This window comes from Rhizobium moroccans, assembly GCF_057559155.1.
Genome location: NZ_JBHFJG010000011.1, coordinates 32,998 through 77,497, shown reverse-complemented (window position 1 = coordinate 77,497; position 44,500 = coordinate 32,998). Strand labels below are relative to the sequence as shown.

Genomic DNA, 44,500 nt, shown 5'->3' with positions numbered 1-44,500 from the left:
GTCGGGTGGCGGCGCCGCGGCGCCGTTTCCATTGCCGTTCGACGGCTGCGCGGGCGGCGGCGTCTGCGGCGTGGCGGGCGCCGTCTCGGCGGATGGCGTTTCCGTTCCGGGTGGGCCGGGCTCCACGAAGGCGCTGACCATCTCGGTCAAAGCCTCGCGGTTGAGCCAGAGGCCGTAACCGCCGCCGAGAACGACGACGAGGCCCAGCAGGCCGAGCACCACACCGGTGTAGCCGCGCTTCTTTTCAGGGGTGACGCGATAGGCCTTGGCGGCGGGCGCATCGTCCTTCGCGCTTTCAGCCGCGAGCGGATCGCGCGCCGTACCCGTGAAGGGAGCGTCCTTGTTGTAGCCGATCAGCTCCTCCAGGTCGGCCCAAGGGTCGTTTTCCTCCTTGCGGGCGCCGTCCGCCTGCCGATTATCGGCATCGGACACAGCATGCGAGGGCTTTGCCCCGAACTCGGGAAGATCGGAGACGGAAGGCATGCGTACCGAATCGGCCGCGACATTGTTCTCCTGAACGAAACGGGCGTCGACCGGCTCCGATGCGGCGGCATGGGCGTCGGCCTCTGCCCCCTTGCGAGCCGGCAACGAAAGGTCCGGGACGTCGTTCCATGCCGATTCGGCTTCCGCAGCGTGCCGCGTTTCGGCCGGGTCGTTCCAGCCCCAATCCTCTTCCGGACGCTGCGCGGCGGCTGCCGGTTCATGCTCCCAGGCGGGCTCCTGCGGCTGGCCGGCTGCTACCGGCTCTTCCTCATGCGCCGGATGGTAACCATCGGCGGCATATTCGGATGCCGGCGCCGGCTCCTCGGCAAGCCTGTCCGATGTATCCTCCAGGCGCGGGATCGTCTCGTAGGCCGGCTCATGCGGCGAAACCGTATCCTCGTCCGGTATTTCGTCGCGCCAGTCGCCGTAGCGTTGAGGCTCCTCGCCCGAAGGCCCCTGCTCGTCAGACGCGGCAGTTACCTGTTCCGCTTCCTCTTCCGGATAGGCGGGCTCTTCCGGATAGGCGGGAGTGGTTTCCGCATAGGCTTCGCTTTCGGCCTGCGGCTCCGGCTCATGCGCCTCGGCTTCCTCCGCAACAGGCTCTTCGGCCGCAGCGGTTTCCTGCCCCGCCTCATGCACGTCGCGCTCGGCCGGCTCCTCGTAGGTATCCGGCTCCTCCTGGGCAGCCGGTTCCTCGGGAAGGGCCGCATCGGTCTCCGCCGGATAGGCAACCGGCTCCTCGGCAAGCGCCTGTTCTTCGATCGGCGGCAGGGCCTCGGCGTGCTCGCCTTCCACCTCGACGATCGCCGCTTCCAGCTTTTCCATCTGCCGGCGCAGCATGTCGTCCGAGGGACGCGGCTTCATGTTCTCTAGCTGCCGCTGGACCGCGCTACGAGCCTTGTCGTAGACCTTCGTCCGCATTTCGGGCGTATTGTTCGCCAGACCGTCCACGGCGCGGCGGATAACCGCTACAAAATCAGCCATCAGCACTTTCTCACGTTCATCGGCTTAACGCCGGATGAAAGGTAACCATTTTGAGACATTAGTCTTCAAACGGATCAGTCACAAGTATGGTGTCCTCGCGCTCCGGACTGGTCGAAAGTAGCGCGACGGGCGCACCGATCAATTCCTCCACCTGGCGGACGTATTTGATCGCCTGAGCCGGCAGGTCCGCCCATTTGCGGGCGCCCACAGTCGATTCCTTCCAGCCTTCGAGCGTGATGTAGACCGGCTCGACGCGTGCCTGCGCGCCCTGGCTTGCCGGCAGGTGATCGATCCGCTCGCCATCGAGCATGTAGCCGACGCAGATTTTCAGCTCGTCGAGGCCATCGAGCACATCGAGCTTGGTCAGCGCGATGCCGGTGATTCCATTGGTCGCCACCGACTGACGTACCAGTGCTGCGTCGAACCAGCCGCAGCGGCGCTTGCGGCCCGTTACCGTGCCGAACTCATGGCCCTTCTCGCCGAGGAACTGGCCGATCTCGTCGTTGAGTTCAGTCGGGAACGGCCCCTCGCCGACGCGGGTCGTATAGGCCTTGGTGATCCCCAGGATGTAGCCGAGCGCGCCGGGCCCCATGCCGGAACCGGCGGCCGCCTGGCCGGCGACCGTGTTGGACGAGGTGACGAAGGGATAGGTGCCGTGATCGATATCGAGGAGCGAACCCTGGGCGCCTTCGAACAGGATGCGCGAACCCTTGCGGCGCTCCTTGTCCAGAAGCTCCCAGACGGTCTCGCGGTAAGGCAGGACCCGCTCGGCAACCGACATGAGCTCCTGCATGATGGTCTCATGCGAAACTTCCGGAACGCCGAAGCCGCGACGCAGCGCGTTGTGATGGGTGAGGATGCGATCGACCTTGGCCGAAAGCGCTTCCGGATCGGCAAGGTCCATGACGCGGATGGCGCGGCGGCCCACCTTGTCCTCATAGGCCGGGCCGATGCCGCGGCGGGTGGTGCCGATCTTGGTGCCGCTGTTGGAGGCCGCATCCTCGCGCATGCCGTCCAGTTCGCGGTGCAGAGAGAGAATCAGCGTCGCGTTGTCGGCGATGCGCAGGTTGTCCGGGGTGATATTCACCCCTTGTGCTCCGAGCTTGTCGATCTCGGCGACCAGCGCATGCGGATCGACCACCACGCCGTTGCCGATAACCGCCAGCTTGCCGGGGCGCACGACGCCGGAGGGCAGCAGGGAAAGCTTATAGCTCGTGCCGTCGATCACCAGCGTATGGCCAGCATTGTGCCCGCCCTGGAAGCGCACGACGATATCGGCGCGTTCCGAAAGCCAGTCGACAATCTTGCCTTTGCCTTCGTCGCCCCACTGCGAACCGATCACTACGACATTCGTCATTTTTCGCTTCCTGTTTTCCGGGCAAAGCCCAAACGTCCATACGCGCATAGCCCCATAGATCGAAATGATCCATGGAAGGGATATGCGCCGATCCGAATTCCCACAGCGTTTTGCCTGTCGCACACGGCAAACGCGCTGCAAACGGCCGCATCTATAATGCCTTGGCGGAAGGAAAGCGACCTGTTTGTGGCCATGCCATGGTTTTTGCGTGACAAATCACCGAACGGCGCGTTATTGCGCCTGTCGCCGAAGGTTTGATGCGCCTTTGCGCCGGCGAAGGAGAATGTCTTGCGCAAAATGGCCTATTTCTATCTCGCCACGGCAGCGCTCTGCTGGGGCGGCAACGCGGTGGCGGGTAAGCTCGCGATCGGCCATGTGAGCCCGATGATGCTCACCTTCTGGCGCTGGTTCTTCGCAACCGCCATCATCTTCGCGATCTCGGTTCCGCAGCTCGTCAGGGACTGGCCTGTCGTGAAGAAAAACCTGCCGATCTTCATCTTCTACGGCATCATCGGCTACACCATTTTCAATGCCGCGCTTTATACCGCCGTCAACTACACGACGGCGATCAACGTGACGATCGAGCAGGCCGGCATTCCGATGCTGATCTTCGTCCTCAATTTCCTCCTGTTCAGGACGCGGGTATCGTTCGCGCAGATCGCCGGCTTTTCGCTGACGCTGGCGGGCGTTGCGCTGACCGCCGCCCATGGCGATCTTGGAAGCCTCATCCATCTCGGGGTCAATTTCGGCGACGCTATCATGATCATCGCCGTCGTGGTCTATGCCCTCTATACGATCGCGCTGCGCTGGAAGCCGCGCGTCGACTGGCGCACGCTGATGGCCTTCCCGGCACTGTTCGCGATGCTGGCCACCGCGCCGCTGGTGGCATGGGAATATTCCCGCGACGCCCTCGTATGGCCGGATACCGAAGGCTGGGTCATCGGCCTCTATACGGCGATCTTCGCCTCACTCATCGCGCAGATCTTCTACATCAGGGGCGTGGAAACCATCGGCGCCAACCGCGCCGGCCTCTTCATCAACCTTGTGCCCGTCTTCGGCACGCTGCTGTCCGTCGCCATCCTCGGCGAGGACCTGCAGCTTTTCCACATCCTCGCGCTCGCACTGGCGCTTGGCGGCATCGCGATCGCCGAAATTGGAAAACCGGCCTCCGCAGGCGATCAGGCCGGCATCTCGGCGCCTTCGGCAAACAGATCGAAATAGCCGTCCAGCGCGTCCATCGTGCCGAGATCGCCTTCGGCGCCCTCGAATTGCACCGAGGGCGAGGCTGCGAAATCGCGGACGAGGCCGGTCGGTCCGGCCGCATCGGCTTCCTTGCCGGCGATGAGAACCGTCAGAACGATCGCGGAAATGATGAGCTTCTTGACCATTGCCTGAACCCTGTTTCGTCGGACGGCCAGCCCGCCGTCTCTTTTTCTCGATGAAGCCAGCCTAGGATGGCAGGTTTTCGGCGCGCTTAAGCCGATAACTGCAATTTTAATGAAATCGCGCTTTTTCCCACAATGAGACGCCGCCTGGGGGACGCCACCGGGGGCGCTGTCGGCGCGACATCCCGATTCCTAAACTTTTCCTTAAATTTTACGGGTCATTAATCTCTCGAAACCGAGAGAGACTAGGCGATGCGTATTGCGTTCTCCATCGCTCTCCTGCTGCTGCTTTCCGCCTGTGCTTCCGCTCCCAACCGGATCACGAATGCCTGTGCGATCTTCGAGCAACGGGACGGGCTTTTCAACAACTGGGCACGCGATGCCAGGGCAGCCGAGCGCGAATTCGGCGTACCCGTACCCATCCTGATGGCGACGATCTATACGGAATCCGGTTTCCGCTCCAACGCCCGACCGCCGCGCACCAAGCTGCTCGGCTTCATTCCGTGGAAGCGCCCCTCCTCCGCCTATGGTTATGCGCAGGCGCTCGACGGAACCTGGCTCGAATACAAGCGCGCCACCGGCCGCTGGAGCGCCAGCCGTACCGATTTCACCGACGCAATCCACTTCGTCGGCTGGTATCATAACCGCAGTCACATGCGGAACGGCATTCCGCTCAACGACGGCTACAGGCTCTATCTCGCCTATTATTCCGGCCACGCCGGCTATTCGAAGGGCCAATTCGGCTCCGGCGTCAGGAAGGCGGCCCAGCGCTCCGCCGCCATGGCATCGAAATACGAGGCGCAGTTGAGGAACTGCGGTTACTGAGGCTGGAACGTGGAAACACGCGACGATTGAATTCCGTCCTCCTTCCCCTAAATTCCGACCGGATTTGGGGGGAAAGGCAATGAGGGCTCGCCTGAAGGGCATCATCGCATCCGTGTTGGCGCTGGCGGGCTGCGGCTCGATTTATTATCGGGATCAGCCGCCAGGCAGGTTCAGCGGCAGTCTTGTGGTCATGTGGGTGGGCGAAGGCGGCCCGAGTGGAGACGGCAAATTCGTCTTCGTTCCTCGACCGGGCGCACCGCTGACCTTCACCCGCCCGAACGGCAATCAGCCCGCAACGGTTATCAAGCCGGGCATCATGTATACCGATGGCGGCTCCGTCCCAAGAGGTGCGCAGATATTCAAGGGCCTTTCACCCTGGGGCTATGCGCCGGCTTACATGATCCACGATTGGTTGTTCGAAGCACGGCATTGTCTTCTCGACGGGGAGCGCAATCCCCGTTTCGACGGGCTTGAAGACGTAACTTTCGAGGATTCTGCAAAAATTCTGGGCGAGGCCATCCAGGCGCTGATCGTGCAAAACAAGGTGGACCGCAACGATCTTGCCGGAAACGCCATTACATCCGCCGTCAGCGGAGCGTTTGCGAAGAAGGTGTGGAATGAACAGGGGGCCTGTGCTCGGGGCCACATCTCTGAGGAACATCGCGCGGAAATCGATGCGGCCTTTCCCGAAGTGGCTCCCGAGGAGAAGGACCGTGTATTTCGCACGCCTCCGGCCCCACCGCGCATCGCTGGTGCCCGGCCGGGAAGGATCATCTCGGCCATCGACTTTTAGCAACCCGCTGCGGCTCTGTGCCTGAAGCCCGTTGCTTCGGCTTACGCGATCAGAACACCCGCAGGTTTGCGAACGGATGGAGGATTGAAAGTTTCATTCGCCGTAGCCGACGATGCCCTTGATCTCCAGGAAGTCGTGGATGGCCCAGTCGGCATATTCCCGGCCATTGCCGGATTGCTTGTAGCCGCCGAACGGCGCCTTCGTGTCCCAATCGGGATAGTTGATGTAGACTGAGCCGGCTCTTAGCCGTGCGGCGACCTTGCGGGCATGGGCGAGATCACCCGACTGGACGTAAGCCGCGAGGCCGTACGGTGTATCGTTGGCGATCTCGATCGCCTGTTCCTCGTCCCTGTAAGGCAGGATCGACAGCACCGGCCCGAAGATTTCCTCGCGGGCGATGGTCATGTCGTTGGTCACGTTTGCGAACACCGTCGGCCGCACATAGTAGCCGCGATTGAGATTTTCCGGCCTGCCCGGTCCGCCGGTCACGAGTGTCGCGCCCTCCTCGATACCGGCCTCGATCAGCCGCTGGATCTTGTCGAACTGGGCCTTGCTGACGACCGGACCGAGATCGGTATCCTTCGCGCGCGGATCTCCCGTCTTCACCTTTTCCGCGGCTGCCTTGGCGATCGCAAGCGCCTCGTCATGCCGATCGGCCGGCACCAGCATGCGCGTCGGCGCATCGCAGGACTGGCCGGAATTGCCGAAGCAGGACGTGACCCCTTCGGAAACCGCCTGTTCGAGATCGGCATCGGGAAGGATGATGTTGGGAGACTTTCCACCGAGTTCCTGCGCCACCCGCTTGACGGTATCGGCCGCCGTCTTGGCGACGATAATGCCGGCGCGCGTCGAGCCGGTGAAGGACACCATGTCGACATCCGGATGGCCGGCCATGACCTGCCCGACATCGGGACCGGTGCCGTTCACCAGATTGAACACGCCCTTCGGCGTGCCGGCCGCCTCCATCACCTCAGCGAAGATGATGCCGCTGATCGGCGCGATCTCGGAAGGCTTCAAAACCATGGTGCAGCCGGCGGCGATCGCCGGCGCCACCTTGCAGACGATCTGGTTGAGCGGCCAGTTCCACGGTGTGATGAGGGCGCAGACGCCGATCGGCTCCTTGACGATGGTCGTCGTGCCGCGCTTCTCGGTGAACTCGTAAGCCTCGAAGGCTTCGATCGTGGCGATGAGGTGCCCCTTGCCGGCGGCGGCTTGCGAATTGCGGGCGAAGGTGAGCGGCGCCCCCATTTCCTGCGAAACCGCTTTGGCAATGTCTTCGTAGCGCTTCTCGTATTCAGCGAGGATGCGTCGCAGGAGCTTCAGCCGCTCCTCCTTCGGCCAGACGGAAAAGACAGGAAATGCGGCTTTCGCCGCGGCCACCGCCTTATCCACATCCTCCTTCGAGCCGAGAGCGATCCGCGTGAAGGCCTCTTCCGTCGAAGGGTCGATCACGTCCAGCGCCACGGGGATTGCAGGCTCCACCCATGCGCCGTCGATGAAGAATTTCAGGTGGTTGCTCATGGGAGACCTCCGATCGAACAGGCATGACCTGGATACTATCGACCATGGTCATGCCTGCCGCAAGCAGAACTCACCCACTGTAAGGAGCAAAGAACGTCCTTACCGCCTCGATCTCGTTGGGGCGGATTTCATGCCCGCCGGCATGCCATTCCACCGTCACCTTGTCGCCCTGGCTCTGGAAATAGTCCGCGAGCGCCTGCGTCTCGGTCACCGGGCAGATCGGGTCGTATTGACCGGCAGTAATCAGCACACGTGCCGTCTCCCCTTTGCTGCGGTCCTTGGGCACGAACGGGATCAGCGGGTGCATCAGCACGCCCGCATGGAAGAGGCCGGGTTTCTCGATCATCATATTGGCGAGAATGTTCGCGCCGTTCGAAAAGCCGAGTCCGAGCACGGCCGAGGAGCCGTGGCGGTCACGGTTGGCCGCCACGAAGTCGCTCATCCGCTCGGTTGCCCGGGAGAGATCGTCCAGATCGTAGACGCCCTCGGCCCTGCGCCGGAAGAAGCGGGCCGCACCATGTTCGGCAACATCGCCGCGCGGCGAGATCACCGTGGCGTTCGGCAACAGCCGGCCGCCGAAATCGAAGAACTGGTTCTCGTCGCCGCCCGTGCCGTGAAAGACGAACAGGATCGGCGATCCGGGTGCACCGGGCCTCGCCCGGTGCACATAGCTGTCGTGACTCATTTCTGTTCTCCTGTCCCGAAACCCTTATGCGATCGGTTCGAGATGCTGTTCGAGGGTCCTTCTCAGGTGCTCGTGCTGCATCGGCAGCTTCAGCGCCTCCCCGAGATGGGCGGTATCCTCGTCGCGATCGAAGCCAGGTTCGTTGGTGGCGACCTCGAACAGCACGCCGCCCGGCGTGCGGAAATAGATCGCCCAGAAGTAATCCCGGTCGATAACGGGGGTTACCTGATAGCCGGTATCCATCAATGCCTTGCGGACTTCGAGCTGCTTTTCGCGGTTCTCTACCGCAAAGGCGATGTGATGCACGGAGCCCGCGCCGGGGCGCGCGCCGTTGATGTTCGGCATGGTTTCGATATCGATGACATCGGCTCCGTTGCCGCCCGGAATACCGAGCCTCGTGACCCCGTCCTTCGCATCCACCTGTTCATAGCCCATGAACTTCAGGAGTTCGGCGGTCGCGCCTTCGTCGCGAAGCCTCAGCGAAGCGGAATGGAAGCCGCGGATCGCATGGTCTTCGGAAACGCCGTTGCCGGTCCAAGGCAGGCGGGCATCGTCCTTGACCTCGACAAGCGCGAAGCCGTCGCCGTCCGGGCCTGCGAAATGCAGCCGGTTTTCACCGAAGGCGCTGTCGGCCTTGATGCCTTCGACGCCCGCCTTCGTCAGCCGGTCGGTCCAGAAACCGAAGGAGCCTTGCGGCACGGAGAAAAGCGTGGTCCCCACTTCGCCCGTGCCGGGACGGCCGCGGGCGATATGCGGGAACGGGAAATAGGTCATCACCGAACCCGGCGTGCCGACTTCGTCTCCGTAATAGAGATGGTAGACATCCGGCGCATCGAAGTTGACGGTCTTCTTGACCCGGCGAAGCCCGAGCGTATCGGTGAAGAACCTGTTATTGGTGCTGGCGCTGGCCGCCATCGAGGTGACGTGATGGAGACCCTTGATCTGATCGAGCATTTGAAACCCCTTTCCGGCTCTAAAAGCCTTTGTTCTGGGGCAAATGTGGTCGATCGGGTGGGACTTGGATAGGCTACCGTCCCCGAACGCATTGTTCACTGAATGGATATCACGAAGTCCGTATCGTTCACTGAACTAGACGCGTTCAGGCAATTGCCACTCCACTGGCTGTTTGCCGCGCGAGGCCAGGAATTCGTTCGCCTTGGAAAAATGACGGCAGCCGAAAAAGCCGTTATGGGCCGAAAGCGGCGAGGGATGCGGAGCACGCAGCACGAAGTGCTTTTTCGTATCCACGAAGGCCGCCTTCTTCTGCGCGTAGGAACCCCAGAGCATGAAGACGACGCCGTCGCATTCCTCGTTGACGGCGCGGATCACGGCATCGGTGAAGCGTTCCCAGCCGCGCCCCTGATGCGAGGCCGCCCTCGCCTCCTCCACGGTCAGCACGCTGTTGAGCAGCAGCACGCCCTGCTCCGCCCAGTGTTCGAGGAAACCGTGATTGGCGGGCGGAATGCCGAGATCGGTCTGCATTTCCTTGTAGATGTTGACGAGCGACGGCGGAATGCGCACGCCGGGCCGGACACTGAAACAGAGGCCGTGCGCCTGCCCGTAGCCGTGATAGGGATCCTGCCCGAGGATCACCACCTTGACCTTGTCGAGCGGCGTCAGGTCGAGAGCCCGGAAATATTCCGAGCCCTTCGGAAAGACGTGCTTGCCCGCCTCCTTTTCGGAAATCAGGAAACGGCGGAGCTCGCTCATATACGGGTTTGCGAATTCCGGTCCGAGCACCCGCTTCCAGCTTTCCTCGAGCTTCACGCCCTCCGTCATCTCCATCTCCTTACTGGAACCGCCCGCCTCTCTGCAGCACTTCGATCTTGTAGCCGTCCGGGTCGGTCACGAAGAAGAAGCGCCCGAAGGGCTTACCGCCGTGCTGCATATCCACGAGCTTTCCGACCGGCAGTCCAAGCCCGGTGAAGCGCTCGTATTCGGCATCGACATCCTCGACGGAGACTGCAAGGTGGCCATAGCCGTTGCCGAGCTCATAGGGTTCTCCCCGGCCCGCATTGACCGTCAGCTCCAGTTCGAAGCCGGTCTCCGGATTGGAAAGATAGATCAGCGTGAAACCGTCGAAGGGAACGCGCTGCGCCACCTCGAGCCCGAAGGCCTGCCGATAGAATTCAACTGACCGCGCCTCCTCCAGCACGCGGATCATCGAGTGGATCATCTTCGCCATGACTGTCTTCCGTATCATTCCAGGATGTGATTGCTGCGCGAATGCCAGTCCCACGCGGAGCGGATGATATCCGTCAGACTGTATTTCGGCTCCCAGCCGAGCACGGCGCGCGCCTTGTCGTTGTTGGCGACGAGCGAGGTGGAATCGCCGTCCCGCCGGCCGACATATTCCACCGGGAAGGGCTTGCCCGATACCTCGGAGATCGCCGCCAGCAGTTCCTTGACGGTCGTGCCGGTTCCGGTGCCGAGGTTGAGTTCCACCGTCTCCCCGCCATCGAGCAGGTAGTCGACGGCGCGCACATGCGCGTCCGCGAGGTCGAGCACGTGGATATAGTCGCGCACGCAGGTGCCGTCGCGGGTATCGTAATCGTCGCCGAACACCTTGAAGCCCTGACGGCGGCCGAGCGCGGCCTCGATCGCCAGCGGGATCGCATGGGTTTCCGGCGTATGCCACTCGCCGATCCGGCCTTCGAAATCCGCGCCGGCGGCGTTGAAATAGCGCAGCATCACCGAGCGCAGGCCCTTATAGGTGCCGTAATCCTTGAGCGCCTGCTCGATCACCCACTTGGTGCGGCCGTAAGGATTGATCGGAGCCTGCTTGTGCGTCTCGTCCATCGGCACCCGGTCGGGCAGGCCATAGGTGGCGCAGGTCGAAGAGAAGACGAAGGCCTCCACGCCGGCATCGATCACGGCAGCCAGAAGCGTGAGCGCGCCGACGACGTTGTTGTCGTAGAAGCCGACGGGGTTCTTGACCGACTCGCCGACCTCAATCAGCGCCGCGAAATGCAGCACCGCATCCGGCTTGTGCTTGGCGAAGACTTCGTCGAGGCGCGCACGATCGCGGATATCCCCCTGCTCGAAGGGCCCCCAGCGCACGAATTCAGAATGACCGTTGGAGAGATTGTCGAAGACGATGGGTTCATAGCCCCGTTCCGCCAGCACTAGGCAGGTATGGGAACCGATATAGCCGGCCCCGCCGACCACGAGCACTTTCTTTTTCGACATCATGTCTCCTGAAGGCTGTTGAAGTCGGCGGCACTATAACGGGCATGTCCGGAAAAGCCAGCCGCAGCGGCGAACATCAGGATGCTTAAACTCAACATCGGGACTGCGGCCGGTTCACTGGTTTGACCGGAGTGCAGGTGCTACTTTCGTCATTCCTGTTCCTCGGGTTAAACCCGAGGATTGTCACAGGAATCCAGCCGCGCGAAGTCTTTTGTGTGAAAGGACTCTTCCCCGTCGCGGACGCGACGCCGCTGGATCCCTGTGACAAGCACAGGGGGATGACGATTTGAGGCATCGACAGCCCCTGGAAAAAACTTATGCCTTGCTACAAAATCATGAGAAAACATGAGCTTCAGGGACTTACCTGAATCATTCACGAAAGCACCTGATGCGCCTTCTGTACCTCTGTCTCGGCTGGCTTTTCGTGGCACTCGGCGTGGTGGGCGCGTTCCTGCCGGTGCTGCCGACGACGCCTTTCCTGCTGCTGGCGGTCGCCTGCTTCGCGCGCTCGTCGCCGCGGCTGGAAGCTTGGCTGATGGAGCATCCGAAGTTCGGCCCTCCTTTGAAGAACTGGCGCAGGGAAGGTGCGATCAGCAGAAGGGCGAAGATCGCCGCGGTTACGCTTATGGCTGCAAGCTATGCGCTCTTCTGGTTCGGCACGTCACCGCCCTTCTGGCGGGCGATGCTCGTTGCGGCCGTGATGATCGTTCCGGCGGTCTTCGTGGTGACGCGGCCAGAACCGAGTTCCTGATCAGCGCTCGCGTGATTGCGGCAGCACATAGGGAATGTGCTCGGCCGGAAGACGCCCCACCGCACCGGCGATACCGTAGACGCTGGCGATAATCCCGTCGTTCACCGTTTCGAGACAAGGGCCTTCCGCCACCACCCGGCCATGGTTCAGCACCACGAGATGATCGGCGAACTCGGCCGCCAGGTTGAGGTCGTGCAGGATTGCAAGGACGGCGCCGCCGGCGCTGGCGAAATCACGGGCGATCTCCAGCACGGCGATCTGGTGGCCGATATCGAGGCTTGCGGTCGGCTCGTCGAGGAAGAGCGCCCGCGGCAGGCCGTCCGCGACCGGATGCGGCACCTGCGCCAGCGCCCGAGCGAATTGCACGCGCTGCTGCTCGCCGCCCGAAAGTGAGAAATAGGGGCGGCTTTCGAAGCCGCGCAATCCGACGCGGGAAAGCGCCTGACGGGCCTGTTCGGTCGGGTTCAGCGCCCCTTGAGCCACCGCCCCCATGCGCACGATCTCGAGAGCCGTGAAGGGAAAGGCAAGCTGGATCGCCTGCGGCAGGACCGCCCTCCTCCGCGCGAGGTCGGCGGGCTTATAAAGACGGACATCGGTGCCGTGATAAGTAACTGTGCCTCGATCTGGCTCCATCTCTCCCGAAATGGCCTTCATCAGCGTCGACTTGCCCGCTCCGTTCGGGCCGATCACCACCGTGAATTGGCCCGGTTTCAGCTCGATGCTGATATTGTCGACCAGATTTCGACCATCTCGGGTGACGGTAATCTGTTCCGCGGAAATCATGGCGCATCCCTCATTCCGAGGCCGCCTCGCCTGCCGAGCAGCAGGAAGAGGAAGACAGGCGCTCCGAAGAGCGCTGTGATGACGCCGATCGGCAATTCGGCGGGTGCGGCCACGGTCCGGGCGACACTGTCGGCGATGAGTAGCAGCGCGCCGCCGCCGAGCGCCGATCCCGGCAAAAGGAAACGGTGCGACGGCCCCATCACGAGACGCAGGAGATGCGGCACCACGATACCGACGAAGCCGATCGAGCCTGCGACCGCGACGGTGGAGCCGCAGGCGGCCGCGACCGCCACGATCACGATCTTCTTCAGCCGCTGCACCGGAATGCCCATGTGGAAGGCGGCGGCATCGCCGAGCACCAGAGCGTCCAACCCGCGGGCTACGAAGGGAATGATCGCCATCACCAGCACGATGAAAGGCAGGATCGACAGCACGCGCCCGGAGGTCGCTCCGCCGAGAGAGCCGAGGCTCCAAAAGGTGATGTCGCGCAATTGCCGGTCATCGGCCATGAAGATCAGCAGCCCCATGAAGGCCGCGGCAAAGGCGCCGATCGCGATGCCGGAAAGGATGAGCGCGGTCGTGGAGGTCTGCCCGTCACGGGTTGCGATGACATAGAGCAGCCAGGTGTTCAAAAGCCCGCCAAAAAACGCCATCAACGGCAGGAAATAGCTGCCGAACAGAGCCGAAAGCGGCGCCAGAACCGTTCCGCCGAGCACGATCGCGATAACGGCGAAAAGCCCGGCGCCGGAGGTGACCCCGACGATGCCGGGGTCTGCGAGCGGGTTACGGAAGAGCCCCTGCATCATCGCTCCGGAGACCGCGAGCCCCGCGCCGACCAGAAGCCCGAGCGCGGTGCGCGGCAGGCGCACCGCCTCCAGCACCACCCGCTCCTGATCCGAAAGGCTGGCCGTGTTCCCGGTCAGATAGGCCCAGAGTTCGGAGAGGCCGACCCCTGTCGGGCCGCTGCCGAGCGAGACGAGGCAGGCGGCGACAAGCAGGAGGACGAGCAGCAGGAGGACGATCGCTCCCTGGTGCGTCCGGTCTCCATCGGCTGCCAGCCGGAAGGGCATTGCCAGCGTCTTCATCAGTTCATCGCGCCCGGATAGAGGCTTGCGGCGAGCGTGCGGGCAGCCTCGGGCGTGCGCGGGCCGAAGCCGAGCAGAAGCAGGCCGTCCATGGAAACCAGCGCCTTGTTGGCCGCAGCCGGCGTTGTTTGCATCGAAGGCAGCGCAAAGACTTCCTCCGGCTTCAGCTGATGGTCGCCGCGCGACATGGAGAGGATGACATCGGGCTTTGCCGCGATCACCGCCTCGTCGGAGAGCGGCTTGTAGCCGGTGATCGTCGGGGCGGCATTGATGCCGCCGGCCATTTCGATAATGGCACCGGCCTCCGTATCGGCGCCGCCCGCCATGATGCGGCCGTTGGAAACGGACAGCACGAAGAGCACCCGCTTCTTCTCGCCGCCCAGCTTGGCGACGTCTTCCGCAAGCGTCTTGAGGTCCTTATCCGTCGCGCTTGCGAGCGCTTCCGCCTTGTCGGAGAGGCCGACCGCTGCGCCGACATCCCTGATCTTCTGGGGAATGGCCTCGGCCTTCGGCGGCGTCGGGATCGTCACCATCGCAACTTCACTCGCCCGGAGGATGTCGAGAACGGGCGGCGGTCCGGAGCCTTCCTCGATGAGGAGCAGATCCGGCTGCTGGCCGAGAATGCCTTCGGCGGAAAGGGCGCGCATATAGCCGACATCCGGCTTGGAACCTGCTTCGGAGGGATAAAGGCTCGTCGAATCCACCGCGACGATGCGGTCCTGCGCACCGAGAGCATAGAGGATTTCGGTTACCGTGCCGCCGACGGAGACGATGCGCTGGGCCTCCGGATTACCCTTCTCCGCGGCAAAAACGTTATGGGACAGCATGCTTCCCGTCAGGACGATGGCTGCGAACAGCCCGCGAAAAACAAAGGAAGACCTCATGATTTCTGCCCCTTTCCCATCCGTTCGGAGCACGTCCGACCGCGCCTGCCATTCTCGATGGCATCAATAACTTGAGTTGACTACGCAAGTTTTTTCAGCTTTTCAAGAGCACCGGCCGCAGATATCTTGAGCCGAAAATGAAACATATGTGAGGGACCGATCCAATGTACATCGCCATGAACCGTTTCCGCGTCGTGCCGGGCTATGAAGAAGCCTTCGAAGCCGTCTGGCGCAGCCGCGAAGGTCGGCTGGCCGAGCTTCCGGGCTATATCGAATTCCACATGCTGAAGGGCCCGAAGGCGGAGGATCACACCCTCTACGCATCCCACACGGTCTGGGAGAGCTACGAGCATTTCCACGCCTGGACTCAGTCGGAACAGTTCCGCGCGGCCCATGCCAAGGCCGGCGAAAACCGCGGCAAGGTCGAATACCTTTCCGGCCCGCATTTCGAGGGTTTCGAAGTCATCATCCATGAAGACAGCAAGGGCGTTCGCCGCGCCGATGCCGCGTGAGGGAAACAGAGATGAACGCAGCCGCTGACATCAAGCCGGGCCACATCAACCCCGATCCGCGCGCCCGCGCGCTCGAAGCCCTCGCCGCCAAGCCGGATGGCGTCGTGGAGGCGATCGCCTCCACCGCCGACGTAACACCTGCCGAAATCCTCGAAATCCTGCCCAAGGGCGCGGCTGTGATCGCCTCCAAGGAAGCCTTCGCGGATATCTGGTCAGAACTGACCACCTGGGGCGAAGTGCTGTTCATCGTCCACACGGACGATATCGTGCTCGAGGCCGAAGGCAGCCTGCCGGCGGGCTCCGAAGCCCATGGCTGGTTCAATATTCACGGCGACAGCCCGATCGGCGGTCATATCAAGAAGGACAATTGCGCCTCGGTGACCTTCGTGGACCGGCCCTTCCACGGCCGCCGCTCCTGTTCCGTCTGGTTCATGAACGAGAAGGGGTCGGCCATGTTCAAGGTCTTCGTCCGCCGTGACGAGAACCGCGAACTGATCACGGAACAGCTTGCGAAGTTCGAGGGCCTGCGCGACCGTTACGCCGCGCTTTGAAAGGAACCGGCCCAGGAAGTTTCTCCTGGGCCGAAAAACCTGAACCATGCCGCCGCGCCGCTGGCGGACCGTTCGCCCTCCCCGTGCGTAACAAGGAAGGTGATCTTGAGTGGCGCGGCGCACTTTTCGTGGCCTCTCAGATCGCCGGCACCCATTTCCAGAAGACGCCTTCCATTCGATCCGGATAATATTTGAACTCGCATTCGAAGCGCCGGCCATAGATTGCCGCGGCCTTCAGCGCGTTTTCGCTCACGGGTTTCATTCCGGTCCCTGGCGCGAACCAGTCCTCGAGAAGATCGTCGGGAATATAGACGCCTACCCGCAAAGGCAGCGCCGTCAGGGTCGCTTCGAGTTCATCCGGCGGCATGATAATCCCTCCTCGTTTTTATTTCGAACGCGGCTCCTTCAGCCCCGCACCGGCGCCGATCCTGTGCCCGGCATGCTTGGCCAGGACCGCCTCCAGGAGCGTGCGCGCGGCGTTGCGAACCTCTTCCTGCATTGCCTGGTCGCGGTCGAGCGCCTCGTGGCTGGTGGCATAGGGCTCCCAGTATCCGATATAGCGGTCCAGTTCCGCAAGCGGTCCCGCCGGCATCAGGTGCATGAAACGCAGCCAATCGGAAAGGCTGCGGCGGACATTCTCAGCACCTTCCACGTCGCCGTGGCTGATGACGGAATAAAGCCGCCCTTCGAGATGCCGCGGATAGTCCCAGCCGCGCATCTCGATTTCCTTGGCTTCCTTGGCGTGCTTGCCATGTGTGGTGGTGGGATCGGGATTGCCGCCATCGGCGCAGACGAGCCGGTCCATCATCAGCTTCACCGGCGAGGAAACCTGATACCAGTTGACCGGCGTGATGATCATGATGCCATGCGCCTCCACCCAGAGCGGATAGATCTCGTTCATCCAGTCGTGAACCTGCCCGAGCGAATAATTCGGATAGCAGGAGCATGGCCAGTGACAGAGCGCCGGGGAGGTTGAAAAACAGGCCTTGCAGGGATGGATATGACGTCCGTATTCGGAAGCGAGCCGGCTCAAATCAAGCACTTCCACCGAAACGTTCTCAGATTGCCTGAAAACTTCCTCCGCCACTTTCACCAGCCGGTAACTCTTCGAAAGTTCGCCGGGACAGGTGTGCTCGCTGCGCGACGAGCCGCTGACCAGCAGGAAGCGGCGCGGACCATGAGTATCCTCATGGCGAGCCGCGGCCGCCTGAACGGCATCGCGGGCGTTCAGCCAGTCGACGGCAAGATCGTAATCGGGATCGGCGAATCCTGGACCGGCCTTGCGCGTCTTCGGGCTCTTGCGGGAATTGTAATAGGCATCCCAGGCGGCATCCGCGATCCGCCCGAGTTCGGCCGAAAGCGGATCGTAGGCCCTGTCCTGGAACTGGTTGAGAAAGCGGCGCTTGAACTCTGCTTCGTCGAGGCGGGGACTCGGGCTTCCCTTGCGGGGTTCAAGGTCATGAGCTTGCGGCGTTTCACCTGAATTTGCAGGCATGGCAATGTCCCGGAACAAGGAAAGGGCGAGCGCCTTCGTAACGCTCGCCCTTTCGTGAAGGTTCCGGCTCCGCTCAATGATGAGCGTTGTGCTCCGGCTTGCCCTTGCGCTTGGTCGAAGCCATGTCGTGCAGCTCCTTTTCGCTCATGGATTTCTCCATGCCTTTCGAAGCGCCCTTGAGCTCGCTCTTCTTGATATCGCCGCGCTTGGCGGCGAGCGCGGCACCGGCCGCCTTCTGCTGTGCCTTGGATTTCGCTGGCATGTCTGCCTCCTCGGATGATTGGCAGGGAATCCAACAGGTGAGAGGGCAGATGGTTCCGGGATAGCCGGAACCACACGCCGGTGCGGGAGGTTCTGGTGATAGTCGCGATCACCGGAACGCGGCAGGAAACCGAAGAAAGGCATGGGATCATGGAACGCAAGGCAAACGATGATCGCGAGAACAATCGTTTCGAGCAGAAGGATCGTCAGCGGGTGGACGACGAATTGCATGCGCAGACGGACATGACCAAACATGAGGCGCAGAAGGAAGCCTCCGAACTCGGCGGCGGCGACACTTACCTCGTCGAGACCGATCTCGATGAGCGGGATCAGCGGGAAGACGAAGACCAGCCCGATGGCCGCGCAAGCCCGATGGCGAATACGGACAATCCGAAGGATTGACCTCGCCGTTCGGTTCTCCCGCCCGAATGGAAATCGGCCGGGCACGGAACCTCCGGCCTTCCCAAGGTGTTCATCTGCGCGGACCAAAGTTTCGGAGATGGCCGATGAATGCCGAAGTCAACGCAGCGCAGAACCTGCCTCGGGAGGGCACAACGCACCCGGTGGAGACCATGCCCGGCATGGAGGTGAAGGCCGCGCCGACCCTCATCGACGCGGAAGCCGAAGCCTTTGTGGCCCAGGCGGTGGAAGATCTGGCCAATTGCCACATCCCCTTCCTGCTCGCCGGCACTTTCGCGATCAGCGCCTATACGGGTATCACCCGGCAGACCAAGGATCTCGACATCTTCTGCAAGGCGGGCGACTACGCCCGCATCCTCGCCCATTTCAAGGAGAAGGGTTACGAGATCGAGGTGGAAGACGACCGCTGGCTCGGCAAGGTCAAGCGGGGCCGCCACTTCTTCGACGTGATCTTCGCCGGCTCGAACGGCACCATGCCGATCAGCGACGCCTGGTTCGAAAACGCCCGCCAGATCGACATGAACGGGCACAAGGTGCGCATCATCGCACCGACCGAGCTCATCTGGTCGAAATGTTTCGTGCAGCTTCGCCACCGCTATGACGGCGGAGACGTGGTGCACATGATCCTGCGCGCCCACGACCAGGTCGACTGGCAGCGGCTGCTCAACCACATGGAAGTGCATTGGGAAGTGCTCCTCATCCACCTTCTGAACTTCCGGTGGATCTATCCGACCGAGCGCGACAAGGTGCCCGACTGGCTGCTCGACGAACTCCTCGACCGCCTGAAAGCACAGCGCGAACTGCCCCTGCCGCAGATGAAGATCTGCCGCGGCCGGATGTTCAGCCGGGTGGATTTCGAGATCGACGTGAAGGAATGGGGCTTTGCCGATGTCGGCGGCGAGGGTGACCTGCGCGAGGACCTGGAAGGAACACTCGCATGAAGAACCCCACGGAAGCGAAGAGCCAAACCGCGAAACCGGAAGCGAGCGAAACGAAAAAGGCGAACGGCAAGCTGAAGATCGCCGCCATGGGCGACCTGCATATCAAGGAACATGGCGGCAATTCCTACAAGGAACTCTTCACCGAAATCTCGCAGTCAGCCGACATCCTGGTGCTGACCGGCGATCTGACCGATCTCGGCAAGCCGAGGGAGGCGGAAATGCTGGCCGCCGATCTGCGCTCCTGCTCCATTCCGGTGGTGGGCGTGCTCGGCAATCACGATTACGAATGCGGACATGTCGAGGAGGTGACGGCGATCATCAAGGATGCCGGCATGCACCTGCTCGAAGGCCAGGCGGTGGAGATCGGCGGCGTCGGCTTTGCCGGCGTGAAGGGTTTCGCCGGCGGCTTCGGCCGCCATATGCTGGGCTCCTTCGGCGAGCCGGCGATCAAGGCCATGGTGGCGGAAAGCGTCGAAGAGACCATGAGGCTCGAAAACGCGCTCCGGCAGGTGCGTTCCGAGCGCGCCATGGTGGTTTTGCATTACGCGCCGATCGTCGAGACGGTGGAAGGAGAGCCGAAGGAAATCTATTGCTTTCTCGGTTCCTCGCGGCTTGCCGAAACCATCGACCGGTTTCCGGTATCGGCCGTGGTGCACGGCCATGCCCATCGCGGCAAATACGCCGGCAAGACGCCTGGTGGAGCGCCGGTCTACAACGTCGCCTCGCATGTCGAGAAGCCCACCGGCCGGCCCTATGCGCTGATCGAGCTGTAGAAGCATCTCCCTATCAAGTGGGAGGTCGTCGCGAAGCGAGGGGTGGGGGTGACAAACTGATCACGGAGCGCTCTTCTTTCCGTCATTCCTGTGACAAGCACAGGGATGACGGTGGGAAAGGCTCCTGCCCTCAGCAACACAACACCTCAAATATGCAGCGCGTGCCCCAATCCCTTCAGCGCCGCCTCCGCGAAAGCCTCCGACTGCGTCGGATGCGCATGGATCGTGCCGGCAATGTCCTCCAGTCGCGCGCCCATCTCGACCGCCAGCGAAAAGGCGGCCGAAAGCTCCGACACCCCTGCCCCGACCGCCTGGATGCCGAGAACCAGATGATTGTCCGCCCGCGCCACGACCCGCACGAAACCGTCCTCCGATGACAGCGTCATGGCCCGACCATTGGCGGTGAACGGGAACTGTCCGATCTTCACTTCGCGGCCGTCCGCCCTCGCTTCCTCCGGCGACAGGCCGACCGAGACGATTTCGGGATCGGTGAAGCAGACGGCCGGGATCGCCCGCTTGTCCCAGCTTCGCCGGTTGCCCGCAACGATTTCCGCCACCATTTCGCCCTGCGCCATGGCCCTGTGCGCCAGCATCGGCTCGCCGGTCACGTCACCGATCGCGTAGATGCCGCGCATGGAGGTGCGGCATTGATCGTCGATGCGAAGATACCGGCCGTCCAGCTCGAGCTCCAATTCCTCGCGGCCCCAGCCCTCGGTGACCGGCTTGCGCCCCACCGTCACGAGCACCTTGTCGGCCGCGATGCGCTTTTCCTGACTGTCTCCGTTTTCGGCAAGCAGGGCTTCTCCATTGGAAGAAAGCCCCTTCACCTTCGTGCCGGTGAAAACTTCGATGCCGAGGGCGGCAAGCCGCTTGGCGACCGGTTGGGTGAGCTGCGTATCATAGAGCGGCAGGATGCGGTCGAGAGCCTCCACGATCGTTACCTTCGCACCGAGCTTGGCAAACGCGATGCCGAGTTCGAGACCGATATAGCCGGCACCGACCACCGCCAGCCTCTGCGGCACCTCCTTCAGCGACAATGCGCCGGTGGATGAGATGACTTTTCCGCCTGACGGCGATTTGGGGCCGCCGAAAGGCAATGCCGGCAGTTCAACCGGCGCCGAGCCGGTGGCGATCACGATGTTTTCCGCCCGAATGACCTGCTGGCCGGTTTCGGTTTCCACCTCCACGGTCTTGCCGTCCCGGAATTTCGCCCGGCCCATGACGATCTTCACGCCGGCTTTCTTCAAGAGGTTCGCGACCCCCATGGTCAGCCGGCCGGTGATGCCGTCCTTCCAGGCCATGGTCTTCGCCAGATCGATCGACGGGCTTTCCGCCTTGATGCCCATGGCGTTCCGACCGGCGGCCATGGCGACGGTCCCGGCATAGTCGTCCGCCGCATGGATCAGCGCCTTGGAGGGAATGCAGCCGATGTTGAGGCAGGTACCGCCGGGCTTTACCATCTCCACGATGACCGTATCGACCCCGAGCTGGCCGGCCCGGATGGCGCATACATAGCCACCCGGACCGGCACCGATGACGAGGAGCTTGCAGGTGATTTCCTTCATTGTTCTTCTCTCACCTCACTCCTCGACGAATATCAGCGCAGGCGTTTCCAGAAGCGCCTTCAGCCGCTGCACGAAGGTCGCCGCATCCCAGCCGTCGATCACCCGATGATCGAAGCTCGACGAGAGGTTCATCATCTTGCGGGGCACGAACTGCGTTCCGTCCCAATGCGGCCGGATCGCCATCTTGTTGACGCCGATGATCGCCACCTCCGGATGGTTGATGACCGGCGTCGAGACGATGCCGCCCATGGCGCCGAGCGAGCTGATGGTGATGGTGGAGCCGGAAAGCTCCTCGCGCAGCGCCGTGCCGTTCTTGGCAGCCTCGCTGAGGCGGCCCACCTCGCGGGCGCAATCGAAGATGTCGCGCGCCTCCGCATGCCGGACGACGGGCACCATGAGGCCGGCTGCCGTCTGTGCCGCAATCCCGATATGCACGCCTCCGAACTGCCGAATGACGCCCGCCTCGTCGTCGTAGTGGGCGTTGATGCCCGGCTGTTCGGCGATCGCCTTCACCGTGGCCCGCATCAGGAAGGGCAGGATGGTGAGCTTCGGCTTGCCGGGCTTCAGATTACCGTTGAGGCGGCCGCGAAGCTCTTCCAGAGCCGTCATGTCCACCTCCTCCACATAGGTGATGTGGGGGATGCGGGATTTGGAAAGCGCCATCTTCTCGGCGATGCGGCGTCGCAGGCCGACGACCTTGATCTCCTCGATCTTCTTGTTCGGCTGCAAACCGGGGGCAATACCCGAGCCGCCCTCGCGACTCAGGAAGGCGTCGATGTCCTCATGGGTGATGCGCCCCGCGGGCCCGCTGCCCGGCACCTGTCGAAGGTCGATGCCCGCTTCCTTCGCCCGCAGGCGGACCGCCGGCGGCGCAAGCGGCCTTTCGCCTTCCGCCCGCGGCGCACCATGCCCGCCATTCCCGTTTTTCACCGCTCCGCCCGCTACCGATTTAGGCGGAATGATCTCCGCTGCCGGCTTCGGCTTTTCCACCGGCGGGGGGGATGTTCTTTCCGGCTCGGGCTTCGGAGCCGGCTCTGCCGGGGAAAGCTCGACCTCAGCGTCCTCTTCTCCGGCCTCACCGGCCGTCCTGATCTTGAGAATCACGGTGCCGGTGGCGATCACGTCGCCGATTTCGCCATGTCGGAAGGTCACCTCGCCTTCCACCGGCGAGGGGATCTCCACCGTCGCCTTGCCGGTCATGACAGCGGCGAGCACCATGTCCTCGCGCACGATATCCCCGACGTTCACATGCCATTCCACGAGTTCGGCTTCGGCAACCCCTTCGCCCACATCGGGCAGCTTGATGATCTTCTCTCCCATCTCAAGCCTCCATCATGTCGCGCAGCGCCTCGCCGATGCGGGCCGGTCCCGGAAAATAATCCCATTCCTGCGCGTGTGGGTAAGGCGTATCCCAGCCGGCGACGCGGATGACCGGCGCCTCCAAGTGGTAGAAGCAATGCTCCTGCACCAGCGACACGAGCTCCGCGCCATAGCCGGAGGTAAGCGTCGCCTCGTGCACCACCATGCAGCGGCCGGTCTTCTTCACCGATTGCACGATCGTCTCCAGATCGAGCGGCAGGAGGGTTCGAAGATCGATCACCTCGGCGTCTATACCGGTCTCCTCGGCCGTCGTCTGCGCCACATGCACCATGGTGCCGTAGGCGAGCACCGTGACGGCGGAACCCTCGCGCCGCACCACTGCCTTGCCGAGCGGCACGGCGTAATGATCCTCCGGCACCTCGCCGAGCGAATGGCCGGCCCAGGATGTGACGGGGCGGTCGTGGTGCCCGTCGAACGGACCGTTATAGAGCCGTTTCGGCTCCAGGAAGATGACCGGATCGGGGTTCTCGATCGCCGAGATCAGCAGCCCCTTGGCGTCATAAGGATTGGACGGCACCACCACCTGCAGCCCGCAGACATGGGTGAACAGCGCCTCCGGGCTCTGGCTGTGCGTCTGCCCGCCGAAAATGCCGCCGCCTGTCGGCATGCGCACCACCATGGGGCAGGTGAATTCCCCGTTCGAACGGTAGCGCAGCCGCGCCGCCTCCTGCGTGAGCTGGTCATAGGCCGGATACATGTAGTCGGCGAACTGGATCTCGATACAGGGTTTCAGGCCATAGGCCGCCATGCCGATCGCCGCGCCGACGATGCCGGATTCGGAAATCGGCGCGTCGAAACAGCGCGTCCTGCCGTATTTCTGCTGGAGCCCCTGCGTGCAGCGGAAGACGCCACCGAAATAGCCGACATCCTCGCCGAACACGACCACGTTCTCGTCGCGCGCCATCGAAACGTCCATGGCGCTGCGGATAGCCTCGATCATCGTCATGCGCGCCATGGGGAGACCTCCGATGCGGCAACGCCCCCTCTGGCCTGCCGGCCATCTCCCCCACAAGGGGGGAGAAGACAAGCGGCGCTGCCTCGGCCCCAATCTGCCGTGGTTGCGGCTGGGTTAACCCCTCCCCCTTGTGGGGAGGGGTTGGGGAGGGGTCTTCCAAGAATGATGACGGCCATATCACACCCCCGCCTGTTGGCGCTGACGCTTCAGATGCGGCGGCATTTCCGCATAGACGCCCTCGAACATGTCGCGCATCGAAGGCCTGCCGCCGGAATGCAGCGTGCCATGCCGCTCCGCCTCCTTCTGGGCGGCGACGACGGTATCGCGGATTTCCGCCTCCGCCTGTTTGTGACGCTCCTCGCTCCAGGCGCCGATGCGGATCAGGTGGTTCTTGAGCCTGATGACGGGATCGCCGAGCGGCCAGGCTTCCGACTCCTCCTTCGGGCGATAGGCGGAGGGATCGTCGGAGGTGGAATGCGCGCCAACGCGATAGGTCACGTATTCAATCAGTGTCGGGCCGATATTCTGCCGCGCCCGCTCCGCTGCCCATTTGGCGACCGCGTGCACGGCGAGATAATCGTTGCCGTCCACCCGCAGCGAAGGCAGGCCATAGCCGAGCCCTCTTGCGGCGAACGTTCCGGAGCCACCCCTAGCAACGCCCTGGAAGGTGGAGATGGCCCATTGGTTGTTGACCACATTGAGGATGACCGGCGCGCGGTAGGTGGAGGCGAAGACCAGCGCGGTATGGAAATCCGATTCCGCGGTGGAACCGTCGCCGATCCAGCCCGCTGCGATCTTGGTATCTTGTCTGATGGCCGATGCCATCGCCCAGCCGACCGCCTGGATATATTGGGTCGCAAGATTGCCGGAGACGGTGAAGAAGCCATGTTCCCTAGCCGAATAGAGAACCGGCAACTGCCGCCCTTTCAGGGGATCGGCATCGTTGGAATAGATCTGGTTCATCATGTCGACCATCGGATAGCCGCCGGCGATCAGCAGCCCCGCCTGCCGATAGGTCGGGAAATTCATGTCCCCCGGCTCGAGCGCCCGCTGGAATGCGCAGGAAACCGCCTCTTCGCCGAGATGCTGCATGTAGAAGGAGGTCTTACCCTGCCGCTGCGCCGTCAGCATCCGCGCATCGAAGCTGCGCAAAAGCATCATGTGCCTCAGGCCTTCCAGAAGCTCTTCCGTGGTCAGCGTTCCAGCCCAGGGGCCGACAGCCTCTCCTTCCCGGTTCAGCACGCGGATGATGGAAAAGGCGAGATCGCGAATGGTTTCCGGGTCTGCATCGACCTCCGGCCGCCGCACCGAACCGGCCTTTGGAATGGTGACCTTGGAAAAATCGGGCTTGTCGCCCGGACGCACCTCAGGCTCCGGCACATGCAGGCTGAGCCTCTGTCCATCCCTCATGCGTTTCTCCTCCCAAAGAACCGATGAAATGAAGCGCTTCCTCCTCGAAAGCACCTGTTTTTAATCTAGGACGGGTCGTGCTTTCCGGCAATTTCCTTCCCTGATGTCTACTTGCGAATAATTGCGCGGCTGAGCAATTTTCTTTCGCCCCATCCCCATCTGGCTCTTCCGCGTGCCGAATCACCGCTTCGGGCAGATGGAACCACAAACCGCCGTGAGCCGTTTGGCCCTCACTTGAGACGATGGGGCTGGCCAATCATGTCCGCAATGAGCACATTCAGCGAATTCCGGGCCTTTCCGAAGACGTGGGGCTGCGAATTCGTCGCCGCCGGCGAAGCCGCCTTCCGGTTGTGGGCGCCCGGACAGGCAGCGCTCTACCTGCGCCTCAACGACCGCGAAACGCCGATGACCCGCAGCGATGACGGCTGGTTCGAGCTGCTCGCGGCCGGCATCGAGCCCGGAACGGAATATGCCTATGTGCTCCCCAGCGGAATGGCGCTTCCCGATCCCGCCTCGCGCGGCCAGAAGGAGAGCGTGACCGGCCCATCCCTGGTGATCGACCCCACCTCCTATCAATGGCGGAACCTCGACTGGCAGGGCCGGCGCTGGGAAGAGGCGGTGATCTACGAGCTGCATGTCGGCACCTTTACGCCCGAAGGTACCTTCCGCGCCGCGATCGAGCGCCTGTCGCACCTCGCCGCACTCGGCATCACAGCCATCGAAGTGATGCCGATCGGCCATTTCGCCGGCGCACGCGGCTGGGGTTACGACGGCGCGCTCATCTACGCCCCGCATGCCGCCTACGGCGCACCGGAGGATTTCAAGGCTTTCGTCGATGCCGCCCACGGACATGGGCTGATGGTCCTGGTCGACGTGGTCCACAACCATTTCGGACCGGAAGGGAATTTCCTGCCGCTTCTGGCTCCCGATTTCTTCCATCCCGAAAAGCACACGCCCTGGGGCGCGGCGATCGCCTACGAGAACGATCCGGTGCGCCGTTTCTTCGTGGAGAACGCTCTCTACTGGCTGGAGGAATTCCACCTCGACGGCCTCCGTTTCGATGCGATCGACCAGATCGAGGACCCGTCCGAAAAGCACATCATGGTCGAGATCGCCGAGCACATCCGCGCCGAATTCGGCGACCGCCACATCCATCTGGCCACCGAGGATTCGCGCAACCTCACTTTTCTGCACGAGCGGGATGAGCAAGGGCGCGTGAAGCTCTTCACCGGCGAGTGGAACGACGACTTCCACAACGCCATGCATGTGCTCGCGACCGGTGAGACAGACGGCTATTACCGCGATTTTGCCGATAGCCCGGAGAAGCTCGCGGCACGCGCGCTCGCCGAGGGTTTCGCCTACCAGGGCGAGGTCACGGTGCGGACCGGAAAACCCCGCGGCGTGCCGAGCGCGGCGCAGCCGCCGACCGCTTTCGTGGATTTCATCCAGAACCACGACCAGGTCGGCAACCGGGCGCATGGCGAGCGCCTTCTTTCCCTCGCCGGCAAGGACAAGGTGAAGGCGCTGACGGCCGCCCTTCTCCTCTCGCCCCACATCCCGCTCATGTTCATGGGTGAGGAATACGGGGAAACGACCCCCTTCCTCTTCTTCACCGATTTCCACGGTGATCTCGCCAAAGCCGTGCGCGAGGGAAGGCAGAAGGAATTCGAAGGCCATAATGGTCACGGAGAAGAGACCGTTCCGGACCCGAATGCGAAGACGACCTTTCTCGACTCCAGGCTCGATTGGAGCAAGGCCGAAAATGACGAAGGCCGCGAATGGCTGAAATTCACCCGCGAACTCCTCTCCGCCCGCAGGAGGTTCATCGTGCCGCTCATCGGTTCGGCGGCAGGCAATAGCGGCCGCGTTCTCGCCACCTCCAGCCGGTTCATCGCCGTCTCATGGAGCTTCCCGGCGGGCCGCCTGCACATGGCGATAAATCTCGGCGAGGAGGCCCGCTCAGCGCCTGGCCTCAAGGGACAGCTCGTATGGGGCGAGCCCGTCGATGGCGGCGCGGTGCCGCCGAAGGCGGTGCTCGTCCGCCTCGAAGCGGCCGGAGGCGGGCCGTGATCCCGCCGCTCGCCACCTACCGCATCCAGTTCCGTAACGGCATGACCTTCAACCGTGCGGCAGCGCTGGTGCCCTATCTGAAACGCCTCGGCATCAGCCATCTCTACGCTTCGCCGATCTTCTCGGCCGTCAGCGGCTCGACCCATGGTTATGACGTGACGGATGCGAACGAGATCGACCCCGCGATTGGCGGGCGAGAGGGGTTCGATCGGCTTTCGGATGCGCTGAAGACCGCCGGGCTCGGCCTCATCCTCGATATCGTGCCGAACCATATGGCCGCCTCGCTCGAAAATCCCTGGTGGCGCAGCGTCGTGGAGCTCGGCGAGGCGAGCCCCTATGCCCGCCATTTCGATATCGACTGGAGCCGGCGGCTCACCCTGCCCGTCCTGGCCGAGACGTTCGAGAAGGTGCTGGAAAGGGGCGATCTCTCGGTTAGGCCCGATCCCAGGACGGGCAAGCCGGCACTTGCCTACCAAGGCACCTGCTATCCGCTGACGCCGTCGAGCTATGCGGGACGGGAGGCGGAAGTGCTGGCCACCACCGCGCCCGACGCCATCGCCGGTTTGCACGACCTGCAGCCCTGGCGCCTCATCCCGTGGCGCGATGCGTCGCGCGAGCTCAGCTATCGTCGCTTTTTCGAAATCACCAGCCTCGTGGGCATGCGGGTCGAGGATGGCCGGGTGTTCGATGACATGCACCACACCGTGCTGGAACTCGTCCGCACCGGCCGCGTCGATGGACTCAGGATCGATCATGTGGACGGCCTTGCCGATCCCAAGGCCTATCTCGAACGGCTGCGGCACGACGTCGGGCCGGATATCTATATCGTGGTCGAAAAGATCCTCGGCGAGGGTGAACATCTGCCCGCCGACTGGCCGGTCTCCGGCACGACCGGATATGAACTCATCTCCGCCCTTGCCGATGTCTTCGTCGACGGCCGCAAAGCCGGAAAGCTGACGGATGCCTATACCCGCACGTCAGGAAGTCCCGTTGATGTGGCGGAGGAGCTTCGCCAGGCCAAACTGCTGATGGTCAACAACAATTTCGCTGGGGAGTTTGCCGCCCTGCTGCGCATGGCCGTACAGATCCAGCGGGCCGAGGACTGGGAAGCGCCGCTTGTGGAGGATAGTCTGGAAACTGCGCTGCGCGAGCTTCTGGTCGCCTTTCCCGTCTACCGCACCTATGGCACGAAGGCCGGCCTTTCGCCGGCCGATCGCAAGCTCCTCGCAAAGGTGCTCGACCAGGTGAGGACCCGCTCCATCACCACGTGCCGCAACGCGCTGGCTTTCCTGGAACGCATCCTGATCGGCGATGTCGAACCTCCGCTTGCCGCAAAGGCGGCCCTCTTCCGTAGCCGCTTTCAGCAATTGACCGGGCCGCTGATGGCGAAATCGGTGGAAGACACGCTTTTCTTCCGCCATCACCGGCTGCTCGCGCTGAACGAGGTGGGAAACGAGCCGCTTCCCAGATCCTCTAACATCGAGCACTTCCACCGCCGCATGGAAACCAGGCGGGGACGCGTGCCGCTTTCGCTTTCGGCAACCTCCACGCATGACACCAAGCGCGGGGAGGATGCCCGTGCGCGGCTCTATGCCATCAGCGAAGCGCCCGAAGCCTGGGCCGAGGCCGTGGAGCGATGGCGCGGCATGCACCGGCATCTCGTACGGGAGCTGAAGGGCGGCCCCGCTCCGGAGCCCGAATTGGAATGGATGCTCTATCAGGCGCTTGCCGGCGTCTGGCCGGCGGACCTGTCGGTGGACGAACCCGAGGAATTGGAAGCACTTGAGGAGCGTTTCCTCGCCTATGTCGAGAAGGCTTTGCGTGAAGGAAAGCTGCGCACGAGCTGGAACGATATCGATCCGGACTATGAGCAGGCGGTGACCGGCTATGCCCGGGGATTTTTCTCCTCAGAGGCTTTTCTCGCGGATTTCACCGGCACGCTGCAGCCCTTCATCCGGGCCGGTCTGGCGAATGGTCTCAGCCAAGCCATCCTCAAGCTCACGGCACCCGGCGTGCCCGACATCTACCAGGGAAGCGAAGCGCTGGATTTCAGCCTCGTCGATCCCGATAACCGCCGCGAGCCGGATTTCCGGCGTTTGGAAACCTGGCTGACGGCGAACGATGCCCCAAGCTTCACCCAGGAAGACGATTGGCGAAGCGGCAGGCTCAAGCAGCACGTCATCGCAACGCTGCTGCACCTCAGACAGGAGAAACCGCAACTCTTCCTGGAGAGAGCCTATCTGCCCCTGCGGCCATCCGGTATGCGGGAGGCGGACATCGTCGCGTTTGCGAGAGCGGACGAAGCGGACGCGCTGATCGTGATCCTTCCCCACCTGATCTTCGCCGCCTTCCATGACGGTCTGCCGCGACCCGACTATTGGGCGGATACGCAGATCACGCTTCCGCCGTCTCTTGCGATCCGATCCTACCGGGAGATATTCACCGGCGAGGAATTTACCGGCTCCGTGCCGATCGTCATCGGCCTTGCCTTCGGCCAGCACCCTTTCGCCGTCCTCGCCGCACGGTGAACTTAAAAATGAAAGAGGCGCCGATCGAGGGAACCCGGCGCCTCTTATTCCTCCTCCGGCAGCCAGCCGATCAGCCGAAGCCCAGCAACGACAGAACTGCAAGAACGATGACCACGGCTCCGACGAGCCAGATGATGCTGTTCATGGCTGCCTCCTTTCTATCCAAGAGGTTCGTGGGCGACGGACCCGGCACCTCCGGCATTCGGCCTCACGCGAAGCCGACCAGGTTCAGGATCGCAATGACGATGACGATCGCGCCAACCAACCAGACGATGCTGTTCATGACTTCTCTCCTTGTCTGTTGTGGGAATGAACGGCGGGGTCAACGAAAGGTTCCGGGCTTGAGGTGAACGGAACTTTTAGCCAGAGTGGAATGTTGAAAGGCATCACGGGCGATGCCGTGCTCGAGGCGGGGACAGGATGACTGGCGAGATCACGACCATCGAGACACTCGATCAACCGGACGAAAAGACCGGCGCTCCGCGCGTGGTGATCGTCGGGGCCGGCTTCGGCGGGCTCGCTGCGGCGCGCGAGCTCGGCAATACCGATATCGACGTCACGGTCATCGACCGTCGCAACCACAATCTCTTTCAGCCGCTGCTCTATCAGGTGGCGACCGCCGCCCTTTCACCGGCCGATATTGCCGAGCCGATTCGGCGAACGCTGGGCCGCTTTCACAATATCAAGGTCATGCTGGCCGAGGTGACGGGCATAGATACCGCCGCCAAGACGGTCCATCTCGATTACGGCGCCGACGTCGCCTATGACCGGCTGGTCGTCGCCACCGGCTCGGAATACAACTATTTCGGCCATGAGGATTGGCGCGCCGCGGCACCAGGGCTGAAGACCATTCACGAGGCGCGGCTGATCCGGCAGCGTTTGCTTCTCGCTTTCGAAAAGGCCGAACTCAGCCAGGATCCGGAGGAGAAGAAGGCCCTTCTGACCAGCATCATCATCGGCGGCGGCCCGACCGGGGTCGAGATGGCGGGCGCCATTGCCGAACTCGGCCGCTTCATGATCAGCCGGGATTTCCGCAAGCTGGAGCCGGACCATATGCGGGTCATCCTGATCGAGGCTGGGCCGCGCATCCTTTCCGCCTTTCCCGAGAGCCTGGTGGCCTATGCTCAGCGTGCGTTGGAAAAGATGGGCGTGGAGGTAATGACCAATCTTCCGGTCGAATCCGTCAGCAAGGATGAGGTGGTGGCCGGCCCGCATCGCTTCCGTACCGGCTGCGTCATCTGGGGCGCGGGGGTGAAGGCCTCGCCGGCGGCGGGCTGGCTCGGCATAGAGGGCAAGGCTGGCGGGCGCATTCCCGTCGAGCCCGATCTTTCCATTGCCGGTCACCCGGATATCTATGCGATAGGCGATACCGCCCTCGGGCTGAGCGACGACGGCAAGCCCCTGCCGGCGCTCGCCCAGGTCGCCAAGCAGCAGGGCGGCTATATCGGCAAGGCGCTGCGGCGCAAGCTCCTGGACGGAAAGGACAGCCCACCCTTCCGTTTCAACAATCGCGGCAATACGGCCGTCGTCGGCCATAAGGCGGCGATCTTCGACTTCGGAACCTGGCGGCTCAAGGGAAGGATCGCCTGGTACCTGTGGGCACTCGTCCACGTCTATCTGCTGGTCAATTTCGAAAAACGCCTGCTCGTCAGCACTCAATGGGCCTGGCGCTATGTCAGCCGCCAGCGCGGCGCCCGGCTGATCGACGAGAACGCCGCATCCTTCGTGCCGTCTTCCACACAAAGGACCGAGACATGAACACCGCAAACCCACAGCTCGAAGGGCTTTACCTGGCGGTCGCCGCCATCAACCGCCTGTTGGTGGAGAAGGGGCTGGCCACCCATCAGGATATTCACGAAGCGCTGCAGGGCGCCGAGCAGACGGTCCTTTCCGATGCCGGACAGCTGACCATCTCCGCCTCGCACCAGAAGGCCGTCGCCTTCCCGATACGCTTCCTGATGCTCGCCAACGAAATGGCCGAAAAGGGCGGCGACTGTCAGTTCGAACCTCTGGCAAGGGAAATCGGCCGCCGGACGTAACGGCGGCGCGAGGTTCACGCCAGCGGCTCCACCGGGCTCAGAGGATCGGCTTGCCTCCGGTTACCGCGATGGTCGCTCCGGATACGTAGCTCGACAGCGGATCGGCGAGCATCACATATGCGGTCGCGAGTTCCGCCGGCTGGCCCGGCCTCTTCATCGGCACCTGCTTGCCGAAATTGCTAACCGTGTCTTCCGGCAAGGTCGAGGGGATAAGGGGCGTCCAGATCGGGCCGGGCGCGACCGCATTGGCGCGGATGCCCTTCTCCGCCAGAAGCTGCGCCAACCCCGCCGTGAAGTTCTGGATGGCGCCCTTGGTGGTCGCATAGGCGAGCAGCGTCGGGTTCGGAGTGTCCGAATTGATCGACGCCGTATTGATGATCGCGCTACCGGGCTTCATGTGCGGCACGGCGGCCTTGGTAAGATAGAACATCGCATGGATGTTCACCTTGAAGGTCAGCTCCCACTCCTCGTCGGCAATATCCTCGATCGACTTGAACGTCGCCTGATGGGCCGCGTTGTTGACGAGGACGTCGATACCGCCGAGTTCCTTGACCGCCTTGTCGACGATCGCCCGGCAATGGGCCGGGTCCTGGATATCGCCCCGCACGAGCACCGCCTTGCGGCCCGCCTCCTCGACCACACGCTTGGTATCCTCGGCGTCCTCATCCTCGGCGAGATAGGAGATCAGGAGATCGGCGCCCTCGCGGGCATAGGCGATCGCGACTGCCCGGCCGATGCCGCTGTCGCCGCCGGTGATCACCGCCTTCTTGCCGGCAAGCCTGCCCGATCCGCGATAGGAACGCTCGCCGTGATCCGGCACCGGGTCCATCCGGCCGGTAAAGCCCGGCATCGGCTGCTGCTGTTCGGGAAAGGGCGGGCTGGGATAGTTCGCCATGGCGGCATCCTCCGTGGGCTGGTGGAATGAAGATGGCTCCCCAACCCGCTTGCGCCGCCGAATGTTCCATAGGCGAGGCCATGCCGAACGCCCCGGACGGCCGGCTTCCCGTCAGCTACGGCTTGCCGGAGGGCGCGTTTCGTCGCCGGCGGCAGTCGTCCCGCGATCGAGCTTGCCCTGCTCTGCCTTGTAGAAATACTGGCTCGCCACCAGCCAGCCCTTGAGCGGCCTCAAGGGCAGGATGCAGGTCGCAAGCATGAACGGCACCGAGATCAGCAGATGAACCCAGAAAGGCGGCTGGAACGCCAATTCCAGCCATACCGCGAGCGCCATGCTCGGCACGCAGGCGAAGCACAGCACGAAGAAGGCCGGCCCGTCGGCGGGATCGGCAAAAGAATAGTCGAGGCCGCAGGCTTCGCACCGGGGGCGCAGCTTGAGGAAGCCATCGAAAAGATGTCCCTGGCCGCAGCGCGGGCAACGCCCCCGCACGCCGGTGCTGTAGGGCGAAAGCGGCGCCCATTTCGCTTCATCTGCCATGACGTCCGCCTTTCGTGACCCGACGCGATAAATTCATGCCCGCGATATCGCTCAATCCGCCTCGGCGGCAAGCGGTTCCACCGCCGTGCTTCACTCTGCCGCGCCCCGCATTGTTCGCTTCCGGAACCATTTTAACCGCCCTCCGTTCAAACCTTGTACATCGCTTGAGAAAATCCCGGCAAAGGGAGATCGAGGCGAAAGCGCCGACCCGGCATGGGGAGGAGTGAAATGAACGCAATCCGCGAACTCGCCGTCGTGACAGGCGCCTCCTCCGGCATCGGCTTCGAACTGGCGAAGCTTTGCGCCACCGAGGGCTATGACATCATCGCGGTGGCCGACGAGCCGGAAATCCACGACGCCGCCGAAAAGCTCGCGAACGAGGGCACACGCATCACCGCCGTCGAGGCCGATCTTGCCCAAAAATCCGGTGTCGATAAGCTGATGGCTGCGATAGACGCGGATGGCCGCCCCGTCGAGCTGCTGCTTGCCAATGCCGAGCGTGGTCTGCGCGAAGGCTTTCTCGACCGTGACTTCAAGGAGATCGAGCACGCCCTCCATACCAATATCACCGGCACGCTCGACGTGCTTCACAGGATCGGCATGCAGATGCGCGAGCGGCGGCGCGGCCGCATTCTCATCACCGGCTCGATCGCCGGCTTCGTCCCCGGCAGCTTTCAGGCGGTCTACAACGCCTCCAAGGCCTTCCTGAACAACTTCTCCTTCGCGCTTCGTAACGAGCTGAAGGACAGCGACGTGACGGTCACTTGCCTGATACCCGGTCCGACCGACACCGAATTCTTCGAACGCGCCGATATCGCCGACATGCCGCTCGGTGAGATGAAGAAGGGCGACCCGGCTTTCGTTGCCCGCATTGGCTTCGAGGCCATGATGGAGGGAGAAGGCGATGTCGTGAGCGGCTGGAAGAACAAGCTTCAAGCGGCCATCGCCAATGTCACGCCCTCCGAGATGCTGGCCGAGCAGCACCGCGAGTTGGCCGAGCCGGGCGGCGGAAAACCAACCTGACGACGGACCGCTCAATCATCATCCCAGAACGGTCCGCGATAGACGCGGCGGCTGACGAGCTTGAGGCTGCGATCCGGCTGGAGGATGTATCTTTCCTCGACCCGCTGGCCGAATTCGTTGCGGAATTCATGATTGACGACGCTGCCGATCGGCGACCGGGTAAGGCGCGAGCGCGGCTGTCCGCCATAGGTGATGCTGCCGGGGATGGGCTCTAGGTCCGGCCCCGCTCCGTAGGTGACCGCACCCGCCGTGCAGCCGGAAAGGAGCGCGGCAAAACCCGCAATGATGACGAACTGTTTCAACGTGTGATCCTCCGCAATCGCCGGGCGCATGGGACATTGGCCATTTTCCGCAGTCAGCATCCGCCGATTTGATCGGCGGATGCTATCGATATAGTCCGAGGCGTGTTTTTTGGAACATCCGGCAGACGAAATCGGCAACCGGCATCATGAAGATTGATGTTTGCTCGCAGGCTCCTAAGTTTGACCACGGAGGAGCCATGCGCAGCATTTTCGTCAGTATCTCTCTCATCCTGGTTCTTGCCGGCTGCACCGCGCATGAGGCAGGGCTGGAGCCGATCCCCGGCAGCATCACCTATGGCGGGCAGCCGCGCACGAAGCTCACCAAGGCGCCCGTCGGCAGCACCGTGACCAACCGGCTGAACGACGAACTCGGCCGCCCGGCGGAGGAAACCTACATCATCCAGCCAGACCGGTCGCTGAAACTCGTCAGCCGCCACATCATCGAGTTCCGCGACGATTGAAGCCACCTCAATCCTTTGGGTGAATTGAATGGGATGAATTAGCAGTATCTAATTAGAAAACCAAAGCACAGAGTGGGAACATGACAGTCGAGGAGAAATTGGAGGCGATCTGCCGAAAGGAATGGAGTCGGGTCCTTGGACTTCCGACGCGCGGGGCCTCGAGACCGGCGTCGGCTGAAAAGAAGGCAGCCCCCTCGCCCTCCGATCGCTTGACGGGCCGTCCCCCTCGCCTTCCGCCCAAGCCGCCCCAGGGCTGATGCTGCGGTAATGCCACCGCCCGAACGCGAAAGCCGCCCCGGACCGGAGCCGCTTCAACCTCTCATGATCCCTCTCGCCTTAAATCTTCGTGATCTCACAGCGTGATCCGGAGCACCTGCCAACCCGAACCACGGCTTGAATACATCGCACGCCAACCACAACCATTGGCCGCGTCATCCTGCGTATTCAATTTATTGTTGCATATTAAATGGAATGCAACTAACCTTCCCTTGTCGACCAGGCTGGCCCGCGAGGGAGGAATGTCCATGGCGGCGGGTGCGGCAAGCCCGGAATGCGTGGCCGCAGCCCGACCGATAGCTCGCGCCGCCTGGTCGGCACCGTGAGCGACATATCCCGACCCCGTCGAAGAGGAGGATCGGTCCATGGACCGGATACGTGCTTTCTATGCCGCCGATGCCAAATTGCGCGGTCTTGCGGAGATTGCCTGGGAAATGTGGAGAAGGCGGTTTTCGCGCGCACCACGGCAGGAAGCCGCCGCAGCCGGCGGGGCGAGACGGTTCGACAGGGGGCCCTCGGCCGATCTTTCAAGGGTGCTGCAGGAAGCCCAATTCCCGGCCAGGAACACCAGCGGGTGGCTGCGCTACCATGGAGCGAAGGATGGGGTACGCATCATCATTCCGCCCTATGAGACGATGCGTCCCGGCGACGTGGTGACGCTTCTCTGGGTCGCCCACGACGACCTCTGGCTCGGCGGCAGGAATATTCCCGGAACCGAGTTCGCCGACGAGAAACGCGTGACGCGCCAGGATATCGCCGATGGTATCGAGTTTCTCGTCGGGCCCTACCAGGCCAAGGTCCGGCCCATCCTCAAGTCTCAGAAGCTCTGGGGTGCCGCCCGGGTCTTCTACATGGTGACCCGCAATCGCGGCATCTTCTGCGGGCCGGAAAGCACGGTGCGGATCAACCTCTTCGAGGATCCGGACCTCGGATAAGGCTTTGCAGGATGAATTTTCTGGAAAATGGTAGCGGGAGAGGGACTTGAACCCCCGACACGCGGATTATGATTCCGCTGCTCTAACCACCTGAGCTACCCCGCCACAGGGTCAACGGGGCCGTCCGCAAAGCGTCGATCCCGTGGGATGGGGGGCTTATAAGGTCGCTCCCCGCTTTGTGTCAAGCATATGATCGGAGAAAAACCGCCTCCGCCTGAAACCCGCCGGAACGGCCAGCTTCAGGCCGCCACCGGCGCCGAAAGAAGCGCCTTCAGCGAGGCTTCCGCCGCCGCTGCGCGTTCCGAGCGCTCGATGAAGCCGCCGCCATAAACGCGCGCATCCGCACCCTCCGCCGAATAGAGAACGCAGGCCTGACCGGGCGCGACGCCCGCTTCGCCGACCAGCAGGTCGACATAGACGCCTTGGCTGTCGCAATGGAGGGTAGCCGGCGTCGGCGGGCGCGTGGAGCGCACCTTGGCGAAGCAGGCAAAACCATCCTTCGTATCGTTTTCCAGCGAGCTGTCGCCGATCCAGTTCATATCGCGCAGATAGACGCGGTGCGTATCCAGCGCTTCCTTCGGCCCGACGATTACCCGGCGGGAGCGGGCGTCGAGAAAGACGACGTAGAGCGGCTCGCCGGTCGCGACCCCAAGCCCCTTGCGCTGCCCGATCGTGTAGTTGACGATGCCTTCGTGCCGGCCGAGCACCCGCCCATCGAGATGCACGATCTCGCCGGAAAGCGCCGCGTTCGGCTTCAACTTGTTGATGATGTCCGTATACTTGCCCTGCGGCACGAAACAGATGTCCTGGCTGTCGGCCTTCTTGGCGACGACCAGGCCCATCTCTTCCGCAAGCGCCCTCACCTCGGCCTTGGACATGCCGCCCAGCGGAAAGCGCAGGTAATCGATCTGCTCCTGCGTGGTCGCGAACAGGAACCAGCTCTGGTCGCGGTCGCTGTCGATCGGGCGGAAAAGCGCGCGGCGGTTCGGATTGTCCGAGCTCGGATTGCGGGCCGAGCGGATGTAATGGCCGGTCGCCAGCGCGTCAGCCCCGAGTTCCCTGGCCGTTGCCAGGAGATCGGCGAACTTGACCGTCTGGTTGCAGGCAACACAGGGGATCGGCGTTTCGCCCATGGCATAGGCCTCAGCGAACGGGTTTATGACCGTTTCGCGGAACCGCTTCTCGTAATCGAGCACGTAATGCGGAATGCCGAGCGTTTCGGAAACGCGGCGCGCATCCTCGATATCCTGGCCGGCACAGCAGGAGCCCGCGCGATGCACGGCTGCGCCATGGTCGTAGAGCTGTAGCGTGATGCCGAGCACATCGTAGCCCTGGCGTTTGAGCAAGCCGGCCACCACGGAGGAATCCACTCCCCCCGACATGGCGACGACAACGCGCGTGTCTTCCGGCCTCTTGTCAAAATCCAGCGTGTTCAAGAGTAACTCTCTCGGTCTCTCTGCCGCCGATGCAAGGCAGCCGGGCGAACGTCGGTCCCGCGGGCGGTATCGGCCGTCCGTCAGGCAATTGGCTGAGGATATAGAAAGGATTGGGCTTCGGTGCAAGGAGGAGCCCAATCACGACTGCAGGGACTGGTGACGCCCCGCCTCGCCGACGACCGCCGCATTGCCATTGGCCGCTCCCTCAGCCCTCACCCGCGGCAGGGCGGAGGGATATTCCCGCTGGATGAAATCGATGAGCTTTTCGCGCATCTCGCAGCGCAGATCGAAGGTTTTAGGCGCATTGTTGGCCGAAGCCAGAATGCGGATCTCCATGACGTTCTCCCGGAAATCCGTTACCTGCACGGCGACCACCTTGCGGTCCCACAGCTTCGAGGCGGCGGCGATCTCTTCCGCCTTGCTGCGGACGACGGCCACCGGCACGCTGTAATCGAGGTAGATCATCACCGTGCCGATCAGCGCGGAACCTTCGCGTGTCCAGTTCTGGAAGGGCTTTTCGATGAAATAGCTGAGCGGCAGGACCAGCCGGCGCCAATCCCAGAGCTTCATCACGACATAGGTGGAGGTGATCTCCTCGACATTCCCCCATTCGCCCTCGACGATCAGCGCGTCGTCGATGCGGATCGGCTGCGTTATCGCAAGCTGGATGCCGGCGAGCAGGTTCTTCAGCACCGGCTGCAGGGCAAGGCCGAGAACGATGCCGGCAACGCCGGCGGAAGCCAGCAGGCTGACGCCATATTGCTGCACGGCCGGAAAGGTCATGAGGATCGCCGCTAACGTAACCGCGACGATCACGATGCTCGCGATCCGCTCCATGATGCGCGACTGCGTCACATGCTTGCGGGCGAGCAGGTTGTCCTCCGCATCCAGCTTGAAGCGGCGCAGATAGACCGTCATCCAGATGTGCAGCGCGATCTTCGCCATCCAGCCGACGACGATGATGAAGCCGATAAGGAGGATGTGGCGCAGCGTCGTTGCCTGGTAATCCGTGAGCGGCGCTACGGCCGCCCCGAAGGAAAGCGCCCAGGTGAGAATGGCGAGCCGCATCGGCCGGCGCGTGCGCGCCACCAGCGAGCGCCAGAAGAGATCCTTATTCTCCACGAGCCGGGTCAGGATGCGGAAGCCGAGGCGCTGGATGAAGAGACCGAGCCCGAAAGCTGCGGCAAGCACCGCGATCGAAACCGCCCAGTCGGGCAGCCAGGCAAAATCGCTGCGGAATTCCTCGATGAAGCGTTCCATGCCCGAGAGCTAGGGTGCATGGCAGCATGGTAAAGGCCACGAGGGGAAATTTGCCCGTCTCACGCTCCAAAAACTCGGATCACGCCCTATCCTTCAAACGAAATGGAATGGAGGAGGCCATGATCATGGCGAACGGGGACGAGTTCGATCTCCAGCGTTTCGTGGAAGCACAACATCCGGTCTACCGCCAGGCGCTGCAGGAGCTTCGCGACGGCCGCAAGCGCTCGCACTGGATGTGGTTCGTCTTTCCTCAGGTGGAGGGTCTCGGCTTTTCGGCGATGTCGCAGAGATATGCCATCCGCTCCAAGGCCGAGGCACGGGCCTATCTCGTCCATCCGGTTCTCGGCGCACGCTTAAACGAATGCGTGGAGGCGATGCTGACCCACAAAGACCGCTCGGCGCACGAAATCCTGGGCTCGCCGGACGATATGAAATTCAGGAGTTCGATGACGCTGTTTGCGGCCGTCAGCGAAAAGGGCTCGCCTTTCGAGCGAGCCCTTCAACAATTTTACGACGGAGAGCGCGACCGCAAGACGATCACGCTCCTGGAAAATCAGGCGGCCGACTGAATGGCCGAGAGCTTCCAATCATTGGCGGGCTTGCGCACGAAGGTCCAGACCTCGACGATTTCGGTCGCGTTGTCCGGATCGCCTTCGGCCACCGCGCCGGTATTGCGGTCGCGCATGTAGTCGATGCTGGAATAGCGCAGCGCCACCGTCGCATAATCCTGACCGTTTTCGCGCCAGGCCTCAGCCAGGTCGCCCTGCAGAAGCTGGACGTCCTTCACCTCGTTCTTGAGCCCGTTGGTGGCGTTTTCGCCCAGCTCTTCGGCAAGGTAGGACATGGCCTCCGGCGTGGTGAGGTTGCGCAGCTTGCCGTAGTCCTCCTCCGCATAGGCAGCCTGGACGTCCTTCAACAGCTTCTCGAAGTGGTCGAGATCGCGATTGGTGATGCCGATCTCGTCCGTTTCCGGTCCCGCCTGACGCGGCGCGGCAGCATATCCGCCTGCCCCGCCTGCGGCGGCACCGCCGAGCGAGCCGATCTTCGGGATCTGGAAGCCGGAGTTGCCCTGCTGCGGGGGTTCATAGGCGGCGTTGCGCTGCTGGCCGTAATTGCCGGACGGACCGGCAGGCTGCTGCTGCCGACGACCGAAGAAGCCGAAGGCAAGCATGGCAAGGCCGGCGATGACCGCGATCTGCAGAAGCATGCCGAGGAAGCCGGCCATGCCGCCGAAGCCGCCGCCGAACATCATGCCGAGCAGGCCACCCATCAGGAGGCCGCCCATCAGGCCGCCAGCGATACCACCGAAGAGGCCGCCGGGACGCTGCTGTTGGGTCGCGTTAGGACGCGCAGCGTTCTGCGTCGCGCCCTGCGGACGCGGGGTCATGGAACGCTCGATGCCGGTTGCGGGGCCAGGCGCCGTGTTCGTGGCAGGCGGTGCCGAATAGGTGCGGGTGCCGCGGCTGCCGAAACCACCGCCGCCGCGACGGGCTTCCGCGAAGTCCACGGCTGTCAGCGAGACCGCAAGCCCGAGCGCGGCAACCGCGAAGAGCTGCTTGAAACGCCGAAGGGATGACAACATCATTCTCTCCTCTTGAGCCGCGGATGCGGCCGTTCCCGATTCATATAGCAATGCAGGCCTGATGATTTGAGTCCCGCCATCGCATTTTTCACGTTGTGGTAGATAACCAACTTTGAAACGGGAGCCAAGTTCCAAAAATACAACCTATGCGAATTGTAGCGGTGCGAATGGTCGCAGGCGACAGAAAAGGAAAAGCCCGGCGCGAGACGCGCCGGGCTTTGGTAGGACGGTTTAGTCGAACAGGCGAGCCGCGCACGCCCCACCCTCCCCTTGAGGGGGAGGTGGGATGTCTCAATCCACGTTGAAGACGAGCGGCTTGGCCTGCCGGATCGCCGGGTTGGCGCGAAGCTGGTCCAGCACCTCTTCGGAAACCGGGCCGTCTACATAGAGAAGCGCGATCGCGTCCCCGCCTTCCTTCTCGCGACCGAGCTGGAAGTTGGCGATGTTGACGCCGGCATTGCCGAGCGTCGTGCCCATGAAGCCGATCATGCCCGGCACGTCCGTGTTGGTGATGTAGATCATGTGGGCGCCGACATCGGCATCCATGTTGATGCCCTTGATCTGGATGAAGCGCGGCTTGCCGTCGGAGAACACCGTGCCCGCAACCGAACGGACCTGGTTCTCGGTCTTGACCGTCAGCTTGATGTAGCCGTCATAGACGCCCGACTTGTCGCGCTTGACCTCGGAAAGGATGATGCCCTTCTCCTTCACCATGATCGGCGCCGAAACCATGTTGACGTCGGCGACCTGACTGCGGATCAGCCCGGCCAGAAGCGCGCTCGTCAGCGCCTTGGTGTTCATGTTGGCGGTGGCGCCGTCATAAAGAATCTCGATTTCCTTGGTCGGGCTTTCCTGCACCTGGCCGACGAAGGAGCCGAGAACGTCGGCAAGGCGGATGAAGGGCTTCAGCCGCGGCGCTTCCTCGGCCGTGATCGAAGGCATGTTGATCGCGTTGGAGACGGCGCCCTTGATCAGATAGTCCGACATCTGCTCGGCGACCTGCAAGGCGACGTTTTCCTGCGCTTCCGTGGTGGACGCGCCGAGATGCGGCGTGCAGACCACGTTGTCCAGGCCGAAGAGCGGGCTTTCGGTGGCCGGCTCCACCTCGAACACGTCGAAGCCGGCACCGGCGACGTGGCCGGACTTAATGGCTTCGGCAAGGGCTGCCTCATCGACCAGACCGCCGCGTGCGCAGTTGACGATGCGAACGCCCTTCTTGGTCTTGGCCAGCGCTTCCTTGCTGATGATGTTGCGGGTTTTGTCGGTCAACGGTACGTGCAGGGTGATGAAGTCGGCGCGCTCCAGAAGCTCGTCCAGTTCGACCTTGATGACGCCCATCTCCTCGGCGCGCTCCTTGGAGAGGAAGGGATCATAGGCAAGCACGTGCATGCCGAGCCCGATCGCCTTTTTGCAGACGATACCGCCGATATTGCCGGCGCCGATGACGCCGAGCGTCTTGCCGGTGATCTCGACACCCATGAAGCGCGACTTCTCCCACTTGCCCGACTGTGTGGAAACGTCGGCTGCCGGAAGCTGGCGGGCGACCGCGAACATCAGCGCGATCGCATGCTCGGCGGTAGTGATCGAGTTGCCGAAGGGCGTGTTCATGACGATGATGCCGCGGCGCGACGCAGCCGGGATATCGACATTGTCGACGCCGATGCCGGCGCGGCCGATGACCTTGAGGTTGGTCGCGGCGGCGATCAGCTTCTCCGTCGCCTTGGTGGCCGAGCGGATGGCCAGACCATCGTAATTGCCGATGATCTCGGCGAGCTTTTCCTTGTCCTTGCCGAGCTTCGGCTGGAAATCGACTTCGACGCCGCGATCACGAAAAATCTGGACGGCGGTTTCCGAAAGTTCGTCGGATACGAGAACGCGAGGTGCCATTGGTCACGGGCTCCTTGAAAGAGGTTCGAACTTCTAAAAGCGGGATGATGCGGCCCCGCCTGTCGCGGGGCCGGAACCGGTCAGGCGGCAGCCTTGGCGAGCGCCGCCTTCTGCGTCTCGAAGGCATAGGAGAGCCACGGCATCAGAGCCTTCATGTCGGCTTCCTCGATGGTGGCGCCGGCCCAGATGCGCAGGCCCGAAGGGGCATCGCGATAGGCGCCGATATCGAGCGCCACGCCTTCCTTCTCCAGGATCGAAACGATGCCCTTGGCGAAAGCCGCCTGAGCATCCGCATCGAGTGCGGCGACCGCCGGATCGACGATCTTGAGGCAGACGGAGGTGTTCGACCGGGTGGCCGGATCGACCGCGAGGTTCTCGATCCAGTCGTTTGCCGCAACGAAATCGAAGATCACCTTGGCGTTCGCGTCGGCACGGGCGATCAGGGCCTTCAAGCCGCCCGCCGACTTCGCCCAGTTGAGCGCATCGATATAGTCCTCGACGCAGAGCATGGAGGGCGTGTTGATGGTCTCGCCGGTGAAGATGCCTTCGATGAGCTTGCCGCCCTTGGTCATGCGGAAGATCTTCGGCAGCGGCCAGGCCGGAACGTAGCTTTCCAGGCGTTCGACAGCGCGCGGGGAAAGGATCAGCATGCCGTGGCCGCCCTCGCCGCCCAGCACCTTCTGCCAGGAGAAGGTAACGACGTCGAGCTTGGAGAAATCCATGTCCTGGGCGAAGGCCGCCGAGGTGGCGTCGCAGATCGTCAGGCCCTTGCGGTCCGCCGGAATGAAATCGGCATTCGGCACGCGCACGCCTGACGTGGTGCCGTTCCAGGTGAAGACGACGTCGCGGTCGAAATCGACTTCGGCAAGGTTCGGCAGCAGGCCATAATCGGCCTCGAACTTGCGCACGTCCTTGAGCTTCAGCTGCTTGACGACGTCAGTGACCCAGCCGGCGCCGAAGCTTTCCCAGGCGAGCATGTCGACGCCGCGCTCGCCGAGCAGCGACCAGAGCGCCATTTCGACGGCGCCGGTATCGGAAGCCGGCACGATGCCGATGCGGTAATCCGCCGGCACATCTAAAATTTCACGGGTAAGATCAATGGCCTGCTTCAGCTTCGCCTTGCCGATCTTGGCGCGGTGCGAACGACCGAGCGGTGCATCGGAAAGCGCTTCGAGCGTCCAACCGGGGCGCTTCGAGCAAGGGCCAGAAGAGAAATGGGTATTATTCGGACGCACGTCCGGCGGGGTGACGGTCTTCGTCATGATGGCTATCCTCTCAGATAGAAAGCCCTTCGTTGGGGAAGGGTGTCCCGCCGCCGTGGGTATTCCTGTCCGGCTTCATAGTCAAGCGGGTTGTGTCGTTCCGAGATAAATTTTTGCCGCAGTGGCTAACCCGCGCCTTACCGCACGCCCCGAAGGATTTTCCATTTGAGCGGGCGCAGCGCCTGCCACAACGCCGTCGCCCGCAGCGCCGCGATCAATCGCGCTCTTGCGGCGAAGAGACGGCCTCTCAGCGTGACGGCGGACTGCCTCGCCGTGAGCGGAAAGGTCGTCTCGCAGCTTTCCAGCTTCCATGGCTCATCGCCGATCCCGAGGTCCAGCCATTCGAAGCCATGCTCGTGCAGCCATTGCAGGGTTCGGTAGTAGAGCGCGCTGCCGGGCGAGAATTTCGCCCAATCGCCCGCCTCGAAGGAAAGCATGATGGCGTAATAGCGCCTGCCGGCGGTGAGCCCCCATATCGTGGCGATGATCGTCTCACCCGACTTGAGATAGAAAAGTTTCAGCATTCCCTCACGGGCGAAGACCTCGGTGCCCTTGTCGAAGAAATCGCGCTTGTCCAGATCGACGTCGAAGCCCGGAACCAGCGTCTGCTCGAAGCGCCACTGCTTTTGGCGGATGAAGGCCGCGGTCGCTTCCCGACGCTCAGACTCGTCTTCCGCAAGCCCGAAGACCAGCGGCGCCAGCTTTTCGAGATTCCTCATCTTGCGCATCAGCGTCTTACGCTGCGGCACCCCCGCCTCCACCTCCTCCCAGGTCCGGCGAAGATCGTTTCCGTGGCAGGAAATCTCGTTCGGCCGATCTCCGAGAAGCGACAGCGGGTTGGGAATCCCATCGATATCGCGCGGCATTTTGCTGAGCGACAGGAAGTCGAAGGGCGGCAATGCGTCTGTGATCTGCCGCCAGAGGAGGTCCACGGTCTCGCGGTCCCAGGCGATCTCCGCCGGAAACAGCACCGGCGCGTTGTAATCCGCAGCCTCGTCGTCGATGAATTCCAGGATGCG

44 protein-coding genes, 1 tRNA gene and 1 pseudogene are annotated in these 44,500 nt (G+C 62.9%); 17 read left to right on the top strand and 29 right to left on the bottom strand.

Annotation, left to right across the window (positions count from 1 at the left end; all coding sequences use genetic code 11):
- Both ACE04I_RS08550 and ACE04I_RS08545 read right to left on the bottom strand, forming a co-directional pair.
- Positions 1-1,467: pseudogene (locus ACE04I_RS08550) on the bottom strand (hypothetical protein); the annotation flags it as partial.
- 58 nt (positions 1,468-1,525) lie between these two features.
- Entirely contained in the window at positions 1,526-2,824 is a 1,299-nt protein-coding gene (locus tag ACE04I_RS08545; protein ID WP_046794543.1) for an adenylosuccinate synthase, read from the bottom strand.
- 288 nt (positions 2,825-3,112) lie between these two features.
- On the opposite strand from ACE04I_RS08545, the gene ACE04I_RS08540 reads away from it, so the two are divergent.
- A complete protein-coding gene (locus ACE04I_RS08540; RefSeq protein WP_046794544.1) occupies positions 3,113-4,045 on the top strand; it encodes a DMT family transporter in 933 nt (310 codons plus the stop codon).
- Here the strand turns inward: ACE04I_RS08540 and ACE04I_RS08535 are convergent.
- Entirely contained in the window at positions 4,003-4,212 is a 210-nt protein-coding gene (locus tag ACE04I_RS08535) for a hypothetical protein (protein ID WP_046794545.1), read from the bottom strand. The two genes, ACE04I_RS08540 and ACE04I_RS08535, sit on opposite strands and share 43 nt — an antisense overlap.
- 249 nt (positions 4,213-4,461) lie before the next feature.
- On the opposite strand from ACE04I_RS08535, the gene ACE04I_RS08530 reads away from it, so the two are divergent.
- On the top strand, positions 4,462-5,034 hold the full coding sequence (locus ACE04I_RS08530; RefSeq protein WP_046794546.1) for a transglycosylase SLT domain-containing protein: 573 nt from the start codon (positions 4,462-4,464) through the stop codon (positions 5,032-5,034).
- A 79-nt stretch (positions 5,035-5,113) separates the two neighbouring features.
- Positions 5,114-5,827 carry a hypothetical protein gene (locus ACE04I_RS08525; protein ID WP_487206980.1) on the top strand — a complete coding sequence of 238 codons (714 nt, stop codon included), beginning with the start codon at positions 5,114-5,116 and terminating at the stop codon, positions 5,825-5,827.
- Positions 5,828-5,920: 93 nt separating this feature from the next.
- Here ACE04I_RS08525 and ACE04I_RS08520 read toward each other — a convergent pair whose 3' ends face one another.
- The 6 genes from ACE04I_RS08520 to galE all read right to left on the bottom strand — a co-directional run bounded on the left by ACE04I_RS08520 (position 5,921) and on the right by galE (position 11,222).
- Positions 5,921-7,348, bottom strand: coding sequence for an aldehyde dehydrogenase family protein (locus tag ACE04I_RS08520; RefSeq protein WP_046794547.1), 1,428 nt, complete (start codon positions 7,346-7,348; stop codon positions 5,921-5,923).
- A gap of 70 nt (positions 7,349-7,418) precedes the next feature.
- On the bottom strand, positions 7,419-8,033 hold the full coding sequence (locus ACE04I_RS08515; RefSeq protein ID WP_046794548.1) for an alpha/beta hydrolase: 615 nt from the start codon (positions 8,031-8,033) through the stop codon (positions 7,419-7,421).
- Positions 8,034-8,057: 24 nt separating this feature from the next.
- Positions 8,058-8,987, bottom strand: coding sequence for a VOC family protein (locus tag ACE04I_RS08510; RefSeq protein ID WP_046794549.1), 930 nt, complete (start codon positions 8,985-8,987; stop codon positions 8,058-8,060).
- A 135-nt stretch (positions 8,988-9,122) separates the two neighbouring features.
- On the bottom strand, positions 9,123-9,812 hold the full coding sequence (gene ung, locus ACE04I_RS08505) for a uracil-DNA glycosylase (protein WP_046794550.1): 690 nt from the start codon (positions 9,810-9,812) through the stop codon (positions 9,123-9,125).
- Between the two features lie 10 nt (positions 9,813-9,822).
- Positions 9,823-10,218, bottom strand: coding sequence for a VOC family protein (locus tag ACE04I_RS08500; RefSeq protein ID WP_046794551.1), 396 nt, complete (start codon positions 10,216-10,218; stop codon positions 9,823-9,825).
- Positions 10,219-10,232: 14 nt separating this feature from the next.
- Positions 10,233-11,222 carry a UDP-glucose 4-epimerase GalE gene (galE, locus tag ACE04I_RS08495; protein WP_046794552.1) on the bottom strand — a complete coding sequence of 330 codons (990 nt, stop codon included), beginning with the start codon at positions 11,220-11,222 and terminating at the stop codon, positions 10,233-10,235.
- 388 nt (positions 11,223-11,610) lie between these two features.
- On the opposite strand from galE, the gene ACE04I_RS08490 reads away from it, so the two are divergent.
- Positions 11,611-11,973: a YbaN family protein gene (locus ACE04I_RS08490; protein WP_046794553.1), complete on the top strand. Its 363-nt coding sequence runs from the start codon at positions 11,611-11,613 to the stop codon at positions 11,971-11,973.
- Here the strand turns inward: ACE04I_RS08490 and ACE04I_RS08485 are convergent, their stop codons facing one another.
- From ACE04I_RS08485 to ACE04I_RS08475, 3 genes are read right to left on the bottom strand one after another with little or no spacing between them, the layout of a single operon-like run.
- Positions 11,974-12,756, bottom strand: a complete 783-nt coding sequence (locus ACE04I_RS08485) for a heme ABC transporter ATP-binding protein (protein WP_046794554.1) — start codon at positions 12,754-12,756, stop codon at positions 11,974-11,976.
- Positions 12,753-13,841, bottom strand: a complete 1,089-nt coding sequence (locus tag ACE04I_RS08480; RefSeq protein WP_046794555.1) for a FecCD family ABC transporter permease — start codon at positions 13,839-13,841, stop codon at positions 12,753-12,755. The genes ACE04I_RS08485 and ACE04I_RS08480 overlap by 4 nt, the downstream gene beginning before the upstream one ends.
- Entirely contained in the window at positions 13,841-14,725 is an 885-nt protein-coding gene (locus ACE04I_RS08475; protein ID WP_046794556.1) for a heme/hemin ABC transporter substrate-binding protein, read from the bottom strand. Before ACE04I_RS08475 ends, ACE04I_RS08480 begins: the two co-directional genes overlap by 1 nt.
- Before the next feature lie 164 nt (positions 14,726-14,889).
- Between ACE04I_RS08475 and hmuQ the strand changes: the two genes are divergently transcribed.
- The gene (hmuQ, locus tag ACE04I_RS08470; protein WP_046794557.1) at positions 14,890-15,237 is read left to right on the top strand and encodes a heme-degrading protein HmuQ; all 348 of its coding nucleotides are present in this window, start codon (positions 14,890-14,892) and stop codon (positions 15,235-15,237) included.
- An 11-nt stretch (positions 15,238-15,248) separates the two neighbouring features.
- Complete coding sequence (gene hutX, locus ACE04I_RS08465) at positions 15,249-15,788, top strand: heme utilization cystosolic carrier protein HutX (protein WP_046794558.1); 540 nt, start codon at positions 15,249-15,251, stop codon at positions 15,786-15,788.
- Positions 15,789-15,924: 136 nt separating this feature from the next.
- Here the strand turns inward: hutX and ACE04I_RS08460 are convergent, their stop codons facing one another.
- From ACE04I_RS08460 to ACE04I_RS08450, 3 genes are all read right to left on the bottom strand, one after another.
- The gene (locus tag ACE04I_RS08460; protein WP_046794559.1) at positions 15,925-16,155 is read right to left on the bottom strand and encodes a hypothetical protein; all 231 of its coding nucleotides are present in this window, start codon (positions 16,153-16,155) and stop codon (positions 15,925-15,927) included.
- Positions 16,156-16,173: 18 nt separating this feature from the next.
- Positions 16,174-17,283: a flavodoxin family protein gene (locus tag ACE04I_RS08455; protein ID WP_487206979.1), complete on the bottom strand. Its 1,110-nt coding sequence runs from the start codon at positions 17,281-17,283 to the stop codon at positions 16,174-16,176.
- A gap of 73 nt (positions 17,284-17,356) precedes the next feature.
- Positions 17,357-17,545, bottom strand: a complete 189-nt coding sequence (locus ACE04I_RS08450; protein WP_046794560.1) for a DUF3008 family protein — start codon at positions 17,543-17,545, stop codon at positions 17,357-17,359.
- A 95-nt stretch (positions 17,546-17,640) separates the two neighbouring features.
- On the opposite strand from ACE04I_RS08450, the gene ACE04I_RS08445 reads away from it, so the two are divergent.
- The 3 genes from ACE04I_RS08445 to ACE04I_RS08435 all read left to right on the top strand — a co-directional run bounded on the left by ACE04I_RS08445 (position 17,641) and on the right by ACE04I_RS08435 (position 19,678).
- The gene (locus tag ACE04I_RS08445; RefSeq protein ID WP_487206978.1) at positions 17,641-17,946 is read left to right on the top strand and encodes a hypothetical protein; all 306 of its coding nucleotides are present in this window, start codon (positions 17,641-17,643) and stop codon (positions 17,944-17,946) included.
- Positions 17,947-18,125: 179 nt separating this feature from the next.
- Entirely contained in the window at positions 18,126-18,905 is a 780-nt protein-coding gene (locus tag ACE04I_RS08440; protein ID WP_046795065.1) for a nucleotidyltransferase family protein, read from the top strand.
- Positions 18,902-19,678 (top strand): metallophosphoesterase family protein, encoded by a 777-nt coding sequence (locus tag ACE04I_RS08435; protein ID WP_082118336.1) that lies wholly within the window; start codon positions 18,902-18,904, stop codon positions 19,676-19,678. Before ACE04I_RS08440 ends, ACE04I_RS08435 begins: the two co-directional genes overlap by 4 nt.
- A gap of 146 nt (positions 19,679-19,824) precedes the next feature.
- Here ACE04I_RS08435 and lpdA read toward each other — a convergent pair whose 3' ends face one another.
- From lpdA to ACE04I_RS08415, 4 genes are all read right to left on the bottom strand, one after another.
- Positions 19,825-21,243 (bottom strand): dihydrolipoyl dehydrogenase, encoded by a 1,419-nt coding sequence (lpdA, locus tag ACE04I_RS08430; protein ID WP_046794562.1) that lies wholly within the window; start codon positions 21,241-21,243, stop codon positions 19,825-19,827.
- Between the two features lie 15 nt (positions 21,244-21,258).
- Complete coding sequence (locus ACE04I_RS08425; RefSeq protein WP_046794563.1) at positions 21,259-22,563, bottom strand: dihydrolipoamide acetyltransferase family protein; 1,305 nt, start codon at positions 22,561-22,563, stop codon at positions 21,259-21,261.
- Between the two features lies 1 nt (position 22,564).
- Entirely contained in the window at positions 22,565-23,578 is a 1,014-nt protein-coding gene (locus ACE04I_RS08420; protein ID WP_046794564.1) for an alpha-ketoacid dehydrogenase subunit beta, read from the bottom strand.
- A gap of 177 nt (positions 23,579-23,755) precedes the next feature.
- The gene (locus tag ACE04I_RS08415; RefSeq protein WP_046794565.1) at positions 23,756-24,988 is read right to left on the bottom strand and encodes a 3-methyl-2-oxobutanoate dehydrogenase (2-methylpropanoyl-transferring) subunit alpha; all 1,233 of its coding nucleotides are present in this window, start codon (positions 24,986-24,988) and stop codon (positions 23,756-23,758) included.
- A 258-nt stretch (positions 24,989-25,246) separates the two neighbouring features.
- Here ACE04I_RS08415 and treZ point away from each other — a divergent pair, with 258 nt between their 5' ends.
- The 4 genes from treZ to ACE04I_RS08395 all read left to right on the top strand — a co-directional run bounded on the left by treZ (position 25,247) and on the right by ACE04I_RS08395 (position 31,625).
- Complete coding sequence (treZ, locus tag ACE04I_RS08410) at positions 25,247-27,058, top strand: malto-oligosyltrehalose trehalohydrolase (RefSeq protein ID WP_197082522.1); 1,812 nt, start codon at positions 25,247-25,249, stop codon at positions 27,056-27,058.
- Entirely contained in the window at positions 27,055-29,586 is a 2,532-nt protein-coding gene (gene treY / locus ACE04I_RS08405) for a malto-oligosyltrehalose synthase (RefSeq protein WP_487206977.1), read from the top strand. The genes treZ and treY overlap by 4 nt, the downstream gene beginning before the upstream one ends.
- 420 nt (positions 29,587-30,006) lie before the next feature.
- Positions 30,007-31,344 (top strand): NAD(P)/FAD-dependent oxidoreductase, encoded by a 1,338-nt coding sequence (locus ACE04I_RS08400; protein ID WP_052760398.1) that lies wholly within the window; start codon positions 30,007-30,009, stop codon positions 31,342-31,344.
- Positions 31,341-31,625, top strand: a complete 285-nt coding sequence (locus ACE04I_RS08395; protein ID WP_046794568.1) for a hypothetical protein — start codon at positions 31,341-31,343, stop codon at positions 31,623-31,625. The genes ACE04I_RS08400 and ACE04I_RS08395 overlap by 4 nt, the downstream gene beginning before the upstream one ends.
- Positions 31,626-31,662: 37 nt before the next feature.
- Here the strand turns inward: ACE04I_RS08395 and ACE04I_RS08390 are convergent, their stop codons facing one another.
- Together ACE04I_RS08390 and ACE04I_RS08385 are read right to left on the bottom strand one after the other, a co-directional pair.
- Complete coding sequence (locus ACE04I_RS08390) at positions 31,663-32,520, bottom strand: SDR family oxidoreductase (protein ID WP_046794569.1); 858 nt, start codon at positions 32,518-32,520, stop codon at positions 31,663-31,665.
- A 111-nt stretch (positions 32,521-32,631) separates the two neighbouring features.
- Complete coding sequence (locus ACE04I_RS08385) at positions 32,632-33,057, bottom strand: DUF983 domain-containing protein (protein ID WP_046794570.1); 426 nt, start codon at positions 33,055-33,057, stop codon at positions 32,632-32,634.
- A gap of 228 nt (positions 33,058-33,285) precedes the next feature.
- Here ACE04I_RS08385 and ACE04I_RS08380 point away from each other — a divergent pair, with 228 nt between their 5' ends.
- Positions 33,286-34,080: an SDR family NAD(P)-dependent oxidoreductase gene (locus ACE04I_RS08380; protein WP_487206976.1), complete on the top strand. Its 795-nt coding sequence runs from the start codon at positions 33,286-33,288 to the stop codon at positions 34,078-34,080.
- 11 nt (positions 34,081-34,091) lie between these two features.
- Here the strand turns inward: ACE04I_RS08380 and ACE04I_RS08375 are convergent, their stop codons facing one another.
- Entirely contained in the window at positions 34,092-34,382 is a 291-nt protein-coding gene (locus ACE04I_RS08375; RefSeq protein WP_046795069.1) for a lipoprotein, read from the bottom strand.
- A 197-nt stretch (positions 34,383-34,579) separates the two neighbouring features.
- Here ACE04I_RS08375 and ACE04I_RS08370 point away from each other — a divergent pair, with 197 nt between their 5' ends.
- Both ACE04I_RS08370 and ACE04I_RS08365 read left to right on the top strand, forming a co-directional pair.
- Complete coding sequence (locus ACE04I_RS08370) at positions 34,580-34,843, top strand: membrane protein (protein ID WP_046794572.1); 264 nt, start codon at positions 34,580-34,582, stop codon at positions 34,841-34,843.
- A gap of 641 nt (positions 34,844-35,484) precedes the next feature.
- Positions 35,485-36,054: a hypothetical protein gene (locus ACE04I_RS08365; RefSeq protein ID WP_046794573.1), complete on the top strand. Its 570-nt coding sequence runs from the start codon at positions 35,485-35,487 to the stop codon at positions 36,052-36,054.
- A 28-nt stretch (positions 36,055-36,082) separates the two neighbouring features.
- On the opposite strand, the gene ACE04I_RS08360 is transcribed toward ACE04I_RS08365, so the two are convergent.
- The 3 genes from ACE04I_RS08360 to ACE04I_RS08350 all read right to left on the bottom strand — a co-directional run bounded on the left by ACE04I_RS08360 (position 36,083) and on the right by ACE04I_RS08350 (position 38,750).
- Positions 36,083-36,159 (bottom strand) — tRNA-Met (locus ACE04I_RS08360).
- Between the two features lie 134 nt (positions 36,160-36,293).
- Positions 36,294-37,490 carry a tRNA 2-thiouridine(34) synthase MnmA gene (gene mnmA / locus ACE04I_RS08355; RefSeq protein WP_046794574.1) on the bottom strand — a complete coding sequence of 399 codons (1,197 nt, stop codon included), beginning with the start codon at positions 37,488-37,490 and terminating at the stop codon, positions 36,294-36,296.
- 138 nt (positions 37,491-37,628) lie between these two features.
- Positions 37,629-38,750, bottom strand: coding sequence for a mechanosensitive ion channel family protein (locus tag ACE04I_RS08350; protein WP_052760399.1), 1,122 nt, complete (start codon positions 38,748-38,750; stop codon positions 37,629-37,631).
- A gap of 125 nt (positions 38,751-38,875) precedes the next feature.
- Here ACE04I_RS08350 and ACE04I_RS08345 point away from each other — a divergent pair, with 125 nt between their 5' ends.
- Complete coding sequence (locus ACE04I_RS08345) at positions 38,876-39,319, top strand: DUF1810 domain-containing protein (RefSeq protein ID WP_046795071.1); 444 nt, start codon at positions 38,876-38,878, stop codon at positions 39,317-39,319.
- Here the strand turns inward: ACE04I_RS08345 and ACE04I_RS08340 are convergent.
- The 4 genes from ACE04I_RS08340 to ACE04I_RS08325 form a co-directional block, all read right to left on the bottom strand.
- Entirely contained in the window at positions 39,304-40,332 is a 1,029-nt protein-coding gene (locus ACE04I_RS08340) for a Tim44 domain-containing protein (RefSeq protein WP_487206990.1), read from the bottom strand. The genes ACE04I_RS08345 and ACE04I_RS08340 overlap by 16 nt on opposite strands.
- 291 nt (positions 40,333-40,623) lie before the next feature.
- Positions 40,624-42,219, bottom strand: a complete 1,596-nt coding sequence (gene serA, locus ACE04I_RS08335; protein ID WP_046794576.1) for a phosphoglycerate dehydrogenase — start codon at positions 42,217-42,219, stop codon at positions 40,624-40,626.
- An 80-nt stretch (positions 42,220-42,299) separates the two neighbouring features.
- A complete protein-coding gene (locus tag ACE04I_RS08330; protein ID WP_046794577.1) occupies positions 42,300-43,481 on the bottom strand; it encodes a phosphoserine transaminase in 1,182 nt (393 codons plus the stop codon).
- Between the two features lie 137 nt (positions 43,482-43,618).
- Positions 43,619-44,500, bottom strand: an 882-nt coding sequence (locus tag ACE04I_RS08325) for a GNAT family N-acetyltransferase (RefSeq protein ID WP_487206975.1), incomplete at its 5' end; no start/stop codon positions are given.

Bases quoted from the DNA above. Each gene is read 5' to 3' on its own strand.
- ACE04I_RS08515 (WP_046794548.1), bottom strand. From the start codon at position 8,033: ATGAGTCACGACAGCTATGTGCACCGGGCGAGGCCCGGTGCACCCGGA.
- ACE04I_RS08450 (WP_046794560.1), bottom strand. From the start codon at position 17,545: ATGCCAGCGAAATCCAAGGCACAGCAGAAGGCGGCCGGTGCCGCGCTC.
- ACE04I_RS08380 (WP_487206976.1), top strand. From the start codon at position 33,286: ATGAACGCAATCCGCGAACTCGCCGTCGTGACAGGCGCCTCCTCCGGC.
- ACE04I_RS08530 (WP_046794546.1), top strand. From the start codon at position 4,462: ATGCGTATTGCGTTCTCCATCGCTCTCCTGCTGCTGCTTTCCGCCTGT.
- ACE04I_RS08435 (WP_082118336.1), top strand. From the start codon at position 18,902: ATGAAGAACCCCACGGAAGCGAAGAGCCAAACCGCGAAACCGGAAGCG.
- hmuQ (WP_046794557.1), top strand. From the start codon at position 14,890: ATGTACATCGCCATGAACCGTTTCCGCGTCGTGCCGGGCTATGAAGAA.
- ACE04I_RS08395 (WP_046794568.1), top strand. From the start codon at position 31,341: ATGAACACCGCAAACCCACAGCTCGAAGGGCTTTACCTGGCGGTCGCC.
- ACE04I_RS08425 (WP_046794563.1), bottom strand. From the start codon at position 22,563: ATGGGAGAGAAGATCATCAAGCTGCCCGATGTGGGCGAAGGGGTTGCC.
- ACE04I_RS08460 (WP_046794559.1), bottom strand. From the start codon at position 16,155: ATGCCGCCGGATGAACTCGAAGCGACCCTGACGGCGCTGCCTTTGCGG.
- ACE04I_RS08370 (WP_046794572.1), top strand. From the start codon at position 34,580: ATGCGCAGCATTTTCGTCAGTATCTCTCTCATCCTGGTTCTTGCCGGC.
- ACE04I_RS08440 (WP_046795065.1), top strand. From the start codon at position 18,126: ATGGAGGTGAAGGCCGCGCCGACCCTCATCGACGCGGAAGCCGAAGCC.
- ACE04I_RS08535 (WP_046794545.1), bottom strand. From the start codon at position 4,212: ATGGTCAAGAAGCTCATCATTTCCGCGATCGTTCTGACGGTTCTCATC.
- ACE04I_RS08500 (WP_046794551.1), bottom strand. From the start codon at position 10,218: ATGGCGAAGATGATCCACTCGATGATCCGCGTGCTGGAGGAGGCGCGG.
- ACE04I_RS08520 (WP_046794547.1), bottom strand. From the start codon at position 7,348: ATGAGCAACCACCTGAAATTCTTCATCGACGGCGCATGGGTGGAGCCT.
- serA (WP_046794576.1), bottom strand. From the start codon at position 42,219: ATGGCACCTCGCGTTCTCGTATCCGACGAACTTTCGGAAACCGCCGTC.
- ACE04I_RS08480 (WP_046794555.1), bottom strand. From the start codon at position 13,841: ATGAAGACGCTGGCAATGCCCTTCCGGCTGGCAGCCGATGGAGACCGG.
- ACE04I_RS08390 (WP_046794569.1), bottom strand. From the start codon at position 32,520: ATGGCGAACTATCCCAGCCCGCCCTTTCCCGAACAGCAGCAGCCGATG.
- treZ (WP_197082522.1), top strand. From the start codon at position 25,247: ATGTCCGCAATGAGCACATTCAGCGAATTCCGGGCCTTTCCGAAGACG.
- ACE04I_RS08415 (WP_046794565.1), bottom strand. From the start codon at position 24,988: ATGAGGGATGGACAGAGGCTCAGCCTGCATGTGCCGGAGCCTGAGGTG.
- ACE04I_RS08420 (WP_046794564.1), bottom strand. From the start codon at position 23,578: ATGGCGCGCATGACGATGATCGAGGCTATCCGCAGCGCCATGGACGTT.
- ACE04I_RS08545 (WP_046794543.1), bottom strand. From the start codon at position 2,824: ATGACGAATGTCGTAGTGATCGGTTCGCAGTGGGGCGACGAAGGCAAA.
- ACE04I_RS08385 (WP_046794570.1), bottom strand. From the start codon at position 33,057: ATGGCAGATGAAGCGAAATGGGCGCCGCTTTCGCCCTACAGCACCGGC.
- ACE04I_RS08400 (WP_052760398.1), top strand. From the start codon at position 30,007: ATGACTGGCGAGATCACGACCATCGAGACACTCGATCAACCGGACGAA.
- ACE04I_RS08525 (WP_487206980.1), top strand. From the start codon at position 5,114: ATGAGGGCTCGCCTGAAGGGCATCATCGCATCCGTGTTGGCGCTGGCG.
- ung (WP_046794550.1), bottom strand. From the start codon at position 9,812: ATGACGGAGGGCGTGAAGCTCGAGGAAAGCTGGAAGCGGGTGCTCGGA.
- ACE04I_RS08475 (WP_046794556.1), bottom strand. From the start codon at position 14,725: ATGAGGTCTTCCTTTGTTTTTCGCGGGCTGTTCGCAGCCATCGTCCTG.
- ACE04I_RS08340 (WP_487206990.1), bottom strand. From the start codon at position 40,332: ATGTTGTCATCCCTTCGGCGTTTCAAGCAGCTCTTCGCGGTTGCCGCG.
- hutX (WP_046794558.1), top strand. From the start codon at position 15,249: ATGAACGCAGCCGCTGACATCAAGCCGGGCCACATCAACCCCGATCCG.
- lpdA (WP_046794562.1), bottom strand. From the start codon at position 21,243: ATGAAGGAAATCACCTGCAAGCTCCTCGTCATCGGTGCCGGTCCGGGT.
- ACE04I_RS08350 (WP_052760399.1), bottom strand. From the start codon at position 38,750: ATGGAACGCTTCATCGAGGAATTCCGCAGCGATTTTGCCTGGCTGCCC.
- ACE04I_RS08490 (WP_046794553.1), top strand. From the start codon at position 11,611: ATGCGCCTTCTGTACCTCTGTCTCGGCTGGCTTTTCGTGGCACTCGGC.
- ACE04I_RS08455 (WP_487206979.1), bottom strand. From the start codon at position 17,283: ATGCCTGCAAATTCAGGTGAAACGCCGCAAGCTCATGACCTTGAACCC.
- ACE04I_RS08345 (WP_046795071.1), top strand. From the start codon at position 38,876: ATGGCGAACGGGGACGAGTTCGATCTCCAGCGTTTCGTGGAAGCACAA.
- ACE04I_RS08485 (WP_046794554.1), bottom strand. From the start codon at position 12,756: ATGATTTCCGCGGAACAGATTACCGTCACCCGAGATGGTCGAAATCTG.
- ACE04I_RS08330 (WP_046794577.1), bottom strand. From the start codon at position 43,481: ATGACGAAGACCGTCACCCCGCCGGACGTGCGTCCGAATAATACCCAT.
- ACE04I_RS08510 (WP_046794549.1), bottom strand. From the start codon at position 8,987: ATGCTCGATCAGATCAAGGGTCTCCATCACGTCACCTCGATGGCGGCC.
- ACE04I_RS08365 (WP_046794573.1), top strand. From the start codon at position 35,485: ATGGACCGGATACGTGCTTTCTATGCCGCCGATGCCAAATTGCGCGGT.
- galE (WP_046794552.1), bottom strand. From the start codon at position 11,222: ATGTCGAAAAAGAAAGTGCTCGTGGTCGGCGGGGCCGGCTATATCGGT.